Annotated in this window: 52 protein-coding genes (1 of these 52 running past the window's edge); 30 read left to right on the forward strand and 22 right to left on the reverse strand. The window is 47.5% G+C overall.

The window, feature by feature from the left end; all coding sequences use genetic code 11:
- Window positions 1-153: 153 nt before the first annotated feature.
- Both IEW88_RS00005 and ylqF read right to left on the reverse strand, forming a co-directional pair.
- The gene (locus IEW88_RS00005) at window positions 154-1,818 is read right to left on the reverse strand and encodes an amidohydrolase (protein WP_147905399.1); all 1,665 of its coding nucleotides are present in this window, start codon (window positions 1,816-1,818) and stop codon (window positions 154-156) included.
- 40 nt (window positions 1,819-1,858) lie between these two features.
- Entirely contained in the window at window positions 1,859-2,794 is a 936-nt protein-coding gene (gene ylqF, locus IEW88_RS00010) for a ribosome biogenesis GTPase YlqF (RefSeq protein WP_053422678.1), read from the reverse strand.
- Between the two features lie 161 nt (window positions 2,795-2,955).
- Between ylqF and IEW88_RS00015 the strand changes: the two genes are divergently transcribed.
- Window positions 2,956-4,407, forward strand: coding sequence for an FG-GAP repeat domain-containing protein (locus IEW88_RS00015; RefSeq protein WP_147905400.1), 1,452 nt, complete (start codon window positions 2,956-2,958; stop codon window positions 4,405-4,407).
- Between the two features lie 58 nt (window positions 4,408-4,465).
- On the opposite strand, the gene IEW88_RS00020 is transcribed toward IEW88_RS00015, so the two are convergent.
- The gene (locus tag IEW88_RS00020) at window positions 4,466-4,942 is read right to left on the reverse strand and encodes a hypothetical protein (RefSeq protein ID WP_147905401.1); all 477 of its coding nucleotides are present in this window, start codon (window positions 4,940-4,942) and stop codon (window positions 4,466-4,468) included.
- A gap of 126 nt (window positions 4,943-5,068) precedes the next feature.
- On the opposite strand from IEW88_RS00020, the gene IEW88_RS00025 reads away from it, so the two are divergent.
- Genes IEW88_RS00025 through IEW88_RS00035 form a run of 3 tightly spaced genes read left to right on the forward strand, consistent with a single transcriptional unit; the run spans window position 5,069 to window position 8,722 of the window.
- On the forward strand, window positions 5,069-5,653 hold the full coding sequence (locus IEW88_RS00025; RefSeq protein ID WP_147905402.1) for an aspartyl/asparaginyl beta-hydroxylase domain-containing protein: 585 nt from the start codon (window positions 5,069-5,071) through the stop codon (window positions 5,651-5,653).
- A complete protein-coding gene (locus tag IEW88_RS00030) occupies window positions 5,634-7,607 on the forward strand; it encodes a phytanoyl-CoA dioxygenase family protein (protein ID WP_147905403.1) in 1,974 nt (657 codons plus the stop codon). Before IEW88_RS00025 ends, IEW88_RS00030 begins: the two co-directional genes overlap by 20 nt.
- On the forward strand, window positions 7,607-8,722 hold the full coding sequence (locus IEW88_RS00035; RefSeq protein WP_147905404.1) for a hypothetical protein: 1,116 nt from the start codon (window positions 7,607-7,609) through the stop codon (window positions 8,720-8,722). The genes IEW88_RS00030 and IEW88_RS00035 overlap by 1 nt, the downstream gene beginning before the upstream one ends.
- On the opposite strand, the gene IEW88_RS00040 is transcribed toward IEW88_RS00035, so the two are convergent.
- A complete protein-coding gene (locus tag IEW88_RS00040) occupies window positions 8,689-9,456 on the reverse strand; it encodes a hypothetical protein (protein WP_147905405.1) in 768 nt (255 codons plus the stop codon). The genes IEW88_RS00035 and IEW88_RS00040 overlap by 34 nt on opposite strands.
- Window positions 9,457-9,557: 101 nt before the next feature.
- On the opposite strand from IEW88_RS00040, the gene IEW88_RS00045 reads away from it, so the two are divergent.
- The 8 genes from IEW88_RS00045 to IEW88_RS00080 all read left to right on the forward strand — a co-directional run bounded on the left by IEW88_RS00045 (window position 9,558) and on the right by IEW88_RS00080 (window position 22,168).
- The gene (locus IEW88_RS00045; protein ID WP_147905406.1) at window positions 9,558-10,067 is read left to right on the forward strand and encodes a GNAT family N-acetyltransferase; all 510 of its coding nucleotides are present in this window, start codon (window positions 9,558-9,560) and stop codon (window positions 10,065-10,067) included.
- Between the two features lie 133 nt (window positions 10,068-10,200).
- Window positions 10,201-10,488, forward strand: coding sequence for a DUF6916 family protein (locus IEW88_RS00050; protein ID WP_147905407.1), 288 nt, complete (start codon window positions 10,201-10,203; stop codon window positions 10,486-10,488).
- Between the two features lie 71 nt (window positions 10,489-10,559).
- The gene (locus IEW88_RS00055; protein WP_147905408.1) at window positions 10,560-11,096 is read left to right on the forward strand and encodes a phage tail protein; all 537 of its coding nucleotides are present in this window, start codon (window positions 10,560-10,562) and stop codon (window positions 11,094-11,096) included.
- A gap of 13 nt (window positions 11,097-11,109) precedes the next feature.
- A complete protein-coding gene (locus IEW88_RS00060; protein WP_147905409.1) occupies window positions 11,110-11,631 on the forward strand; it encodes a phage tail protein in 522 nt (173 codons plus the stop codon).
- Window positions 11,632-11,642: 11 nt separating this feature from the next.
- Window positions 11,643-12,188, forward strand: a complete 546-nt coding sequence (locus tag IEW88_RS00065; protein WP_147905410.1) for a phage tail protein — start codon at window positions 11,643-11,645, stop codon at window positions 12,186-12,188.
- Window positions 12,189-12,357: 169 nt separating this feature from the next.
- Window positions 12,358-13,224 (forward strand): sulfotransferase family protein, encoded by an 867-nt coding sequence (locus IEW88_RS00070; protein ID WP_221411462.1) that lies wholly within the window; start codon window positions 12,358-12,360, stop codon window positions 13,222-13,224.
- Between the two features lie 26 nt (window positions 13,225-13,250).
- Entirely contained in the window at window positions 13,251-21,782 is an 8,532-nt protein-coding gene (locus IEW88_RS00075) for an Ig-like domain-containing protein (protein ID WP_147905411.1), read from the forward strand.
- Window positions 21,783-21,943: 161 nt separating this feature from the next.
- Window positions 21,944-22,168 carry a hypothetical protein gene (locus tag IEW88_RS00080; RefSeq protein WP_053422668.1) on the forward strand — a complete coding sequence of 75 codons (225 nt, stop codon included), beginning with the start codon at window positions 21,944-21,946 and terminating at the stop codon, window positions 22,166-22,168.
- A gap of 63 nt (window positions 22,169-22,231) precedes the next feature.
- Here IEW88_RS00080 and IEW88_RS00085 read toward each other — a convergent pair whose 3' ends face one another.
- Window positions 22,232-23,152, reverse strand: coding sequence for a DUF6492 family protein (locus IEW88_RS00085; RefSeq protein ID WP_147905412.1), 921 nt, complete (start codon window positions 23,150-23,152; stop codon window positions 22,232-22,234).
- A gap of 369 nt (window positions 23,153-23,521) precedes the next feature.
- On the opposite strand from IEW88_RS00085, the gene IEW88_RS00090 reads away from it, so the two are divergent.
- Window positions 23,522-24,946 (forward strand): mannose-1-phosphate guanylyltransferase/mannose-6-phosphate isomerase, encoded by a 1,425-nt coding sequence (locus tag IEW88_RS00090; protein WP_147905413.1) that lies wholly within the window; start codon window positions 23,522-23,524, stop codon window positions 24,944-24,946.
- A 62-nt stretch (window positions 24,947-25,008) separates the two neighbouring features.
- Here the strand turns inward: IEW88_RS00090 and gorA are convergent, their stop codons facing one another.
- On the reverse strand, window positions 25,009-26,358 hold the full coding sequence (gene gorA / locus IEW88_RS00095) for a glutathione-disulfide reductase (RefSeq protein WP_147905414.1): 1,350 nt from the start codon (window positions 26,356-26,358) through the stop codon (window positions 25,009-25,011).
- 161 nt (window positions 26,359-26,519) lie between these two features.
- Between gorA and prlC the strand changes: the two genes are divergently transcribed.
- From prlC to IEW88_RS00120, 5 genes are all read left to right on the forward strand, one after another.
- On the forward strand, window positions 26,520-28,541 hold the full coding sequence (gene prlC, locus IEW88_RS00100) for an oligopeptidase A (protein WP_147905415.1): 2,022 nt from the start codon (window positions 26,520-26,522) through the stop codon (window positions 28,539-28,541).
- 80 nt (window positions 28,542-28,621) lie between these two features.
- Window positions 28,622-28,843, forward strand: a complete 222-nt coding sequence (locus IEW88_RS00105) for a hypothetical protein (protein ID WP_053422663.1) — start codon at window positions 28,622-28,624, stop codon at window positions 28,841-28,843.
- A 53-nt stretch (window positions 28,844-28,896) separates the two neighbouring features.
- The gene (locus IEW88_RS00110; protein ID WP_147905416.1) at window positions 28,897-29,598 is read left to right on the forward strand and encodes a DNA-3-methyladenine glycosylase I; all 702 of its coding nucleotides are present in this window, start codon (window positions 28,897-28,899) and stop codon (window positions 29,596-29,598) included.
- A gap of 115 nt (window positions 29,599-29,713) precedes the next feature.
- Window positions 29,714-30,469: a class I SAM-dependent methyltransferase gene (locus tag IEW88_RS00115; protein WP_147905417.1), complete on the forward strand. Its 756-nt coding sequence runs from the start codon at window positions 29,714-29,716 to the stop codon at window positions 30,467-30,469.
- 34 nt (window positions 30,470-30,503) lie between these two features.
- Window positions 30,504-30,977, forward strand: coding sequence for a peroxiredoxin (locus IEW88_RS00120; protein WP_147905418.1), 474 nt, complete (start codon window positions 30,504-30,506; stop codon window positions 30,975-30,977).
- Window positions 30,978-31,018: 41 nt separating this feature from the next.
- Here IEW88_RS00120 and acuI read toward each other — a convergent pair whose 3' ends face one another.
- From acuI to IEW88_RS00140, 4 genes are all read right to left on the reverse strand, one after another.
- Entirely contained in the window at window positions 31,019-31,996 is a 978-nt protein-coding gene (gene acuI, locus IEW88_RS00125; protein ID WP_147905419.1) for an acrylyl-CoA reductase (NADPH), read from the reverse strand.
- A gap of 36 nt (window positions 31,997-32,032) precedes the next feature.
- Window positions 32,033-33,052 (reverse strand): NADP-dependent oxidoreductase, encoded by a 1,020-nt coding sequence (locus tag IEW88_RS00130; protein ID WP_221411463.1) that lies wholly within the window; start codon window positions 33,050-33,052, stop codon window positions 32,033-32,035.
- A gap of 65 nt (window positions 33,053-33,117) precedes the next feature.
- Window positions 33,118-33,489 carry a hypothetical protein gene (locus IEW88_RS00135; RefSeq protein WP_147905420.1) on the reverse strand — a complete coding sequence of 124 codons (372 nt, stop codon included), beginning with the start codon at window positions 33,487-33,489 and terminating at the stop codon, window positions 33,118-33,120.
- The gene (locus IEW88_RS00140) at window positions 33,486-34,313 is read right to left on the reverse strand and encodes an oxidoreductase (protein WP_147905421.1); all 828 of its coding nucleotides are present in this window, start codon (window positions 34,311-34,313) and stop codon (window positions 33,486-33,488) included. The genes IEW88_RS00135 and IEW88_RS00140 overlap by 4 nt, the downstream gene beginning before the upstream one ends.
- Before the next feature lie 200 nt (window positions 34,314-34,513).
- Between IEW88_RS00140 and IEW88_RS00145 the strand changes: the two genes are divergently transcribed.
- Window positions 34,514-35,083, forward strand: a complete 570-nt coding sequence (locus IEW88_RS00145; protein ID WP_147905422.1) for a TetR/AcrR family transcriptional regulator — start codon at window positions 34,514-34,516, stop codon at window positions 35,081-35,083.
- A gap of 43 nt (window positions 35,084-35,126) precedes the next feature.
- On the opposite strand, the gene IEW88_RS00150 is transcribed toward IEW88_RS00145, so the two are convergent.
- From IEW88_RS00150 to IEW88_RS00170, 5 genes are read right to left on the reverse strand one after another with little or no spacing between them, the layout of a single operon-like run.
- Complete coding sequence (locus IEW88_RS00150) at window positions 35,127-36,062, reverse strand: hypothetical protein (RefSeq protein WP_147905423.1); 936 nt, start codon at window positions 36,060-36,062, stop codon at window positions 35,127-35,129.
- 31 nt (window positions 36,063-36,093) lie between these two features.
- A complete protein-coding gene (gmhB, locus tag IEW88_RS00155; protein WP_147905424.1) occupies window positions 36,094-36,663 on the reverse strand; it encodes a D-glycero-beta-D-manno-heptose 1,7-bisphosphate 7-phosphatase in 570 nt (189 codons plus the stop codon).
- A complete protein-coding gene (locus tag IEW88_RS00160; RefSeq protein ID WP_229670203.1) occupies window positions 36,660-37,721 on the reverse strand; it encodes a glycosyltransferase family 9 protein in 1,062 nt (353 codons plus the stop codon). The genes gmhB and IEW88_RS00160 overlap by 4 nt, the downstream gene beginning before the upstream one ends.
- A 1-nt stretch (window position 37,722) precedes the next feature.
- Window positions 37,723-39,183 carry a bifunctional D-glycero-beta-D-manno-heptose-7-phosphate kinase/D-glycero-beta-D-manno-heptose 1-phosphate adenylyltransferase HldE gene (gene hldE, locus IEW88_RS00165; protein ID WP_221411464.1) on the reverse strand — a complete coding sequence of 487 codons (1,461 nt, stop codon included), beginning with the start codon at window positions 39,181-39,183 and terminating at the stop codon, window positions 37,723-37,725.
- Entirely contained in the window at window positions 39,183-39,776 is a 594-nt protein-coding gene (locus tag IEW88_RS00170) for a D-sedoheptulose-7-phosphate isomerase (RefSeq protein ID WP_147905426.1), read from the reverse strand. The genes hldE and IEW88_RS00170 overlap by 1 nt, the downstream gene beginning before the upstream one ends.
- Before the next feature lie 175 nt (window positions 39,777-39,951).
- On the opposite strand from IEW88_RS00170, the gene IEW88_RS00175 reads away from it, so the two are divergent.
- From IEW88_RS00175 to IEW88_RS00205, 7 genes are all read left to right on the forward strand, one after another.
- A complete protein-coding gene (locus IEW88_RS00175; RefSeq protein WP_147905427.1) occupies window positions 39,952-40,731 on the forward strand; it encodes a glycosyltransferase family 25 protein in 780 nt (259 codons plus the stop codon).
- Window positions 40,732-40,733: 2 nt separating this feature from the next.
- Window positions 40,734-41,513, forward strand: a complete 780-nt coding sequence (locus IEW88_RS00180; RefSeq protein WP_147905428.1) for a glycosyltransferase family 2 protein — start codon at window positions 40,734-40,736, stop codon at window positions 41,511-41,513.
- Window positions 41,514-43,565, forward strand: coding sequence for a lipid IV(A) 3-deoxy-D-manno-octulosonic acid transferase (gene waaA / locus IEW88_RS00185; protein WP_147905429.1), 2,052 nt, complete (start codon window positions 41,514-41,516; stop codon window positions 43,563-43,565).
- A gap of 20 nt (window positions 43,566-43,585) precedes the next feature.
- The gene (locus IEW88_RS00190; protein ID WP_147905430.1) at window positions 43,586-44,767 is read left to right on the forward strand and encodes a BaiN/RdsA family NAD(P)/FAD-dependent oxidoreductase; all 1,182 of its coding nucleotides are present in this window, start codon (window positions 43,586-43,588) and stop codon (window positions 44,765-44,767) included.
- 46 nt (window positions 44,768-44,813) lie between these two features.
- Complete coding sequence (locus IEW88_RS00195; protein WP_147905431.1) at window positions 44,814-45,236, forward strand: nucleotidyltransferase substrate binding protein; 423 nt, start codon at window positions 44,814-44,816, stop codon at window positions 45,234-45,236.
- Window positions 45,229-45,552, forward strand: coding sequence for a nucleotidyltransferase domain-containing protein (locus IEW88_RS00200; protein WP_147905432.1), 324 nt, complete (start codon window positions 45,229-45,231; stop codon window positions 45,550-45,552). The genes IEW88_RS00195 and IEW88_RS00200 overlap by 8 nt, the downstream gene beginning before the upstream one ends.
- A gap of 169 nt (window positions 45,553-45,721) precedes the next feature.
- Window positions 45,722-46,174, forward strand: coding sequence for a cupin domain-containing protein (locus IEW88_RS00205; protein ID WP_147905433.1), 453 nt, complete (start codon window positions 45,722-45,724; stop codon window positions 46,172-46,174).
- 49 nt (window positions 46,175-46,223) lie between these two features.
- Here IEW88_RS00205 and IEW88_RS00210 read toward each other — a convergent pair whose 3' ends face one another.
- On the reverse strand, window positions 46,224-46,772 hold the full coding sequence (locus tag IEW88_RS00210; protein ID WP_147905434.1) for a BON domain-containing protein: 549 nt from the start codon (window positions 46,770-46,772) through the stop codon (window positions 46,224-46,226).
- A 156-nt stretch (window positions 46,773-46,928) separates the two neighbouring features.
- The gene (locus tag IEW88_RS00215) at window positions 46,929-47,363 is read right to left on the reverse strand and encodes a hypothetical protein (protein WP_147905435.1); all 435 of its coding nucleotides are present in this window, start codon (window positions 47,361-47,363) and stop codon (window positions 46,929-46,931) included.
- A 187-nt stretch (window positions 47,364-47,550) separates the two neighbouring features.
- Here IEW88_RS00215 and IEW88_RS00220 point away from each other — a divergent pair, with 187 nt between their 5' ends.
- Entirely contained in the window at window positions 47,551-48,885 is a 1,335-nt protein-coding gene (locus IEW88_RS00220) for a sigma-54 interaction domain-containing protein (RefSeq protein WP_147905436.1), read from the forward strand.
- A gap of 54 nt (window positions 48,886-48,939) precedes the next feature.
- Here IEW88_RS00220 and IEW88_RS00225 read toward each other — a convergent pair whose 3' ends face one another.
- Complete coding sequence (locus IEW88_RS00225; protein ID WP_147905437.1) at window positions 48,940-49,221, reverse strand: hypothetical protein; 282 nt, start codon at window positions 49,219-49,221, stop codon at window positions 48,940-48,942.
- A gap of 29 nt (window positions 49,222-49,250) precedes the next feature.
- Complete coding sequence (locus tag IEW88_RS00230; RefSeq protein ID WP_082335604.1) at window positions 49,251-49,427, reverse strand: DUF1328 family protein; 177 nt, start codon at window positions 49,425-49,427, stop codon at window positions 49,251-49,253.
- A gap of 292 nt (window positions 49,428-49,719) precedes the next feature.
- Between IEW88_RS00230 and IEW88_RS00235 the strand changes: the two genes are divergently transcribed.
- On the forward strand, window positions 49,720-50,037 hold the full coding sequence (locus IEW88_RS00235) for a hypothetical protein (protein ID WP_147905438.1): 318 nt from the start codon (window positions 49,720-49,722) through the stop codon (window positions 50,035-50,037).
- A gap of 29 nt (window positions 50,038-50,066) precedes the next feature.
- Here the strand turns inward: IEW88_RS00235 and IEW88_RS00240 are convergent, their stop codons facing one another.
- From IEW88_RS00240 to IEW88_RS00250, 3 genes are read right to left on the reverse strand one after another with little or no spacing between them, the layout of a single operon-like run.
- Window positions 50,067-50,897: a hypothetical protein gene (locus IEW88_RS00240; protein ID WP_147905439.1), complete on the reverse strand. Its 831-nt coding sequence runs from the start codon at window positions 50,895-50,897 to the stop codon at window positions 50,067-50,069.
- Window positions 50,894-52,504: a hypothetical protein gene (locus IEW88_RS00245; RefSeq protein WP_147905440.1), complete on the reverse strand. Its 1,611-nt coding sequence runs from the start codon at window positions 52,502-52,504 to the stop codon at window positions 50,894-50,896. The genes IEW88_RS00240 and IEW88_RS00245 overlap by 4 nt, the downstream gene beginning before the upstream one ends.
- A 15-nt stretch (window positions 52,505-52,519) precedes the next feature.
- The gene (locus tag IEW88_RS00250) at window positions 52,520-54,046 is read right to left on the reverse strand and encodes an OmpA family protein (RefSeq protein WP_147905441.1); all 1,527 of its coding nucleotides are present in this window, start codon (window positions 54,044-54,046) and stop codon (window positions 52,520-52,522) included.
- Window positions 54,047-54,266: 220 nt separating this feature from the next.
- On the opposite strand from IEW88_RS00250, the gene IEW88_RS00255 reads away from it, so the two are divergent.
- Window positions 54,267-57,470, forward strand: coding sequence for a DEAD/DEAH box helicase (locus IEW88_RS00255; protein WP_147905442.1), 3,204 nt, complete (start codon window positions 54,267-54,269; stop codon window positions 57,468-57,470).
- Window positions 57,471-57,494: 24 nt separating this feature from the next.
- On the forward strand, window positions 57,495-57,671 hold the 5' end (the start) of the coding sequence (locus IEW88_RS00260; RefSeq protein ID WP_147905443.1) for a serine hydrolase domain-containing protein. It continues 990 nt past the right edge of the window; only the first 177 of its 1,167 coding nucleotides appear in the window; its start codon is at window positions 57,495-57,497; its stop codon lies off the right edge, out of view.

Genomic DNA, 57,671 nt, shown 5'->3' on the forward strand with positions numbered 1-57,671 from the left:
TAACTTGGGTTACACCTTCTTACTTGAAGCCGCAGCCGCGTTGACTGCGCGCTCTCACCCCGGTCACATAGTGGCCTATGCTCCCGGGGACTCGTTTACTTGTCGCCTTGCTGCAACTCCAATTAATTTGGGTTACACCTTCTTACCTGAAGCCTACATTGAGGCCTGATATTTTTGTTGTCCTGCTACCCAGGTTTGTTGCACTTTGGTTTGCCATAATGTTTCCGGGGCTACTTTGAAAATATCGCGGTCAATCAAAATAAAATCAGCCCACATGCCAGGGGTTAACGAGCCCATGCTTTGATCCTGAAATGCGCCATAAGCCGCATCCACTGTAAAGGCTTTTAACGCCTGAGTTAAGGTCAGACGCTGCTCTGGCAACCAGCCACCTACAGGTTGATTTTGCTGATCCTGCCGTGTCACAGCGGCATGAATACCGTAAAAAGGGTTCGCCAGTTCCACCGGATAATCTGAGCCTGCAACTATGCGACTGCCCTGATCAACAAAAGTCTTCCAGGCGTAAGCGCCACGTAAACGGGCTATACCTAAGCGATCGGCAGCCATATTTTTATCTGAAGTGGCGTGGGTTGGCTGCATCGCGGGCAGAATATGCAGCTCTGCAAAACGTGGAATATCTTTAGGTGAAACAATCTGTGCATGCTCGATTCGGTGACGGCCTTGCTGCAGCTGTTCTTTGCTTGCCAGTTGTTCGAATCTGTCCAGCACCAGTCGGTTGGTTAAATCACCTATCGCATGCACGTTGGTCTGAAAACCTGCGTCCAGTGTCAGCTTCATCACTGCTGTTAACTTATCTGGTTGGGTGACAAATAAACCTTTTTGGCCAGGCTGGTCAGAATAAGGTTCTATTAAAGCTGCACCCCGGCTGCCCAGAGCGCCGTCGCTATAAATTTTCACTGAACGGGCAACAAAAATGTCGTCTTTATCCAGCATAGGACCAGCTTTTAACCAGTCGGCTAAATTCGGATCCGTAGCCGATAACATGGCATAAATACGCAGCGGCAGTTTGTTGTCTTTACGCAGTTGCTGATAACTTTGCAGGTTCGCCTGATCCACACCTGCATCGTGAGTCGAGGTTATACCTAAAGCCAATAAGTGCTCAAAAGCGGCATCTAATGCAGCTAAACGTTCGGCTTCAGATTGCTGTGGAATTTGCTTTTCCAGCAATAACATAGCGTTATCTATTAGAACACCTGTTGGATTACCTTCAGCGTCCCGGATAATTTCACCACCAGGCGGGTCTATAGTTTCTTTGGTGATGCCTGCTAATTGCAAGGCTTTGCTGTTGGCCCAACCTGCATGACTATCAACGCGCGTCAACCAAACGGGTTTATCTTTAATACTTTCATCGAGCAGGGTTTTGCCCGGAAACTGCTGGGTGGGCCAGAGCACCTGATTCCAGCCTCCGCCTAAAATCCATTGCGATTGTGGGTGAGCTTTGGCAAAAGCAGCCACTTGCGCCACAGCCTGAGCTTCACTGCTGCTGGCGCGTAAATCGACTCTATTCAAATTTTGGCCTAAACCCAGCACATGACCATGGCCGTCGATCAGACCCGGTAATAAAGTCTGACCTTTACCATCTATTTGTTCCGCCTTGCTATAGGCCGCGACTGCGCTTTTATCGCCACGAGCCAGCACTTTGCCTGACTGGTTATCAAATGCAAAATGGCTGAATTGGGCAATATTGCCTTTGTCATCAAAGCCGTAGCCCTGAATATTGTGTAGCACTACGGGGGCGGCTGATAAAGAGCCGCTGGCGATAAATAACAGACTAAAGAGTGAAGGAGTAAAAAAACGCATAACAGAATTTCCTGGTTGGTCCGTCGCCGGACCTGCCGGGCTAACGGTATTTTTTCTTAGCTTTTTGCTGACGGACTTTTTCCCGTTCGGCTTTTTCAGCAGCTCTGACGGCTTCCTCTAACTTAGCATTGTGCAATTCCTCTGTCACCATGTCTGGCGTTTCCAGACTGACAGGGCCAAACAGACCAGCACGAAGTTCAGTAATTAAAATCGAGCCTGCTTTTTGTAAGTCAACCACACCACCTTTACGCATACAGCCACGGCGTTCACCTAAGGCATCCAGCAAGGCCACATCATTTTCTGGCTGTTCTTTTAACTGATAACGCGCCATGACTTGTTGCGGATAAGCTTTAAGCAAATAATCTGCAGCAAAAATTGCGATATCGGCATAGTCAAAAGCCGTGTCTTTGATAGCTCCTGTCACTGCCAGACGATAACCACAGCTGGCTGGACTTAACTTGGGCCATAAAAAACCTGGGGTGTCAGTCAGGATCACATTGTTGTCCAGCTTGATGCGTTGCTGCACTTTGGTCACACCCGCTTCATTACCGGTTTTGGCAATAGTACGACCAGCTAATGTATTGATGATGGTCGATTTTCCAACGTTAGGAATACCCATAATCATGGCGCGGGCGCCGCGTATATCTAAATTCCGATCGGGTAACATCTGGTTGCAAAGCTGCAACAAAGCCTTGATTTGTTCAGGGTTTTGCTGACTAATAGGAATGGCTTTAATGCCTTTTTCTTGTTCAAAGCGTTCAACCCACAACGCAGTCACTGCAGGGTCTGCTAAGTCCGCTTTGTTCAGCACTTTAATGACTGGTGTGTCACCGCGCAGTTCTGGCACCAAAGGATTTTCACTGGAAAAAGGAATGCGGGCGTCCAGCATTTCGATAATGATATCGACCTGCGGCATAACCTCGGCAATTTCTTTACGGGCCTTGTGCATATGGCCTGGGAACCAGTTGATTGACATACAAACTCTCTTGGGTTAGCCGCTTTGCGGTTGGAACAGGAAATAATTCAATATTTTACGCTGTTATCAGGCCGGGCAGGAACTTTTTTAAGCCTTAAACCTCCGATTAGCAGCTTTTTGCGTAGAAGTATCCTGAATAGTATAAATCGGAGTCACAGGGAATGATGAAGTTGAAGTATCTTGCTGCGTTGGTTGCCGTTGTCGCTATCAGTATAAAACCATTAATGGCGTCAGAATTTAAGCAAGTCCGGGTACAACTGGAACATCCGGCTAATGGTGATAGCTTATTTATTCCGGGCGCTAAAGCGCTAGTGCAATCAGGTCATTCTTCCGATAGCCGCTGGCTTAGTTGGATTGACTTAACGACCAACAGCGCCAGACAGGTACCTCTGCCAACACAAGCCCAGTTTTTTCATAAAGCCCAGCTCAAAGGTCAACTAAATGAGCAACTCGTGGTGTTGGGGACTGAGGGTATCAGCGGATTTAACTCACAAGACAACAGTTGGCGACGTTTATTGAATACCGAATCCTTGTATCGCACTGTAGATAGCAAAAGATTGCTGAAACTGGACTTTGTTTACGACTTTAACAACGACACTTTATCCGATTTTATAGTGCCTGACTTTAATGCTCATCATGTCTACATGCAGCAACAGGACGGTAGTTTTACTAAGTTTTCTCTGGCAGTGGATGCGAAGTCGCGTTTATTTGATGAAAACCCGGATTACAGTATCCGTAAAGCGCGCTTTCTGGATTGGAATGCAGATGGACTTACTGATATTGCCTTTGCAATAGATGATAGCCTGCTGCTGTATCTGCAAACGGAGACGGGTTTTGCTACCGAGGTTCAGACTATCCAGCTTGGATTGGGTTTAACTCCAGATGCGCTAGCTGAGGTTCGAGGTGGAGATGGCCGCAGTTTTAAAGGCTTATCCATCAACAGATTGTATGATGTAAAAGATTTAAATAACGACAGTGTCGCTGACATCATAGTGCGTCAGGAGCAGTTTGCCGACGCAGTGGAGCAAAGTTACAGCTACCGTATTCATTACGGCAGTATTGATCAGGGCCAGTTGCAGTTTAAGGCCGAGCCAGATGCGCGGATCAATACCAAAGGCATTCAGTCTGAACCTGAATTTACTGATTTAAATAATGACAAGAAACTGGATTTTTCCACCCCTGCTGCTGAATTTGGTATTGGTACTTTGGTGCGGGCTTTACTGGCTGGCACTGCCACTATGGAACTACAATTTTTCCCTCAGCTACAAAGCGGCAAATTCCCTGATAAACCAGTGTACCGGCAAGATGCTACAGCTCAGGTCAGTATTGGCAATGCACAGGTCAATTTACCTGTACTGAAAGTATTAGTGTCAGAGCAGACTCCCGCTTTACTGCTGATTGGGGATGAGGATCATCTGAAGTTGTATCAAAGCGCCAAAGAAAAACTATTCAGCAGCAAAAGTATCAGATTAAAACAGGCGATACCGCTGAACGGTATGCTGGCATCTACAGCAGATTTAGACCAAAACGGCAAAATGGATTTAATTTTGCCTTTTACCCATTTAGATCAGGAAGCCGTGAGAAACCAGCTGCATTTTATCCTACAACAATAATTGAAAACGGGGTCAGAACACATTAGTTACGCATAACCAATGTGTTCTGACCCTATTTTTATGGCCTGAGCCAGAGGTTCATTTGAGGATAACCTGCCTCGGTGCCGGCAGGTTTACACATACCATACCAGCTCAACATGGGGTGGCCAAAACCGCTGTTTGCCGTAAAGGCTTCGATATACGAATCCGAACCGCCTTTATAGCCAGCCGGATGAAACAAAAACTGCGGTGGTAAATTTAGATGCACTAAAGCTGCCCAGGACCAGGCAATGGCCGCCATTTCTTCGGCTGGTCCCTGATTGGCAGATTCATTGACATTGTCATTTAACAGATGCCGGCTTGCTTCCGGCATCACTGCTATATGCCCGGCTTCATGCAATAAATCCCCCGGATAACTCAGTTGCTCAGGGTCAATCAGCAAGGTACCGTTTTTGATCAGAACACCGGGTAAAAAGCCGGAAGCAGGCAAAGGTTGCAGTTGATAGCTAATACCAATGCCATTGAAAAAATCCAGCACCTGTTCTAACTCATTCATGTTATCCATACCTTTGCTGCAAATTAAGGGATGCCTTTTTGGCGAAAGGAATTTTCCGGCCAGAGCTTTCTTTGTTCCTTTTTTCTGTTAGTCTGAATTTTATAGAGGAAAACCAGTGATTTAGCTATGAGTATTTGTCATTTTTCTTTGCTTGGATACGCGGGGAATTACCAGCAAATCCAACAGGAACTGCCGCAGCTGCAAGCGCAGCCATGGACAGAGCACGTCAACAGGCGGGATTATCAGGGCGAATGGGACGTGCTGCCACTGCGTTGTGCTGCTGAGCATCAAGATGCCCATAGTATTTTGCAAAGTTTTACCCACACTGACGCTGAGCATTGGGTGGATTTACCGGTGCTTGAACTGGCTCCAGCCTTGAAACACTTTCTTGCCTCCTGGCCTTGCCCGGTCAAAGCAGCCCGTTTAATGCGGCTACAGCCACAGGCTGTGATCAAACCTCACCGCGATCACGGGCTGTGCCTGGAGCAGGGCGAAGCCCGTTTGCATTTGTGTCTGCAGTCCAATCCGCTGCTGCATTTTTATGTCGCAGGGCAAAGAGTGCCTATGCAGGAAGGGCAAATCTGGTACATCAATGCGGATCAAACGCATAGTGTCGAAAACCTGGGGGCCAACAGCAGAATTAATCTGGTGCTGGATTGTGTCGTGACCCCTTGGCTGAAGGAGCAGGTTTATGCAAGTGCAACACATTAAACAACGTTTTAACTGCGCCGATCTGGAACGTTTTGGCCGGGCTTTGTTGGATTGCCCGTCCTCAGGTTTATCCAAACAGCTGGTGGACCCGGTATTGCATCAGTTATGTGAGCTGATCGACCTTGAATTACATCCGGAATTTTTTACTGATCCAGACGCAACAGCAACAGCTTATGGCAAGGCGGTTTCGCCTACTACTGCCGCTCAATGTGCGGAAGATGCTGAGCGTGGCAGGGTTTTCACTCAGGGACTGTATCAGGCTATTTGTGATCAGCTCCAGTTGACGCCCACTCAGCCTGTGCGTTTATTGTATGCAGGCACAGGGCCTTTAGGCTGGTTGTTATTACCTTTGCTACCTCTGTTTACTGCACAGCAGTTGCAGGTCACAGCTTTGGACATCCATCAGTGGTCATTACAAAGTCTGAAACGTCTGACTGGCCATTTTGGTGTATCGGATCGGATCTGCGACTGGGTTTGTGCCGATGCCACTGCATGGCAACCTAAGGTGGAACAATACTTTGATTTGATCCTGTCAGAGACGATGAAACATCTGCTGCAACAAGAGCCTCAGGTGCAGGTGTTTCGGCACTTGCAGCAATTTTTAGCACTACAAGGCCAGCTGATCCCACAACAAATTAAACTGGATGCGTATCTGGAGTGGACTGAACAACAGCAGAAAAAACAGCAGTGGCTTGGGCCCTTATTTACGCTGGATTTAGCCTTATGCCACACTTTAGCTTCTGGCGATGAGTCGGCTTTTTATGGCGAGCTGTTATTGCCTGAGTTTGAAGCCGGGCCTGTGGATCTGAAGTTAACCACAGAAGTGCAGGTGTACCGGCAGCATTGGCTTAAAGAGCAACAGTCGCAACTCACTTTACCCCGTTATAAACAGCGGCTGATGCTGCAGCCCGCTTCCGTTGTGCGCTTTGAGTATCAGCAGTTAGGCGAACCGGATTTTGATTTTCAGTACACCGAGTTATGGCCAGATTTATGCGACAGTGAGGATACCAGTTGTGCTGGTTTATTCCATGCCAAAAGGTTGTGGCAAAAAACTGTACTTAAACGCTATAAAAAGCTGCAGGCCGATGTGACGGATGAGTGGGTACTGGATAAAGCTCTGCTGGATTTATCCGGTATTGGCCTGGAACCGGGTATTCAGGCCTTGCATCGCAGTAACAGATTAAGTGACTTTATTGCCTTTTTAACGCCTTATCTGCAGCAACTGGATATCCATGCACTGAATCAGCAATTAAGGGACTTAAAACAACAGTCCAACGGACCTGTGCCACAGGTGCTGAATGCTGAACAGCTGGAATTCTGGCAACGGGAAGGTTATCTGGTGGTCCCCGCTGTATTAAGCGCTGAGCAATGCCGGCAAAGCCGTGAGGTGATTTGGCAGTATTTACAGGCCGATCCAAATCAGCCAGACAGCTGGTATCAGAAAACCGACAAAATGCAGAAAATTATGTTGCAACTGTTTCACCATCCTGTGCTGGATGCCAATCGCGAGGTGCCGCTGATCCGGCAGATATTCCAGCAGCTTTGGCAGCGCACTGACCTGGTAATGACCACAGACAGAGTCAGTTTTAACCCGCCGGAAACAGCGTTTTGGTCTTTCCCCGGCCCTGATATGCATTGGGATGTCGAACTGATAACGCCTATCCCTTATGCCACCCAAGGGCTGATTTATTTAACAGACACTGAAGCGCAACAAGGAGCTTTTAGTTGTGTGCCAGGTTTTCATCTGAAGATTGATGACTGGATCAAAGACTCAGGCAAATCTGCCATGGAGTTGCAACAGCAAAACTGGGCCGACTGGCCGGTCAAAGCCATAGCAGCCAAAGCGGGCGATTTAATTATCTGGCATCAGGCTTTGCCTCATGGCGCCAGTCGTAACCTGCATCATTTGCCGCGTATGGTGCATTACATCAATATGTACCCGGCAAAAGTCTGATGGAAAAAGCACAGCTGTATCATCAGTTATTGCACCATGAAGAGCAGTTGCGCTCTTTGTGGGGTTGTGAAGGACTGGAGCAATTTGTCAGCCTGATGGCGGAGTTTTTACACTGGCCTGAGCTGGATTTTCAGCAATTGCTGGTGTTTTTACGCGAGCAGAACCAGCAGCCGCTGCAGCCGGATCTGGAGTTATTCAGCCGGTGCTGGTTTCCTTATGCCTACAAAAGGGCAGGGCAACAGCTGTTATGGATCCCAGCCTTTCAAAAACCTGAACAGCCATTTTTAGAAGATGATCTGGTGATCTGGCGGCAAAGTTTATTAGCACAATTGATCCGGCCTGTGACCTCACTGCAGCCATTATTGTCGCAATTGCAGAGCCTGCCCGTGGTGCAGCCAGAATTGCTGATTTTCCATTGGTCCAGGTGTGGTTCCACTTTGGTGTCGGGCTGCTTGATGCTGGAACCGGAGCTGAAAGTGTTGTCAGAATCTATGTTGATCAGCGATGTGCTGCAGGACCCTGAACTGAGTGCTTATCAGGCGCTGTGTTTGGATTTGCTGGTGCGGTTGCAGGGCAGGTTCAGGCATCAGGAGCAACAGCTGGTGATCAAATGCAATGCCTGGGATTTGCAGCACTGGCGGTTATGGATTGCGGTGTTTCCACAGAGCAAATTACTGGGTTTGGTTCGCCAACCTGAAGCTATTCTGGCTTCCCATCAGCGTGTATCGGGCCGACATATGGTGCGGCAACAACCAGAGCTTTGGTCCGGCATACAACAAGGGCTGAGCTTGTTGGAATACAGAGTTGAAGTGGTCCGGCGGATGGCGGATTTTATGCTGCAATTACAACAGGAAAAGCCAGTGCTGGTGCTGGATTATCGGCAACTGGTACAAACCACTGCGGCTGAGCTTGCAACACTGCTGGGCATTTCACTGGATCAACAGCAGGCTCAGCACTGGCAAAAACGCCGGACTATGGATGCCAAGGCAAGGCAGACTGTCTTTGTTGCCACCACACAAAACCCGGCAACGCAGTTCACATCAGAACAACAACAGCTTATCCGCCTGCGACTGGAGAACAGCTATGAGCTTTTATCAGGCCAGGGGCTGGCATAACCCAGATGCTTTGCCAACTGAGCGATCTCGTCAAACTGACAGAGCCGCGGAAATTCTAATGGCTGTGATTGCATAGCTAAACCAAATTGATCCACCTTCTGTTGTGCAGGCCAGTAGTTGGCGGTGGGTGTATCTAAAAAAGTGGCCAGTTGCTGCTGGCTTTTGGCTGAAAACAACTCACTAAAACTCAGACTCAGCCAGTCGGCTTCAGGCCAGTGTTGTTGATAACGCAAAGCCTGATGCTGAACTTCAGCCCAGTACCATAAGTTTTTTTCCGCCGGGTTTAATTCAGACCAAAGCGCTTTATGTTGCAGCAGTAAATCCTGCTCATCTGAGGGCAGATACAAATTTTTGATTGGCAAATGGGGCAAAAAAGGCGGAACAAAGGCATTGAGCTTTAATAAAGAATGCACAGCCTGCAGCGGGTCACGATGAATATGTACCACTTTTATCTGTTTCAAATGTTGTCTAAACCAATCCAAATGTCGCCAGCACGGAAAACCTGTTTCAATGTAGGTGTAACCCTGAGCTATTTGTTGCTGGATAAAGTCCAAATGTGCATTCAGCAGTTCGGCATTATGCGCCAACGGTGCTGACGGGCTGTTCAGATCCGGCCTGTACTGAAAATGCAGAGGCTCATGCCGCACGACAAAAGTGTCAGACCACAGCTGCAAAGTTTCAGCCAGCCATTGGGTGCCACAACGTCCGGTGGACAGAACAAAATATGCAGTCATTAGGTGTCCCTTGCATGGTTTTGCCTGGTCAGTACAGGCTGGTAATTTGAAATACGCTTGGTTATGCTGAGCCAAAATATAATATAAAACAAGGATATGCTATGCAAAAGCTGCAATTACCCGATGGCTTATCAGTGCGTCCAGCCAATGGCAAAGACAAGGTGTTTCTCGAAGCCTTGTACCAATCCACCCGGGACGATTTGGGGCTGATGGATGTATCCGCAGAGCAAAAAGCTGAGCTGATGGAAATGCAATTCAGAGCTCAGACACAAGGCTACGGTGAGGCGTACCCGAATGCGATGTATTTTATTATCGAAAAACATCTCGAAGCCATAGGCAAAGCCACGCTGGACTTTGGTCCAAACGAAGTGCGGCTGATTGATTTAGCTTTAATACCGCAGGCCAGAGGCAAAGGTTTAGGGGCTGCAGTAGTACAGGCCTTTCAGCAGGCTGCAGCTGCAGTGGCTGTGCCTATGACCTTAACTGTGTTACAGGAAAATACCCTAGCCAAAGTTTTGTATCAGCGGCTTGGCTTTGTCACAACAGCGGTGCAACAGCCTTACGAGCTGATGATCTGGTATCCGCCTGCCTTACAAAAAATCATTATTTGAGTGTTAACTCTAAGATGTAGTGTGAGATTTTTAAATTAACTTATTAAAATCTATAGTTTTTAGTGGCTTTTATTTGCTTACTTTTCTAAGCTGATTTGGCGCTACTAAAGGGTCATAGTATTTAGGAACTAGAATGCATCAATTTAACTTCGATACATTAACTGCCTTACTGAACCAGCAAATCCAGTTAAAGGATGGTAGTAACAATGTGGTTCAGCTCAATGTAGACAAGGTTTCGTTACCCCGCTTTGCAACCGAAGACTATGAAGCTTTTTCGGTTGACCTGAGCAGTGCAGCAGAAGTGCATTGTCCCAGTGGTAATTATCTGTTTAGCCACCCGTCTTTTGGCGAAGTGCAGCTGTTTATGTCGCCTTATGCAGCAGATAAGTATCAAATTGTGGTATCGCGCAAAAAGAACTGACACGCACAAGGTGAGCCGCGTTTTGCACCTGATTTTGCCGTGTTTCCTCTAACCTTAGGAGAACAATAATTATGTCCATGCCTTATATAGGTGAAGTCAGAATGTTCGCCATCCCCTTTGCCCCACGGCATTGGACTGACTGCTCAGGTCAGCAGGTGGCGATTAATCAAAATCAGGCCCTCTTTGCATTATTAGGTACTGTGTTTGGTGGCAACGGCACTACAACCTTCGGATTGCCGGATTATCGCGGTAGAACGCCTTTAGGTATAGGCACAGACCCTGGTTCAGGTCTTACCTACAACTCAGGTCAAACTGGTGGCCTGGAGAATGTGACGCTAATCACTTCCCAGTTGCCGCAGCATAACCATCTTTTTTTTGCACAGAATGACACTGGTACTTTAGCCAACCCAAATCCGCCAGCCGGCTCTAATATCTGTGCCAAACCTGATTCTGGTTTTTATTATGTGGCCCCGGACAGTAATCTGACGACTTTGGCTGCTGATGTTTTGTCTGAAACGGGTGGTAGTCAACCACACAGTAATTTGCAACCCAGTTTAGTGTTGCGTTTTTCCATTGCCCTGCAGGGCGTATTCCCATCCCGTAATTAAGGAGAGCCAAATTATGTCAGCACCTTTTATGGGTGAAGTTCGTGTCTTCGCAGGCACCTTTGCACCAAGAGACTGGGCCTTTTGCAATGGTCAAAGTCTGGCCATTTCCCAGTACGACGCACTCTATGCACTGTTAGGCACAACCTATGGTGGCGATGGCGTGAATACCTTTAATGCACCAGATGCCAGAGGTCGTATCCCTGTAGGTCAGGGTACTGGTCCGGGTTTAACCGCCAGAGTGCAGGGCCAAATGTATGGCACTGAAACTGTGACTTTGTTGGGCACGCAAATTCCTGCCCATACCCACACAGTAGCTGTATCTAATACCGAAGCTAATCTGAATACCCCTTCAGGCCAGCTGATTGGTCAGGGCTATCATTATTTTGCTCCGGCAACACCAGTACAGCGAACTGGGCAGCTGTTACCTAACGCAATAGGGAATACTGGCGGCAGTCAGCCGCATGAAAATATGATGCCTTTTTTAGCCATGAGTTTTATTTTATGTTTACAGGGTATTTTCCCTTCACGTAACTAAGGAGATGCGTTATGTCAGAACCATTTGTGGGGGAAATCCGGCAGTTTCCTTATAGTTTTGCACCACACAACTTTGCTTACTGTGCTGGTCAGTTAATGCCTATTCAACAAAATACCGCATTGTTTTCGTTATTAGGTGTGAATTATGGCGGCAATGGCACCAGTAATTTTGGTTTACCCAATTTGCAAGGCCGCGCCATGATGCATCAGGGCAATGGGCCAGGTTTAACCCCCCGTGCTATAGGGGAGTCCGATGGGGCCGCCACTGTCAGCTTAATTCAGGCCGAGATCCCTGCTCATAACCATCTGATGACAGTAAAAATTGGCGCTCCAGTTAATATTGCAGTAACTGGCACTGGTGGATACCTGACTGTGTCAGAGCAATCTGATGGTACAACCAGGCAAAATGCCTACAGCAACCTGACTAATCAGTTAGTGCCTTTAGCGCCGACTATGCTTAGTCTTTCAGGCAGCAGTGCGGCGCATGAAAACCGCCAGCCTTTTTTGGTGATCCCATTTTGTATTGCATTATTTGGTATGTTCCCGTCCCGTAACTAGAGCACATACTGAGCTCTTCAGCTGCAGTAAGCTGATATTTTTATCAACTTACTGCAGCTTTTTAATTGTGTCAGTATGTTTTTTAAGCATTTTTCCATTATTTTCATTTAGGACTGGCGCCTAGTACCTGTTGTGATTACAATTTAGGCAAAATGAATTGGGGCTGAACTTGCTTTGGCTCACAGAAGTACAACAGGGATTTGCAGTGGCGCGTTTTCATTTTATTTCCGGTTTGCCGCGTTCAGGCTCTACTTTATTAGCTGGTATACTCCGGCAGAATCCTGCTTTTTGGGCCGCTATGTCCAGCCCAGTCGCTGGGCTGGTCAATGGTGCCTTAGAGCAAATGGGTGCCAATACCGAGTCACACAGCTTTTTTGATGAAGCAAAAAAGAAGCGCATTTGTCGCGCTATATTCGACGCTTACTACGCCGATTTACCCCAGCCGATTATTTTTGATACCAACAGACACTGGACAGCCCGGCTGCACCAGATGGTCGAGTTATTTGATGACTTTAAAGTGATTTGCTGCGTGCGTAACCCAGCCTGGATTATGGATAGCTTTGAAGTCATTTACCGCAAAAACCCTTTTGACTACAGCCGGATGTTTAACCCTGCGTCCCGCCAGACGGTGTACAGCCGTTGTGATGCTTTAGCTCAGGTGGGTGGCTCTATGGGTTCAGCCTGGACCGCATTAAAAGAAGCCTATTATGGCGAGTTTTCTGACCGGTTGTTGCTGGTGGATTACGATATTTTAACCCGCCACCCGGAGCGTACTCTGGAGCTGATTTATCAGTTTATTGGTGAGCCCACCTTTGTGCATAACTTCAGCCAGGTGGACTACGAAGAGAATGAGTTTGATCAAAAACTTGGGGTAAAAGGCCTGCATGCAGTGAAAAAGCAGGTGGAGTTTAAAAGTCGGCGCAGCATTTTGCCGCCGGATTTATTTGTAAAGTACCAGGAGATGGATTTTTGGCAGGACGCTACGGGAACTGCTGCAGCCATCATCGCTAATAAAAAGTCGTCAGCTGCGCTTTAAGGTGCTCAGCTACAAGGATTGGACTTATGGATACCAAAGTATTACGCCATTTATCTGTGGCTTTGTTGCCTTTTGGCTCTTATGCCATGCCGGCTACCAGTTACAGCACCAGCCACCGCAGTTATCTGGCTGCGACCGAACAGCGGCCTTATGCCAATTATTTAACTGGGTCATTGCAACATCAACCACGAACGCCAGTGTTGACTGCGGCTTTAGCCACACAGGTTGATGCAGGGCCTGAATTAATAAAAGCCCAGCCTGTGCGTGAGCTGATGATTATTGATGCGGCAGTGCCGGATAAACAGGTGTTTTACCGTGCCGTTAAACCCGGTGTCGATATTGTTGAAATAGATTCTGCCCAGCCTGGATTGGCGCAGCTCAACGCAATATTAAAAAATTACCAAGGCTTAAAAAGCCTGCATATTGTGTCGCATGCGGAAGAGGGCGTACTGCTCTTGGGTAACAGCCGTGTAGATTCTGCGGTGCTCACCAGCGAAAAAGACACCTTTGCTTCATTAAATGCCGCCTTAATTCATGGCGCCGATTTGATTCTCTATGGTTGTGATGTGGCAAGTGGCGATAATGGTGGAGATCTGCTGGATATTATCCGCAGTAACACTCATGTTGATGTAGCTGCATCAGATAATAAAACGGGCAATGCCGAGCAGGGCGGCGATTGGGATTTGGAAATTCAGCGTGGCAATATCGAGACTGAATTAGCCTTCTCTGAAAAAGCACTGAAAGATTTTTCCGCAACATTAGCCCCGGTAGTTTTTGAGTATTCGACCTGGACCGTGACAACGGCAGGAACTAATAATGGACGGTTTACACCCTATGGATCCAACAATGCTGCAGCTGCAAACATTGATGCGCAGGTTAGTTTCGGAGGTAAAACTCTGACGATTAATGGGGAATATAACAGTACTGAGGCGAAAACTAACGCGGATGCTATTGTTGTTGGGTTTTCGGAAAAATCTATCACACTGAGCTTTACCGATGGCAGCGAATTTAAGCCAGCCTCAATAGAGATTTACGCTTATGTGGGCGATCCGGCAACCATTACTACAAATGCTGGTGGTAGTGTGAATTTCAATATTCAGGATGGTTCTGCCGTTGGCTATACTACACAAATAATTGATTTAAGTTCATTGCCCGCTGGCGCCACATCCATGACAATTACTAACAATTCATGGGCGCCCTTTGTTGTGAACGGCCAAAATGGTTTTATTGGAAGCATCAGGAAGATCACCTTCGATAGCGTTGGTGCTACTAACGCCGCCCCTGTTGCTACAACATCAGGTGGAACCACGGCTTTTACCGAAGGCACTGCTGTGGCTATTGATAGTGGTTTGACTGTCACAGATACTGATCTCACTGATATGGCGTCAGCCACTGTATCTATTACCGGAGGTTTTCAATCCGGCCAGGATGTGCTGAGTTTTACCAATCAAAATGGTATTTCCGGAACTTATACTGCAGGAACTGGGGTATTAGCTCTGACTGGCTCAGCCACGCTTGCTCAGTATCAAACAGCGCTGCGTTCTGTAACTTATAACAATACGTCGGACGACCCAAATACGACAAACCGTACCATCAGTTTTGTCGTCAATGATGGCACAGACAACAGCACCGCTGCTACCAAGACCGTCAGCGTAACGGCGGTCAACGATGCGCCGACCCTGACAGCTACAGGCAGCACTCCCACCTATACAGAAAATGGTTCGGCTGTGGATTTATTCAGTGCTGTATCTGTCAGCACAATAGAGAGCGGTCAGAATATCAACCAGTTAGTTTTGACTGTGACTAACCTGGCTGATGGAGCCAGTGAGTTACTAAGAGTAGATGGCACTGACGTCGCACTGACCAATGGCACTTCAGGTACTAGTTCGGGTGGTAATTTAGTCGGCTATAGTGTCGCTGTGACGGGCTCAACTGCTACTGTGACTTTAACAGGGAGCTGGACTACTGCTGTGGCACAAACTCTGGTAGATAACCTGAGTTACCGTAATTCGAGTGAAACCCCAACTGCAGCAGCTAACAGGGTTGTAACTTTAACCAGCATCAAAGACAACGGTGGAATAGCTAACACCGGGGTTGACACCACGGCTTTATCTGTTGCCGCTACTGTGACTGTAACGGCAGTGAATGATGCCCCCAGCACTCCTGTGGATGCTAATGGCGCTAGTGATACTGTGGTAGAAAATGCAACGAATGGCACCACTGTGGGTATTACTGCCTCGTCCACTGATCCGGATGGTTCGGTCAGCTACAGCTTGACGGACAATGCCGGTGGTCGTTTTGCTGTTGATAGCAGTACTGGTGTGGTGACTGTGCTGGATGGCAGCTTACTGGATTATGAAACAGCAACCAGCCATAACATTACAGTGCGGGCAACAGATGGCTCTTTATTCGCCGACCAGACTTTTAGTATTGCAGTCACAGATGTAGATGATACCGGTCCTGTTGTTACTAATGTCAGCTCCACGAAAGGCAATGGCAGCTACAAAGCGGGCGAAGTGATCAGTATTCAGGTGACTTTTGATGAAGCCGTGACCGTCAGTGGCGGCACTCCTGGCTTAGTGCTTGAAACCGGTAGCACAGATCAAACCGCCAGCTATAGCTCAGGTTCGCCTGGCACTACACTCAACTTTAGCTACACAGTACAGGCAGGGGACAGCAGCGCGGATCTGGATTATTTCAGTACAGCAGCTCTTGTGGCCAATGGCGCAACACTGCGTGATGCACTAAATAATGATGCCACTCTGACCTTGCCAACACCTGGTGCTGCCGGTTCATTAGGGGCAAATAAAGCGCTGGTGATTGACACTGAGGCTCCCAATGCTCCGTCAACCCCGGATTTAGCGGCAGGCTCTGATACTGGCGCTAACTCCACCGACAATATCACCAATGACACTACACCTACGCTGACTGGTACAGCAGAAGCGGGTAGCACTGTAACTTTATATGCTACGGACGGAATAACGTCTTTAGGCTCAGCCACGGCTACAGGGGGGAACTGGAGCATTACAGTAAGTCCAGCGCTGAGTGAAGGTAGCCATACCTTGACGGCTAAAGCGGCGGATGCAGCAGGCAATCAGTCTGTAGCTTCTTCAGGTTTATCTGTAACTATTGATATAACAGCCCCAGCTAAACCTGCGACTCCCGATTTAGCAGATGCCTCGGACTCGGGTGACAGCAATTCAGATAATCTGACTAAACTGCAGAATATCACCTTGCAAGGTGCCAGTAATGCTGTCGAGGCAAATGCCAGTGTAAGAGCACGTTCCAGCCTTGATGGCGGTTTAACTAATGTAGACGCGGATAGCAACGGAACTTATAGTTTGAACCTGACTAGTTTATCTGCGGGTAATCACGATCTTGTGGTGATGGCTACAGATATTGCAGGTAACCAAAGTGTGGATTCAGACCCTCTGGCGATAGTGATTGATACAACAGCGCCAGCTATTAGTAGTGTCTCTTTTGATCAGGATCCTATTACTGACGCAAACCAAGCTGCCGTGAGCTTTACTCTCTCTGGTGCAGAAACTGGAGCAACGGCAGAGTACAGCATTAACAGTAATAGCGGTGGTGTAGCTGTAACCGACAGTTTTGTTGTTGCCTCTGCCGGACAACAAATTATAGCTGTTGATGTTAGTGGATTAAATGACGGTACCTTAACTCTGAGCCTGACTTTAACTGACGCAGCTGGTAACGTCAGTACTCCAGCTGTGACAGATACTGTGACTAAAGATGCCAATGTGCCAGCTATTACCACAGTGACTATTGCGGATGGCAACTACAAAGCCGGAGAGACCATAGATTTCACTGTGACATTCGATGATACTGTAACGGTCACAGGCACTGATGCTACGTTGGGTATCGAGATTGGAGGTTCCAATTTAGTCGCAGGTTATTTCAGTGGTACTGGCTCCTCAAGCCTGACTTATCGCTACACAGTGTTAGCGGGCCAGAACACGGACAGCTCAGGGATTGCGGTTTTGGCGAACAGTTTAATCCTCAATACCACGACCATTCGTGATTCAGGTAATAATGACGCTGTCCTGACTTTTGCGGGAACTAATAATGATAATGCTCAGGTCGACACCACTGACCCTGTTGCGACTGTAGTCACAGCTCCTGCTACTGCTGTCTTTGTAAATGCTGCCAGCTATGAAATTAAAGGTACGCATAGCGAAATAGGCGTGACTGTTAACTTATATGTCGATGACAATAATGATGGTGCAGCCGATGACCCAGTTAATGATATTGGGCATGCAATAGTTGACGCTGATGGTAACTGGAGTATACCAAACGTAGCTTTAACCGCAGATACAGCACATAACTATGTGGTAGTCGCTGAAGATGCCGCTGGCAATGAGTCAGCTGCTGTGGATGTGCCCACTATTACTGAGGATTCTATTGCTCCGGTTACAGTTGCGATTACAACTCCGGCGACAGTTGTTTCTGTGAGTACTTCGACCCAACTGATCGAAGGTACTCATAGTGAAGATGGCGTAACTGTGGAGTTGTTTGCTGACTCTGATAATGACGGAATTGCAGATAACAGTACTGTGCTGGCCAGTGCGGAAGTGGGTGCTGTTACCACTGGTATCTGGTCATTCGCTGCGCCTCTGACAACAAATACAGAGAACAACTTTGTTGTGATCGCAAAAGACAAAGCAGGCAATGTCTCCTCTGCTGTGGATGTAGCCACTATTACTCAGGATTCTTTAGCTCCTGTGGTCACAGTGACAGCGTTAACCACTGCGGATACAACTCCTGCTTTAGCTGGTACTGTGGATGATGCCAGCGCTACTTTAAGTCTAACGGTGGCAGGACAAACTCTGACGCCAACCAACAATGGCAATGGCAGCTGGACTCTGGCTGATAATCAGCTGACCGCCTTGGCCAATGGTGTGTACGATGTAGTTGTTACTGCTACAGATGCTCAGGAAAACATTGGTACTGACGCTTCCAGCAATGAACTGACCATAGACTTGTTAGCGCCAGCCGGATATAGCGCCTCTATAGTTCAGGAACGTATTAACGCGACCAATCAGGCTGCGATGAGTTTTGTCTTTGCCGGAGCTGAAGTGGGCTCAAGCTATAACTACAGCGTGTCCGACGGCACCAATTCGGTGACAGGTTCAGGTACTGTAAGCAGCGCCACTCAGCAAGTGACAGGCATTAATGTCACGGCATTGGCCGAAGGCACGCTGCAACTCAGTGTCAGCTTAACCGACACTTTAGGTAATGTGGGGACAGCAGCTACTGATACAGTGCTGAAACGTTATAATTCTGAGCCAGTTAATCCGAGTAATTCAACGGCTTCTGTTGAAGAGGACGCTACCTTACGCATTACGCTTGCGGTGCAGGATCCGGAAAATGATACATTAACTTACGAGTTGGTGAATCAGCCTGCTCATGGTACTGCTGTGGTGCAAGGCTCGCAGTTAATTTATACACCAGAGCTAAACTATAACGGTACTGACAGTATTAGTTATATTGCCAGTGATTCAGAGTTCAGTACTCAGACCGCTACTATCGCTATCACAGTAACTGCGGTGAATGACAATCCGCTGGCTGAAGATGACAGTTATAGTCTGCAACGGGTTGAGAGCAACCAGTATCAATTGGCGGTTTTGGCCAATGACAGCGACGTAGACGGTGACACTCTGACTATAGATGGTGCTTCGACCTCCGTAGGTACTGTCGTCTTTAATGCTCAGGGCTTAACTCTGACCACACCAGATCTGTATGTTGGCCCTGTCAGTCTGCGTTACACCCTGACTGATGGTAACGGCGGACGTGATACTGCTGATGTGAACCTGATTATTGAAGGGGGGGCAGCGTCAAACCTGCCGGTGATTACCGTACCTGCAGACATCGAAGTGAATGCAACTGCGCTGTTTACCCGTGTACCGCTTGGCACTGCAACAGCGGTCGACCGTAATGGTCGTCGTCTGAGGGTATCGCTGATCAATGGTAGTCTGTTCTTCGCCCCTGGCGAGCATATCGTCTACTGGCAAGCCACAGATGCGGATGGCAATACTGCCACGAAAGCGCAGCGGGTTCGGGTCAATCCATTGGTGTCCCTGAGCAAAGATCAACTGGTGACCGAAGGCAGTGAAGTTGAAGTTCAGGTGATACTAAACGGTCCGGCTCCTGTTTATCCGGTGTCAGTCCCTTACACTGTCAGCGGCAGTGCAGGTGCTAATGATCATACGCTGGTATCTGGTGTTGCAGAAATTAGTTCAGGCTTGAGCACAACTATCCGCTTTAACGTGTTGGAAGATGCGTTGGCAGATTCACCTGAAGACATAGTGATTACGCTCGATAGCAGCGTCAATCGTGGCAGCAAACGCACTAGTCGTATTGTGGTCAGTGAAGCGAATGTCGCCCCTGTGGTGTCTTTACAGGTGCAGCAGAATGGTGAAAACCGTCTGACTGTCAGTGAAAGTGATGGTGTGGTGACTGTCACAGCTACAGTGACTGATGCCAATCCTCAGGATCAAATGACTGGAGTCTGGGACTTTGGCCGTCTGACGAATGTAACCTCAGATCAAAGCCAATTAAGTTTCGATCCGACAGAACAAGGTCCTGGTTTATATCTGGTCAGTTACACAGCGACAGATAATGGTACGCCAAATTTATCAGCAACATCCCGAGTCTTTATTGTGCTTCGGCCAAACTTACCGACATTGGGCTCTGCTGATACGGACGGAGACTTAGTGCCAGATGACCAGGAAGGTTTTGCCGATTCAGATGGTGATGGTATTCCTGATTATCAGGATGCAATTAACGAATGTAACGTGATGCCGACAGAGCTGCTTGGACAAACTCAGTTTGTGGCTGAAGGTGATCCTGGAGTCTGTTTACGTTTGGGTACTGTAGCTGCACAAACCGATGCTGGTGGTTTGCAGATCGCCAAAGATGCCGTTGTTACAGATAATGTAGCGGTGAATATTGGCGGTATCTTTGACTTTATCGCCTACGGTTTACCTGAACAAGGTAAGAGCTACAGCCTGGTGATCCCACAACGTTTACCAGTACCTGCAAATGCGGTGTATCGTAAATTCAGCGATGTAACAGGTTGGGTTGATTTTGTCAGCAATGAGCGTAACTCCGTCTCCAGTACGGCGGGTGAACGTGGTTTCTGTCCTCCTCCTGGTGATGCGGTCTGGACTGAAGGTTTAACCGAAGGTCACTGGTGTGTGCAGGTCACAGTCGAAGATGGTGGCCCGAACGATGCTGATGGAATTGCCAACAGCGCTATTGTCGACCCAGGTGGTGTAGCTGTTGTGCTCAATGGTAATAACCTGCCGGTCGCTGCAGCGGATGAAGCTTCGGTGTTGGTGGACACCAGTATAGATGTGAATGTGCTGGCAAATGATACTGACGTTGATGGTGATACGTTAACCGTCAATCAGGCTATCAGTAGCTTCGGTACTGTGACCATTCTGGCCGACCAACAGTTAAGCTACACACCAAACCCAGACTTTGTCGGAACTGATACCGTGATTTATAGCATCACCGACGGTAAAGGTGGTACAGCAAGCAGTGAACTGGTAGTGAACGTGTTTAGCAATACTGCACCTGTTGCCGTGAATGACAGTGCATCTACGGATGACAGAACAGCGATACTGATAGCGGTTCTGACCAATGATACAGATGCAGAGGGTGATGTACTGACTGTGACCGCAGCCAGTGCAGAGGAAGGAACGGTCAGTATTGAGGCCGACCAACGCCTGCGTTACACACCCAAAGCTGGTTTTAATGGGGTGGATACCATCAGCTACACAGTGACAGACAGCTCTGGCGATTCAGCCACAGGTTCGGTCAGTGTGACAGTGCGTGCTTATCAGGACGTGGTCGTGAATAACAAATCAAGTGGGGGCAGTATGACCTGGTGGATGGGAATGGTGTTAGCGGGAGCTGTGATGTTGCGTCGCCGTTCAGTTATGGGTGTGGCTGCTGTTGCACTGCTTGCGTTCAGCCCCTGGAGTCAGGGGCAAGACTGGTACCTGCAAGGTTCAGTTGGGCATAGCACAGCCGATCAGAAACAAAACCGCCTGGTAGAAGAACTACCAAGCGGCACTATCACAGCCTTTGATGACAGCGATAGCTTGTATGGCATCACCCTGGGTTATCAGTTGCATCCTTATTTTGCTGTGGAAATGGGTTACCAGGATTTAGGTGCAGCCAGCGCTCAACTCAGTGGTGATAGTCTGACCCCGGAGCAATACCACGAACTGGTTAAGGCGGTCAGTCCGGTCCTGGTGGATGGCTGGACTGCAGCTGCGCGCTTTGCGCTGTGGCAAAACGATGTGTGGAATGTGGAAGTGCCGGTTGGGCTGTTCAGATGGGACAGCGAAATTGAAAGTAGCAGGGGCAATAGTACCTTGTATTCGAAGACGAATGGCACGGACTGGTTTTTAGGGGTGCAATTGAACTATAGCCTGTCGGATAATTTGAAATTTGGTCTGGGGTATCAGCAACTGGAGCTTGAGGCGAATGATGTCAGCAGTTGGTTGCTGAGCGTGCGCTACGAGTTTTAACCTCGTGCTGTGGTAAAGTCAAAAGGGCGGTTTTTCCGCCCTTTTTGTTTTTCTACAAGCGGGCGGACCTGCCGTTATGTTTTGTGACAAATAAAGTCTGCTGCTTTGTTGAGTCTTTTGTTATGTTAAGCTGGATTGAAAGGTGAGTTGGAGTAAAAGATATGTCAGGACAAGGATCGGGCGGCAATGTATTAGCCGCATTATGTAGCTTGTTTGTTCCGGGTTTAGGCCAGTTGCTACAGGGGCGTTTGATTGCAGCTATACTGTTTTTCGCTATTACGGTGGTAGGTTATGCGCTCTGGTGGTTAATTATTCCGGCTATTATTGGAGCTATCGCTCATTTGTTTGCGATATTAGATGCGGCACGTTTCAAATCCTATAACTGATCAAGGCAACGCCATGCTGCTCTTTTGCTGCAGCATGGCGATTAGAACAGATATGCATTGAGCTCAGAGCGGAGGCTGTACAACAGAGCCCTGAATAAAAGGAGCTACTTTCTGCCAGACTTCTTTAGGTGGTAAACGGGTTTTACTGCCCACCACACAAAACAATCCAGGATTAGCCAAATCAAAGCTGCCCGCTATATTCCAGGATTCATAAGGGTGTGAATCATGGATCAGCAGCAGAGCTGGAGTCTGCGCTGTACCTGCAATGACGTGGTAGTGCTCCAGTAGCCCGAGTTTCATAGCACAGAGGTAATACAGCGAATATTCAGTCCACTTCAGTTTTAAGAAACGACCTATCCACCAGTTTCTCGGATCCGCCGGGTCATGCAATGAGCACAAGGCATCGACCCAGTTTTCACCTGCTTTGTTGGGTGATAACTCCTGCATCAACTTTTGGCTTAAGGTTCTGGACATCAGAGCTGGTGTGACCGTCATTCCCAGATCTTTTGGTCCCACGTCAGGGCTCATATTCAGAATACGGGCAGAGGATTTCCACCATTTAGGGTGCTGTGCTCGTTGTTCGTATTGTAATAAAGCTTTGCCATCAATAATAAGCTTGCTTTCATCCAAAGGTTTCAGGCAAATCACGTCAGCGTCGAGCGTCAGATAAAACTCATTTTCGACTAAATTAGCTATAGCTATTTTCAGCAGTTGCTGTTTACGCCAGCCACGCATTTTTGGATACTTTTTGAATTCCGGCAGTAAATCATCTTCCGCCATCACTTTGATGTTCAGCGATTGCCAGCAGGCATATTCCTGTTTTACCAACTCTACTTCTGCGGCCGGAACCAGTACGAAAATCTCAGAGATAGTTCCAGCAGCGACAAAAGTCTGCAAGGAAGTAAATAAGATATGAGCGCGTTTTAAGTCGTTGACGTCGTAACTACCACTTGCTTTTAATGGCAAAACTGCACTAATCGCCATATTAAACTCCTGTTATATAATCAGGTTTTTAACTAAACCCTTTGGAAAAATGCTGATCTCAGTATGGCAATTTGCAGAACGCAAATAGTCGGAGCTCGTCTAACTGTCGTTATTACGTTTTACATGGGGTGTGATAAAAGCCACTGAACAATACATTAAGCTTGCGTGATATACAAAACCCGATTTTATACGCAACCCAGAATGGCTATCAAACAAAAATGTTGCGCAATTGTAATTCTTTGCCATATTAAGCCCGCTTTGGAGAGGTAAAATGCGAAAAAGTTTCTGTATGTTGTTAGTGTATCTGCAAATAGATTGTATTTTTCAACAGATAAAACAACAGCTCATCTGATTAGACAAGGATTAAGAATGATTTTACCTGTGATTATGGCGGGCGGTTCTGGTAGCAGATTATGGCCTTTGTCTCGTGATTTAATGCCAAAACAGTTCTTAACGCTGGACGGTGACCTCACCATGTTACAAGCCACTGTGATGCGTTTACAGGGCCTGAATGCCGATGCTGCACTGGTGATCTGTAACGAAGACCACCGCTTTGTCGCAGCCGAACAGCTAAGGCAAATAAAGCAGTTAAATAACAATATCATTTTAGAGCCAGCAGGTCGTAATACAGCACCTGCTATAGCGCTTGCCGCTTTTACCGCGATAAAAAAAGGTCAGGATCCATTGTTGCTGGTGCTGGCTGCGGATCATGTGATTGCTGATGTTGATGTCTTTCAACAGGCTGTTGTTGCGGCAGCTGAATTTGCTAATGCCGATCAATTAGTCACTTTTGGTATTGTGCCTACAGCGGCAGAAACCGGCTATGGCTATATCAAAAGAGGGAAGCGCAAAGAGCTGAGCTCTGGTGCAGCTTACCAGGTGGCACAGTTTGTCGAAAAGCCTAAGCTGGAAACTGCTTTAGGCTATTTAAGCAGTGGTGATTATTACTGGAATAGTGGCATGTTTTTATTTAAAGCCAGTCGCTACCTGGCAGAGCTGAAACAACACAGGCCCGATATTTATGCCGCTTGTGAGCAAGCTATGCTGGAGGTCGACCCGGATTTAGATTTTATCCGGGTCAATCAACAGGCCTTTTTAGCTTGTCCCTCTGAATCTATTGACTATGCCGTGATGGAAAAAACTGCAGCAGCGGTAGTTGTGCCTTTGGATGCCCGCTGGAGCGACGTTGGAAGTTGGTCTTCCTTGTGGGATATTTCCGCGAAAAACACCGACGGCAATGTGCATAAAGGCGACGTACTGAGCTGTGACAGCAGTGATAACTATGTGTTTGCTGAAACTGGTTTAGTGGCTACTGTCGGATTGCAGAATATGGTCGTAGTACAAACCAAAGATGTAGTGCTGGTAGCGGCCAAAGACAGAGTGCAGGATGTGAAAGCTATTGTGCAGCAACTAAAAGATCTGGGCCGCAGCGAGCATAAAATTCATCGCGAAGTCTACAGACCCTGGGGTAAATATGATTCGATTGATCAGGGACAGCGCTATCAGGTCAAACGCATTACGGTCAATCCAGGTCAGAAACTGTCAGTGCAAATGCATCACCACAGAGCTGAGCACTGGATAGTAGTGGCCGGTACGGCCCTGGTTAGCATAGATGGTGTCGATACCATGCTGTCTGAAAATCAGTCTGTGTATATTCCGCTTGGAGCTGTGCATGCTTTAGAAAATCCGGGGAAAATCCCGCTAGAATTAATTGAAGTGCAATCCGGTACTTACTTAGGGGAAGACGACATAGTCCGTTTTTCAGATCGATATGGCCGGGTAGAAGCTAAATAATTCTGGATTTGGGATCAGGCGTTAGGCCTGATCCCTTTCACTACTTTGTTTTGATTGGTGAATTATCTGAGCGTGACGAATTCCTCAGCTGAGGTTGGATGTATAGCCACACAGTTATCAAAGTCGGCTTTGGTGGCGCCCATTTTTATCGCCACACCAAAACCCTGTAGCATTTCATCAGCGCCAAAACCTATCACATGCAAACCCACTACTTTTTCAGTTGGACCAGCACAGACCAATTTCATACGTGTTAACTGACGGTGCTGGGTTAAAGCCGTGTACATAGCAGCAAATTCGCTGCGATAAACTTTAATCTGGTCATCACCAAACTGTTGACGGGCTTCATCTTCGGTTAAACCTATAGTGCCAATAGGAGGGTGCGAAAACACTACAGTCGGCACTGTGCTGTAATCCAGTTTGCTGTCTGGTTTATTATTAAATAACCGCTCGGACAAACGTCGTCCTGCCGCGACTGCGACCGGAGTTAAGGCCAGACGGCCTGTATTATCACCTACTGCATAAATGCCAGGCACATTGGTATTCTGATACTCGTCCGTCGGGATAAAGCCTTCGGCATCCAGTTTTACACCAGCTTTTTCCAGCTGTAGCTGGTCATTGGCAGGCTCGCGACCTATAGCCCAAATCAGACAGTCGACAGCTAAACGACTGCCGGTAGATAACTCTACAGTTAAAGAGCCGTCGGCATTTTTACTGACAGAACTCACTTCGGTATGAGAGTGTAGCTGAGGACCATCTTTGGCCATCAGTTCTACTAAAGTGTCGGATAACATCGCATCGAAGCTGCGCAGTGGTTTGTCTTTACGTACCAATAAGTGCGTTTCGCTGCCAAGAGCCTGCATTACGCCAGCAATTTCTACTGCGATATAACCTGCACCTACAACCGCAACCCTTTTCGGTTGGCTTTGTAAGGCGAAAAAGCCATCACTGTCGATGCCAAGTTCTGCGCCTGGTATAGCAGGGCGTACAGGACGACCGCCTGTGGCTATGGTGATATGGTTGGCGCTATAGAGCTTGCCGTCCACTTCCACTGTGTTTTTATCCACAAAACGGGCAAACCCCCGAATCACAGTGACTCCATTTTTGGCCAGCACTCTGTCGTAAGAAGCATGAATTCGGGAGATGTAAGCCTCGCGGCTTTCGACTAATTTGCCCCAATTTAACGCAGGCATGTGGACATCTAAACCATAATCCGGCGCGTATTTAAAAGCGTCAGCAATTTGACCGGCAAACCACATGGCTTTTTTGGGCACACAACCGACATTAACGCAGGTGCCACCTAAAAATTTAGCTTCGATAATGGCGCATTTCTGGCCGTGGCTGGCCGCTCTGTTAGCGCTGGCGATACCACCGCTGCCACCACCTATGGCGATATAGTCAAAATGTTCAGTCATGCTTGGGTTTCCCACTGAAAGAAGAATTCAGAGGTTATATGGGGTCTGATGGACGAACTCAAGTGAATTTGCGATAAAGTCAGGTTTGATGCACACAAAATGCTTGAGAACATTTAAAAAGCCCCAATACTGCTGTTATAACAGCTGAAACGAGATGAATCATGACCCAAGCCTTACCTGTATTTAGTCAAATCGATCCTTCACAAATTAAAGCTCGTGTTGAACAGTTGATCGCTGCCTGTACCGCAGATATTGAAGCTGTAGTGCAACAGCCGAATCCAAGTTGGCAGTCACTGATTGTAGCGCTGGAAGAAAACAGCGATAAATTAGCCAAGTTCTGGTCGCCTGTGTCGCATTTAAATTCTGTGAAAAATAGTCCTGAATTACGTGAAGCTTATGAAAGCTGTCTGCCGCTGTTGTCTGACTTCAGCACTTATGTTGGTCAGCATGAAGGTTTATATCAGGCCTATTTAAAGCTATCGCAAAGTGCTGAATACGGCACATTAAGCGTAGCGCAGCAAAAAGTGATTCAAAACGCTTTGCGCGATTTTAAGCTATCCGGTATTGGTTTATCTGATGAGAAAAAACAGCGCTACGGCGAAATTCAGAGTCGTTCGTCCGACTTAGCTTCCAGTTTTTCTAACAATACACTAGATGCCACTCAAGCCTGGTTTAAGCATATTGAAGATGAACGTTTGTTAGCAGGTTTGCCTGAAGATGCCAAATTGGCTGCGGCCGAAGCGGCGGCGCAAAAAGAGCTCTCCGGTTGGGTCTTTACCCTGGAATTCCCAAGCTACATCGCCATTATGACCTATGCCGACAATCGCGATTTACGCGCCGAGTTATATCAGGCTTACTGCACTCGCGCATCGGATCAAGGCCCAACGGCAGGTCAGTTTGATAACAGTGCCATTATTGAAGAAACCCTGGCTTTGCGGCATGAACTGGCGCAGTTGTTGGATTTTGATAATGCGGCAGAAGAATCACTGGCGACCAAAATGGCTGAAAGCCCGGCGCAAGTTCTGGAGTTTTTAGCAGACTTAGCTCGTCGTGCTAAGCCGCAGGCTTTGCAGGATCTCTCTGAACTCAAAGCTTTTGTTAAAGCACAATTTGGCGTCGATGAGTTAAGTTCATGGGATGCGACTTATTACTCAGAGAAGTTAAAACAGGCGAAATACTCCATTTCTGACGAAGCTTTGCGGCCTTATTTTCCGGAAACCAAAGTAGTGCCAGGGTTATTCAGCGTCTTGAATAAACTATTTGGTATCAGCGTGCAAAAACGTGAGGGTGTTGATGTCTGGCATCCGGATGTCAGTTTCTACGATATTTTTGATACTAAAGGCGAGCTGCGTGGCAGTTTTTATCTGGATTTATATGCTCGCGCGAAAAAACGCGGTGGCGCCTGGATGGACGATTGCCAGGGCCGACGCTGGAAAGCTGATGGTAGCCTGCAACATCCGGTGGCCTATTTAACCTGTAATTTTAATAAACCTGTGGGCGGTAAACCTGCGTTATTTACCCATGACGAAGTCGTGACTTTGTTCCATGAGTTTGGTCACGGTTTACACCATATGCTGACCCAAGTAGATGCATCTGCAGTGGCTGGTATCAGCGGTGTGGCATGGGATGCGGTTGAACTACCGAGTCAGTTTTTAGAGAACTGGTGCTGGCAGCCAGAAGCTTTGGCATTAATTTCGGGCCATTATCAGACGGGTGAAGCTTTACCACAGGATATGCTGGATAAAATGCTGGCGGCGAAAAACTTCCAGTCAGCGTTATTTTTGGTCCGTCAGTTGGAATTTGCGCTGTTCGATTTCCGTCTACACGCCGAATACAACCCGGCTTTGGGTGGGCGAGTGCAGCAAATTCTGGATGAGGTGCGTCAGCAGGTGTCTGTGATCATCCCGCCACGTTTTAACCGCTTCCAGCATGGTTTTAGCCATATTTTTGCCGGTGGTTATGCTGCTGGGTATTACAGCTACTTATGGGCGGAAGTTCTGTCTGCCGATGCCTTTGGCCGCTTTGAAGAAGAAGGTATTTTTAATGCCGCTGTGGGGCAGGACTTCCTGCACTGCATTTTAGAAAAAGGCGGCAGTGCCGAACCTATGGAACTGTTTAAAGCCTTCCGTGGCCGTGAGCCGTCGAATGCGGCTTTATTACGTCATATGGGGATAGCGGCCTAATTGTTTTATCTGCTTTAGCTTTTGTTGCTGATTTAGGAAGCTAATCTATAGTTAGCCTAAGGACAACAGAGGCTAAGGCTATGAAGATTAAACAATTTATCGAAACTATTACTCAAAATCCCTGGCTCAATATGCTGATTTTTGTCGCTATGCTGATCTCAGCTGGTCATGAAGTCTGGCAAAGTATCCATCAATTTGAATTGGGTGCTCATCACGGTGTGTTTTTATATGCACTGTTGCAGTGCCTGAAAACTTTACCAGATTTGTTTGAGCCTTTAGAGTCACTCAAAGGCACGGAATAAGCAGTGTTGTGTGCTCAGCAGCGTAGTATTAAGTAAAAAAGGTGATAACACGAATGGCATATCCAGAGAATTTTTCCATTATTTATCAACGAGCTGCTGAGCGTAAAGGCGGCAAAGCAGCCTTACAATCTTTGTTAACTAAACCTCGCACTGCGGCGCAATTGCAGCAACTGACCGATGCTGAATGTTTAAGTGAGTTCAGTAAAAAAATCTTTCAGTCTGGTTTTGTCTGGTCTGTGGTGGAGAAAAAATGGCCAGGTTTTGAAGAGGTTTTTTTTGGTTTTGAACCGGAAAAAATGCTGCTGATGAGTGATGAAATGCTGGCAGCCAAAGCGACAGATCCTCGTATTATTCGCAACGCAACTAAAGTCTTTTCTATACGTGACAACGCATTAATGATCCAGCAAGTAGCTGATAAATATGGTAGTTTTGGAGCCTTTTTAGCGCAGTGGCCCGGTGAGGATATTATTGGCTTGTGGGGTTATCTGAAGAAACATGGTTCTCGCCTTGGAGGCAATACAGGAGCTTATGCTCTGCGTATGCTGGGTAAAGATACCTTTATTATCAGTCAGGATGTGGAAGCTTACCTGCGTAGTTTTGGTGTAGTCGAGGGTGGCTTAAGCAGCCAAAGAAATCAGAAAGCCATTCAGCAACAGTTTAATCAGTGGCAACAGGAATCGGGTTTAAGTCTGCAGGAAATCAGTAAAGTAGTCGCCTTCAGCTGCGGTGATAATTATGTGGGTATGAAAACCTGAAAGGATCAGATCGCATTGAAGTAGTTAACAATGTGATCTGACCCCTTTTTTAAACTGAGCAAGGGCGGTTACACTAGCCCGAGTTTTCCCTGATGTGAAAAGTTAAAGTGACACTATGTCCAGCACTTGTTATTTGACCCAGCCTGATTTCCCCCCTGAACTGGCAGAACGCCTGCAACAACAATATGGTCTGCACGCTACAGAATCGCCCCAAGGCTGGTATTTATGCTGGACAGGTGAAGCCTTAGTATTGCGTAACACAGAGTTAAATAAACAAGGCGATATACTGGTCGACTTCGCCAGTGGTGCTGCTACGCACAGACGTAAATATGGTGGTGGCAAAAGCGAAGCCATAGCTAAAGCTGTGGGCTTAACCAAAAAACCGGGTTTAACTGTGGTAGATGCAACTGCCGGTTTAGGCCGTGATGCTTTAGTGCTGGCAAGCCTTGGAGCTAAAGTGACTTTAGTTGAACGTCAGCCAGCAGTTGCGGCGTTACTTGCTGATGGTTTACGCCGCGCAGCTCTTGACCCAGAATTAGCACATTGGCTGCCTGAACGTATGCAACTGGTATTTGCTCCGTCGCAACAGGCGTTAACTCAATTGCCAAGTCCGGATGTGGTGTATTTAGACCCAATGTTTCCGGCTCGCGAGAAGTCGGCTTTGGTGAAAAAAGAGATGCAGGCTTTTCATCAGGTAGTAGGTACTGATGACGATGCCGATGCGTTATTTCCGCTGGCCTGGCAACTGGCCAGCAAAAGAGTGGTAGTAAAGCGACCTGGTTATGCAGAGTTTTTAGCAGGGCAAAAGCCCAGTATGCAAATTGAAGGGAAAAACAACAGATTTGATGTCTATGTCAAAGCAGCTCTCTAATAACTGAATTAGCTGGATTAAAAGGGATAAATTTATGATCAAAATTGGCGATACCTTACCCGAAGTCACCTTTGCACGTTTAACCGACAATGGTCCTGTCAACCTGACCACAGCCGAAGTTTTTAAAGGCGAAAAAGTGGTGTTATTTGCGGTGCCAGGCGCTTTTACGCCAACCTGTAGTGCAGCTCATTTACCTGGTTTTATTGAACATGCGCAGCAGTTTTTTGATAAAGGCGTGGATCGTATTATCTGCACTTCAGTCAATGACGCTTATGTGATGGACGCCTGGGGCAAAGCTCATAACGCCACTGACATCGTGTTTTTAGCAGACGGTGCTGGCAAGTTCGCCAAAGCTATAGGGTTAGATATCGACTCAGGTGATTTTGGTGGGGTACGTTCTAAGCGCTACGCTATGGTGGTTGATGACTGCGTGGTGACAGCGCTGAATGTCGATGAACCTAAACAGTTCGAAGTCAGTAAAGCTGAAGTGATTTTAGAGCTGGTGTAAACCAGCTCTGTGCTGCGACACGGGTTAGTGTTGTGAGTCACTTAGATTTTCACAATAACTCTGCCCCTGACAGTGCCTTGTAACAACTGGGCTGCAGTAGTAATCACCTGATCCAGGCTAATCACTTGTGCAATCTGGTTTATATTATCAGGCAGCAGCAACTCGCTCAGGCGTTGCCAGGCTTCCATCCGATCAGCCAATGGACGCATCACACTATCAATACCGTACAAGGTGACTCCGCGTAAAATAAAAGGCGCTACCGAGACCGGAAAATCCATGCCCTGCGCTAAACCACAAGCTGTGACCGCGCCACCATAGCGGGTGCTGGCGCAGGCATTGGCCAGAGTATGGCTGCCAACACAATCCACCACACCGGCCCAGCGTTCTTTTTGCAACGGTTTCCCTGCAACACTTAACTGCTCGCGAGGGAGTATTTCTGCAGCGCCGAGCTGGGTCAGGTAATGACTTTCATCAGGTCTGCCTGTGCTTGCCACCACTTTATAGCCGAGTTTGTTAAGTAAAAGCACGGCATAACTGCCCACGCCACCATTGGCGCCAGTGACTAAAATCTCGCCATGTGCTGTAGTGATACCGTGTTTTTGTAATGCCAGAATACAAAGCATCGCCGTATAACCAGCAGTACCTATTGCCATGGCCTGTTCAGCTGTAAAAGCTTCAGGTAGCGGCAGTAGCCAGTCACTGTTGAGGCGGGCTTTTTCAGCCAGGCCACCCCAATGGCTTTCACCTACACCAAAACCATTCAGCAGTACTTTGTCGCCGCTTTGAAAGCGGGCTGAATCGGAATGCAGCACTTCAGCCACCAGATCTATACCTGGCACCATAGGAAAGCTGCGTACCACGGGCGATTGGCCGGTAATAGCCAACGCATCTTTGTAGTTCAGTGTGCTCGCCAGCACTTTGACCGTCACATCACCGGCCGGTAATTGTTGTTCGTCCAGTGCGGTCAACTCAGCGCGATAGCCCTGTTCATCTTTGCGGATCAAAATGCCATTAAACATGCTGCCTCCAATTCAGTAATACGGATTATTTCAAACTTATACTATTTTAATCACCACTTTGCCTTTGGCGCGGCCTTGCGCCAGATAGTTCAACGCATCTTTTGCTTGCTCAAACGGAAAGACTTTGTCGATCACAGGTTTAATCTTTTCCGCTTCTAGCAGTGTGCTGATATCGCTGAGCTGATTGCCATCAGGGCGGACAAACAAAAATGAATAGCTGACCTGACGTTTTTTCGCTTGAGCTATGATTTTACGGCTCATCAAACCAAAAACAAATTTCAGCACAAAGTTCAGCTTGCGGGCATGTGCAAAGGCCTTATCCATCGGGCCGACTAAGGAAACAATTTTGCTGCCGGGCTTAAGAATGCCGATTGATTTCTCAATCGCATCGCCTTTGATAGTACCAAGGGCTATATCGTAACCCAGTAGCACTTTGTCGAATTCTTGTTTGGTGTAGTCAATCACCTGGTCGGCGCCGAGGCTTTTGACTAATGCCAGGTTTTTGCTGCTGGTGGTAGTGGCTACTTTCGCGCCAAAGTACTTGGCCAGTTGGATTGCAAAAGTGCCGATACCACCAGAACCTGCAGGAATAAATACTTTTTGCCCCGGCTGAATTCTGGCCCGCTCTTTTAAAGCTTGCCATGAAGTAAGCCCTACCATAGGAATAGATGCGGCTTGCACAAAATCCAGATTGGCAGGTTTTAGCGCTGCCGTACTTTCAGCGACCACAGCATATTCGGCCACAGCACCAGTGCCAGTATCAAAAATGCTGGCGAAAACGGCATCACCTACTTTGAAACGGCTGACCTGACTGCCTACTGCTGTCACCACACCAGCCAGATCGCTACCGATAGTGGCGGGCAACTGAAAATGCAATACAGGCTTAAACATGCCGGTCAGGATCATGTTATCAATAGGGTTCAGGGCTGCAGCATGCACCTGTACCAGAATTTCGTTGGCTTTTAATGCAGCAGGGCGGGCCGTCGTGGCCAGTCCGACATCGGGTGACTTGCCATAACGCTTAAAGGTAAAAGCTTGCATGCTTTGATTCGTCATTTATTTATACTCCACAGCTATAGATTAAGCGGGTATGGGTTGAGCTGGTCATTTATGGTTTCGCCCTATGATTTAGCTTTGTTACTTAGTAAAAACGCGACAGCTAAAACAGCTTCAAGTACTACAGCGACCAGAATGTGAGCTGTGGCTGAGCCAGACTGCCATTCTAAAATTCCGAGTGTCGCCAATATTAAACAGGTCAGACTCACCCCTTTAGCCAAAGCAACGCGCGCTTTTGATGCTTCGGCATTTCTGGCTAACAGCAGCATCAGAGCTATGCCGGCGTACAAGGCAGCAGCACGGCGACTGACTAAACCAGCGCCATCTGAATACTGCACTCCCCATTGCGTTAACATTAGCTCAGGAGCGAACATCCATACCGCACTTAAGCCAAATAACAGCACTGAGCTTAGTAGTGCTAAGTACCGGAATGTCATACGTCGTCTTCGCCTGTATCCAACTGCAGATTTTTACGCAGGCCTTTATCCAATACTGAGGTTGGTGCAAACCGGCGCATAAACCTGAGCTGACCTGCGGCTTTGCCTGCGGTATAGCGCCTTTTTGGAGTCGCTGCCTGAGCTGCTGTCACCACCACCTCTGCCACTACATCCGGGCTATCACCGCCTTCCATCGCTTGAGCCACCACTTTAGCCAGCTTAACGCGGATCTGGTCATACTCTGGCAGCTTGGCATCAGGCTCGACGTTATTGGCGTCAAACTGAGTTTTGGTGAAGGCGGGTTCAATCACTGAAACCCGAATGCCGCGAGTGCGTAATTCATGATCCAGAGCTTCTGAATAGCCTTCAACCGCGTGCTTGCTGGCTGCGTAAAGTGCCACGTAAGGCATTGGTACCAGACCAATGATCGAACCTATGTTAATAATACGGCCGCTGCCCTGGCGACGCATATGAGGCACCACGGCGCGGGTCATGCGGACTATGCCGAAAAAATTGGTATCAAAAATACTTTGGGCTTGTTGCAGCGAGCTTTCTTCTGCTCCTGCCGGTGCCACGCCAAAACCTGCGTTATTCACCAGCAGATCGATGCGACCTTCCCGTTGTATCAATTCAGCAACAGCTGCTTCAACAGAAGCATCATCTGTGACATCAAGCGCCAGCATAGGGAAAAGCCCTTCGCCAGCCTTGCCACCCCGTCGGCTGGTGCCATACACAGTGTAGCCTGCTGCCAGCAATTTTTTGGCTGAGGCTTCGCCTATCCCTGAGGATGCGCCAGTGACCAGCGCTACAGCTTTAGTTTTCATAAGGTACATTCCTTCAATAAGTGATTTATGGCCCGGGGTTATGGGGCTGCAATAAAGTCGTGTCTGCCCGCCTTAAGTTTTCAGGCTGAGAGATACGAATGCTTTTAATGATGATGACCATAATCTAAAATGTCAAACACTTTGATTATGATCGTAATCAAAGTATACTGAGGTCATTCTTTTTAAGAGGTGTAACAGCGATGAAGGTAACAAAGGCGCAAGTACGGGAAAACCGTGAGCGTATTGTGGAGACGGCCTCGATGTTGTTTCGCGAACGCGGTTATGACGGTATCGGAGTAGCGGAGTTAATGGCTGCGGCTGGTTTTACCCACGGTGGCTTTTACAAGCACTTTGGCTCTAAGGCTGACTTGATGGCAGAAGCGGCAGCCTGCAGTTTTGCCAAGTCGGCCGAACAAAGCGCTGAAGTTGATATTGCCGATTTTATACAGCAATACTTGTCCCGTGAGCATAGAGACGCGCCAGCTCAGGGCTGCACTATGGCTGCATTATGCGCAGATGCAGGACGTCAGTCAGAATTGATCAAACAGACATTTGCAGTTGGAATCGAAAATCAGCTGGCGACTTTGGCAGATAAAGATACTGACTTGAGCGAAACTGAACAGCGCGAGAGTCGGGCGAAAAGAATTGCTGCTTTTGCACAGGTTGTCGGTGCATTGGTATTGTCACGGGCCTGCCCGGATGACTCAGCTTTAGCGGATGAAATTCTGGAAGTTTGCCGGGCTAAAATGCTTGGGGAGCGGGACAGCTAAAGTAACTTTCTGGCCCATAAATCAGGCTGATTGCAACAATAGTTCACGGCAAATAGAGACTGCCATTGGCTTTGATCATCGCCAGCCACTGCTCTGACAAAACCTGAGCTTGCTCAATCTGCTCCGGGCTAAGTTCTGACTGACGACGCTGAACAAAGCCTGAGTATCTGCTTTGTAATTCATTGTCGTCCGTCAATTCCAGGATCAGCAGGTTGAAGGCGTAAGATTTAGCCCGGCCATGCTCACCATAGTTTTGTGAGTGGTGCATATTCGACAGTGTGATCAGGGCTTTGATGCTACCGTGCTGCAATGCGGACTCTAATAATGAAAGCTGTAGCTGAATAAATTCATCCCGTTTTTGGATATAGGCTTGGCGTGCAAGCTCCGTTGCATCAGTCAATTTCAGATACTGTTCAGGCGTGATTGTGGCCATCTCCTCCTGAGCAGGCACGTAGCCTGCTTTGGCGGCAGTTTCTAAATAAGCGTAAAACTCAGCGCGCTGCTGCTGGTCTATTCCGGCACAAAACTGATAGCGTTCTTTGATATTCGCTATAGCAACGCCATCGTCTTTATACTGATAGGCTTGTTGCAGCCGAGCCTCCAAATCGGTTTCATCCAGTGGCACCATATTACAAAACCTCAGATTCATCGCCAGACTATAAGCGGCTTGCAGATCGCCCTGGTCTGCCAGGTTTTTCAGTCTTGTCAGCTGAGTTCGTAAAGGCTGATCCAGTTTCCAGTCTGTTTGTTCAATAACGACCAGCTGTTCAGCTGGCTCCGGTGTTGCCGGACTGGAATTAGGCTTTGTGACTAGTTCCGACTCTGTCGCTAACGGAGTTGGGTTGGGTTCCTGAATAGCAGAAATTTGCGGAGTTTGAGGCTGAGTGTCGCTGTTATTGCTGGCTATAAAAAACAGGCCGCCGCTTATCAGCAGCGATAACAGCAAAGCCACTAAGGATGTAGCTAAAAGTTTTTTCATTACATTCCTTGTAACAGTTCAGGCCAGAGAGTTAGTTGGTTACCAATTCCTGGGCAGCTTTAATCGAAGGCCAGACTTCATCAGCGCTGGCTTTGTCTTCAGTTGTTAATGTCTGGCCTGATAACACCAGTACTTTACGGCCCACACCAGCAGCTTTGGCTGCCTGCATATCGGCTTTTTTATCGCCCAGCATCAGGCTTTGGTTTGGATCAATCTGATACTTTTCAATAGCCTGCAATAACATGCCCGGCGCTGGCTTACGGCAATCGCAGTCGATTTGATAAGGTGGGATGGCATTGACCGGATGATGAGGGCAAAAGAATACATCGGTCAGAGTCACACCATGAGCTTCAAACTGGGCTTTCATCCAGTCAGTTAATACATGAAACTGCTGCTCACTATAATAACCGCGGCCTATACCGGATTGGTTAGTTACTACGATCAACAGGTAACCCTGTTGTTGTAAATGGCGGCACGCATCAAACACACCGTCGATAAACTCGAACTGTGAAGGCTGACTGACATAACCGTGATCGATATTAATCACACCATCACGGTCTAAAAAGGCGGCTTTGCGTTTTTGATCAAGTGGCTGGCTCATAACTGCTGCTCTGCCACCATTTTATCAAACATAGCGGTCACGGCCTCTACCGCTATTTTCTGCATAATATCGCTGCCTTTGACGCGGGTGCCCCATTTTAATTCAGCTGCCGTTTTGCCCTGCTGCTCCAGTAAAGATTGGTGATAGACCTCCACCACATACTGACGGAACAAATAAGGCCCTGTGCGATCCGGATTACTGTGGCCATACAAACCAATGACCGGAGTGCCTACAGCCACCGCCATATGCGCAGGGCCAGTGTCGGGCGCTAAGACTAAACTGGCGTGTTTTAACAACGCCAGCAGCTGTTTTAAATTGGTTTTACCGGTGAGATCAGTAATAGGCTGCTGAGCCGAGGCCAGAATAGCCTGAGTTAAATTGCGTTCCAGCTCTGTTGGACCACCACATAACACCACTGCAAAGCCTTTGGTATGCGCATAATCGGCCAGCGCTGCATAACGTTCTGGTAGCCAGTTCCGTTCGGCTTTAGAGGCGGCAGGGCTGATAATTAACACCCGAGAGTTGCCAGTGGCGGCTAACTGCTGTTTAGCCCATAACTCGTCGGCTGCAGGAATCGGCAGTTGCCATGTTGGAGTCGCGCCCAGCTGTTGTTCTGTTACCCCAATAGCTTTGGCAAACTGGCGAAAACCGTCCAGCACATGGCTGCGTGGTGCAGGTTCTATGCGGTGACGCATAAAAAGCGCATGCAGTTCTTTGGCGGTATGCCAGTCGAAACCAATCTTTTGGCGCGCCTTGATACACAAAGAGGCGACATTTGCGCGAAAGGCCACCTGCATATGCAGCAGCACGTCAAAATAGTCGTGTTTTAAATCCTGCTTTAGCTGGCTATAAGCCGCTTTGCCCAGCTTTTTATCAAACACGACAAAACGTACACCGGGCAAACCTTCCAGCAAACGCGCTTCGATTTTGCCGATAATCCATGTGATCTGCGCTTGTGGATGCTGGCGCTGAATAGATTGCACTACAGAGACTGCATTGCAGACATCGCCAATAGCAGATAAACGCAGAATACAAATAGATGTGATGGGCTGCGACAACTCAGTTATTTCCCTGCAAGTCCTGGATTTTCCGGATCACTTTGCTGGTGGAGCGGCCATCGACAAAAGTCAGCACCTGCACTTCGCCACCATGAGCTATCACCACATCAGCCCCTACTATGGTGTCAATGCTGTAGTCGCCACCTTTGACTAAGACGTCAGGCAATATGGTGCTGATTAATTTGAGCGGCGTATCGTTTTCGGCAAGGTCATCACCAAAAGGCACCACCCAGTCGACACTGGCGAGGCTTGCCAGTACTGTGGCGCGGTCTTCCAACGTATTGATAGGGCGCTGTTCGCCTTTTAAGCGGCGCACTGAAGCATCTGAATTCAGGCCCACCACTAAACGGTCACCCAACGCCTTAGCCTGAGCCAAATAACGCACATGACCGGCGTGTAAAATATCAAAGCAGCCATTGGTGAAGACAATACGTTCGCCGTTTTGACGGGCAAACTGAATATGCTGCAGTACTTTGTCAAAAGGTGTCTGGTAAAAGTCGCCCTGACGGAATAAATCTTTATTTAGTTTAGCGGCCAACTCTTCAGGAGAAACTGTCGCTGCTCCTACTTTACCAACCACTATGCCAGCCGCTAAGTTAGCCAGCTGAGTGGCATCATGTAAGGACATGCCTGCGCTTAACATCACAGCTAAAGTGGCTATTACGGTATCACCAGCACCTGTCACATCACTGACTTCCAACACTTGGGCCGGGAAGTGATGGTGTTCAGTGGCGGTAATCAGGCTCATGCCTTGTTCGCTGCGTGTTAACAAGATTGAAGCTAAACCTGCTTTTTGCATCAGCTCACGGGCTGAGCTGAGCATTTCATCCACAGAGCCAGCTTTGCCGCCTGCAGTTTTAAATTCACCTAAATTTGGCGTAATCACATCAGCACCGGCGTACACCGACAAATCTGCTTGTTTTGGGTCGACCAATACAGTTTTGCCAGCCGCTTTGGCCAGTTTGATCATTTTAGAAATCTGCTGCAACGAGCCTTTGTTGTAATCACTGAACAGGATCACATCGTAGTTCTGGTACACAGCGGCAAAACGCTCTGCCAGCAGTTCTGCATCATCCAGGCTGAACATTTCTTCCTGATCCAGCCGCACTATTTGCTGTTGGCGCGACACCACCCGCATTTTGGCGATGGTAGGTTTATGCTGCTGGCTAAACAGCTCGGAGTGAATTTGTTCACCTGCCAGCAGTTGTTGTAAAGACTCGCCCGCGCTGTCGTTACCAATAATACCTAATAAGCCTACTTTACCGTCCAGATGGGCGATATTACGTGCCACGTTGGCAGCGCCACCGGCTTTGTCTTCTATTTTACTGATTTTCACCACAGGCACAGGGGCTTCAGGCGATATACGCTGCGAGTCGCCATTAAAATAGCGGTCCAGCATCACATCACCTACTACCAGCACAGAAGCAGAAGACAAATTTTGCAGCAGGCTCAGGTTAATCATTAGTTGTTTCCTACGATGGCCAGATCAAGGGCTTCACAGAGCCAGTGGCCAATAAACATATGCACTTCCTGAATACGGGCGGTTTCGTCGTTTTTCACGATAATAGCCAGCTTGGCGATGTCTTTGACTAACCCACCATCACGGCCAGTCAGGGCTACAGTAAAAGCTCCTAAGTCATTGGCGGCTTTTAAAGCTAAATTGATATTTGGGCTTTTGCCCGACGTTGTCAGGCCAATTACCACGTCTTGTGGCCGGACTAAACCTAATACCTGACGCTCAAACACGCTGTCAAAATGGTAGTCGTTGGCGTGGGCTGTCAGAATAGACGTATCTGTGGTTAAAGCGATAGAAGCCAGTGGGCCACGTTCTGCTTTGTAACGCACCATAAACTCAGCGGCTAAATGCTGGCTGTCGGCCGCGCTGCCGCCATTCCCCATCCATACTACTTTGCCGCCTTGTTTTAAGCAGTTCTGTACTGCTTCTAACAGTTGCATGGCTTGCTCATGATAGGCTTCCACTGTGGCAAAGGCGTCACGGTGACGTTGTAAACTATCTAAAAAGCTGCTTTTTAAACTGGATTTTACATCTGACATAGGAGGCTCGGTTTAGCTCAATGAATAAGGCATTTTAACGGATCTTAGTTATTGCAAAAGAACTTTTTATCCATGCGCTCTGTCTTCATGGCTACTGCGGGGAAAAAAAGCTCTGTCTTTAGAAGGCGTTCAGGTAAAATCGTTGCATAGAAGCAGAATAAAGTGGAAGAAAAACATGGGACAGTTTGCAGGATACCCAATCTGGTTAATTAATCTGGACTCCAACCCTGAGCGTTATGAGTCAGCCAAAAAGCAACTGCAGAAGCTGGGTTTGGATGCTGAACGCTTCAGCGCTATTTATGGCAAAAACCTGAGCCAGGCTGAAGTGGCCGCTTGTTATGATCCTGCACTTAATCAGAAAAAATTCCGCCGTCCTTTGTCGCCTGGTGAAATTGGCTGTTATTTAAGTCACCGCACTTTGTGGCAGCGTATGGTCGATGAAAATATCGCCATGGCCTTTATTCTGGAAGACGATATTGATTTAGAGCCTGAATTTCTGACCGTGCTGGAAAAAATCACTCAGTTAAAACACTGGGATATGATTAAGTTGGCCGATGACAGAGCAGGCACTGGCGAGCAGAAAAAAGAGCTGGGAGATGGTTATAGCCTGGTGAATTTTGCCAAAGTGCCGAACTGCACCACAGGTTATGCGTTAACGCTGCAAGGTGCCAAAAAGCTATTGAGCCGGCCGAAGTTTTTCCGCCCTGTGGATGTAGATCTGCAGTTTTACCCTGAGTTGAACCTGACGGTTTATTCGATGTTGCCTTACCGTTTATGGTCGGCCAGCCGCTTTGAAAGCGAAATCGATAAAATGAGTGGCGGTACCCGCAAAGGCGGTACTTCGTTTTGGCGTAACCTGAAATACCGTTTCCAGCTGAAATCTATCCGCAGCAATCATCTGTCGGGTGATCTGGAACAGGTGCAATTTACTCCAACTAAGCAGGACGAGGTTTAAGCATGCGCAGCCGTAAAATTTCCTGTTTTGTGATTTCCTGCAATGAAGAAGACCGCATTGAGGCTTGTTTACAGTCACTTGCTGGCTGGGTTGATCAACTGATAGTGGTCGATTCTGGCAGTAAAGACAGAACAGTAGAAATAGCCGAAAAGTACGCCGACAAAGTCTATCAAACCGATTGGCCTGGTTTTGGCCCACAGCGTAACCGCGCTTTAGCATGGTGTGAACACGACTGGGTATTGAGCATAGACGCCGACGAAGTGTTAACGCCTGAACTGAAAGTGGAAATTGATCAGGTATTGGCTGAACCTGATTTAGACGCCAACTTTATCAAAATGCCGTGGCACACCTACTTTTTTGGCAAGTTGCTGAAACATGGTCGTTACTCCACACCGCAAGGTAAATTGTTTTCAAAAACCGGCGCCAGTTTTAAAGACCGTCAGGTGCATGAAACCCTGTTATTACCTTATGAAAAAGTGCGGGTACTGAAATCAGCCATTATTCACCACAGCTGGCGCAGTTATCAGCATTGCCAGGAAAAACATATCAAATACGCCTGTTTAGGCGCTGAAGATAAATTTGCACGTGGTAAAAAAGCCAGTTTGGGTTTTGCCATTTTGCGTTTTTTCACCGACTTTATTCAGCAGTATGTGCTGCGTTTGGGGTTCCTCGACGGTTGGCGTGGTTTGCTGATGGCGATAGTGCTGGGCCAGTATGCTTTTCATAAATATGCCGCTTTAGCCACTATGGTGGCTGATGCAAAAGCCAAAGCAAAAAGCTAAATGCAAGCCAGCTTTTTCCTGTTAAGACTGTTATACAGCGCCTTGATTCTGGCGCTGACGCCGCTGCTCCTGCTGTATTTGCTGCTGCGCTCACGCAAAGACCCGGCTTATCGCCAGCGTTTTGCTGAACGTTTTGCTTTAAAGCTGCCAGTAGCGTCAGCCAAAGACGGCGTAGTGCTGCATACAGTCTCAGTAGGGGAATTTAATGCAGCTAAACCTTTGATTAAACAGCTTTTACTGCAATACCCTAATCTGCCTTTTACTATTACCTGCACCACACCTACAGCTTCTGCCGCTATTCAAAAATTACAGGCTGAACAGCAACAGCTGGGCAGAAAGATTGAACATTGTTACCTGCCTTTTGATTACCCAATGCTGATGCGGCGTTGGCTGAAGTGGATGCAGCCGCAGTTGTTGCTGATTTTAGAAACTGAGCTCTGGCCTAATCTGCTGGCGAATTGCAAAGCACTCTCTATTCCAACTTTGGTGGTGAATGCGCGTTTATCGGCGCGTTCAGCCAAAGGCTACCGGCGTTTTAGCGCTTTAACTCAGCCTATGCTGCAGAACATCAGCCAAATCCTGACTCAGGATAAAGCCAGTGCCCGCCGCTTTTTGGCTCTGGGCGCCAAAGATGTGCAAGTGGCGGGTAATTTAAAGTTTGAACTGGATGTGCCAAAAAGCAGCACTCAACTGGCACAGAGCTTAAAACCTTTGCTGCAGGGCCGTATCGTTTGGGTGGCTGGCAGTACGCATGTCGGTGAAGATGAGCTACTGCTCCAGGCTTATCAGCAGTTAAAGGTGCAGTTCCCACAATTGTTGCTGGTGCTGGTGCCACGGCATCCTGAGCGTTTTGATCTGGTTGCCCAGTTGCTACAACAGCAGCAATTGAAATTTGTCCGCCGCAGTGTCAATGGTTTACCAGATACCAGTACAGAAGTCTGGCTTGGCGATTCAATGGGCGAGTTATTAAGCTGGTACCAACTGGCCGACTTTGTTTTTATTGGCGGCAGCCTGATTGAGCGGGGTGGCCATAATCCGCTGGAAGCTATGGCCTTTAGTAAGGCTGTGTTATCCGGCCCACACGTGTTTAATTTTCAGCTGGTGTTTCAGTTATTGCAGCAACAGCAGGCTTATTTTCCGGTCGCTACAGTCTCTGATTTGGTCAGCACTGTCACCCAACTTATCCAGCAACCAGAACTGGCGATTCAGACTGGTGAAAAGGGTTTAAAACTCTATCTACAGCAACAAGGTGCAGTGGCTCGAATGATGGAGCAGGTGAATCATTTATTGCCTATGGCTGAAATTAAAAAATTAAGCACAGACAATGCTTTAGCCTGGTTTGCCCCGCACTTTTATCCGAACTTTGAGGTGGCGTATTTCCACAGCGAATTCTGGCAGCAGCAGGGCTTAGTCTCAGGTCAGTCGAAAGGCCGTAATACAGTCTGGTTTATCCGCCAGCAAAACGGTAAAGAGGCTGTACTGCGGCATTATTACCGTGGTGGTTTAGTCGGCAAACTGAATAAAGATAAGTTCTGGCCAGAGCCAGCAGCTCAAAGCCGGGCTATGGCGGAATTTAGTTTGCTGTGGCAAATGCGCTTATGGACTTTGCCTGTGCCACGGCCATGCGCTGCTTTGTATCAAAAGCATGCCTTTGGCTACAGCGCTGATATTCTGATTGAACGTATCCCTGACACCACAGACTTGGCTCATCTGCTGCAACAACGGCCTTTAACTGATACCGAATGGCGGCAACTGGGGGCTGTGATAGCCAGCTTTCACCAGCATCAGGTGTATCACTCCGATTTAAACTGCCACAATATTTTGCTGGATAAGCAGGGCCAGTTTTGGCTGATCGACTTTGATAAATGCGCTATTCGTCTAGCAGCCGACTATCCTGATCAAAGCTGGAAAGCACAGAATCTACAGCGTTTATTACGCTCGTTAAACAAAGAACAACAACAGCTGCCAGTCTTCCATTGGCAAAATGACCAATTCGCCGCGCTGCTGCTGGGTTATCAGCAAGCGGGCAGCCAGTCACAACAGATAAGCTAAAACAGACAGAGTACAAACTAATGCAGCAGTGGGACGTAATAGTAATAGGCGCAGGCGCCGCAGGTTTATTTAGCGCTATTGAGGCGGCTAAAAGAGGCCGTAAAACCCTGGTGCTGGATAACGGTAAACGTATAGGCCGCAAAATTCTGATGTCTGGTGGCGGCCGCTGTAACTTCACTAACATCTATGCCAGCCCGGCCAATTATTTATCGCAAAACCCGCATTTTTGTAAATCGGCGTTAAGCCGTTATACCCAATGGGATTTTATTGCTTTGGTGCAGCAATACGGTATTGCCTATCACGAAAAAACTTTAGGCCAACTGTTTTGTGACGACAGCGCCAAAGACATCGTCGATATGCTGCAGCAAGAATGTGACAAAGCTGGTGTATCCATCGCACTGCAACAGGATATTCAAAACGTTAGTTTTGCTGATGGCCTTTATACAGTGACTACGCCACAACTTAACCGCAGCTGTCAGAGTTTAGTGGTGGCTTGTGGCGGTTTAAGCCTGCCAAATTTAGGCGCTACAGCTTATGGTTTTCAACTGGCTGAACAGTTTGGCTTAAATGTATTACCAGTGCGCGCGGCTTTAGTGCCACTCACCTGGCAACCCGCCGATAAAGCGGTCTTTGAAGAAATCAGCGGTGTGTCTTTGCCTGTGACGGCGCAAGCGAATGACGTGGTGTTTCCGGAAGATATGCTGTTTACCCACAGAGGCTTAAGTGGCCCTGCTATTTTACAAATCTCCAGCTTCTGGCAACCGGGCGACGAGCTGATTATTAACTTGTCACCGCAGCAGGATTTAAACCAATTCCTGCTGGAGCAACAGCAAAAACACCCGGATCAGGAGCTCAAAACTATCTTGTCGCGTTTGCTGCCAAAACGTTTAGTCGAAAAATTGCTGGAGCTGAATGTATTTCAGAATCAGGCGATTAAAGCGCTACATGGCAAGGCCATCCAGCGTTTAGCCGACAGCCTGACCCATTATGTATTTAAACCCAACGGCACCGAAGGCTACCGCACCGCCGAAGTGACTTTAGGTGGAGTTGACACCAACGAACTATCCTCCAAAACCATGGAAGCTAAAAAGCAACCAGGCCTGTATTTTGTCGGCGAAGTGGTCGACGTCACAGGTTGGCTCGGAGGCTATAACTTCCAGTGGGCTTGGGCCTCTGGCTGGGTGGCAGGGCAGTATTGTTAGTTGTTTTGCTATAGTAGACAGAGAGTATGAATAGACAGGAAATATAATGGCTGAGGATATTCGCTGGCTACAAAGATTGGACAACTTCAAACGTTCCATGTTGCAACTGGAGCAGGCTGTCACTTTGTCCAAACAACGCGCTTTATCAGATTTAGAGCAGCAAGGGCTGATCCAGGCTTTTGAATACAACTATGAATTAGCCTGGAATGTGATTAAGGACTTTTATAGCTATCAGGGTGACACTGAAGATATTCAGGGTAGCAGAGATGCGTTTCGCACTGCTTTTAATCGTGGTTTAGTCACGGAAGGGCAGCTTTGGATGGATATGATTAAAAGCCGCCAGCATACAGTGCATTCTTATAATAAGAATACCGCCGATGAAATTGCACTTGAGGTGATCCAGCGTTATTACCCGGCACTGATGGCTTTAAAGCAGCAATTGGAAGACAAAGCGGCCGCTTATGAATAAGGTTCTAAGCTACGGTTTACCCGAACAGGTCGTTCAGGCTATTCAACTGGTGCTGTCGCAGTATCCACAAGTGCGATCTGCTGTTTTATATGGCTCTCGCGCTAAAGGGAATTTCAGAGAAGGTTCGGATATTGATCTGACCTTAAAAACAGACCCTTCTGCTGATACTGCCCTGTTACTGCAAATTGAAAACCAACTGGATGAACTCAATACCCCTTATCAGTTTGATCTATCGCTGTTTCATCATATAACTAACCCAGGTTTGATTGAGCATATCAGTAGGGTTGGTGTAAATTTTTATCCCGTTGCCAATTAAACTTTTTCGTCTGATCACCCTCACCTGAACCTTATAGCTTCAATTTCGCTTTCATCAAGCCAGTCTAATTCTATAAATCTAGCTCCACAGATCAGACCAATAGCTGTTTGACGTGCTCTTCGTTTCAGGGCAGTGTAAGGGCAAAACAATTCAGCTGGAGGAAGTAAGGATGTTCAAATTAACGTTGGGATTAGTGGCCGGATTGGCTTTGACTAGCCTGAGTACTGTTGCTGCAGAGCCGGATCAGCCATCGCAAATTATGCAGCAATCGGAAGCAAAGGCCGAGAAGGGTGATGGTTATGTGTTTTATAGCTACTTTACCAAACCTACTTTTGGTACCCAGGATGCACTGACCGGTGTGGCAGTGATTGAGCCAGGTAAAGAAATTCATCCACCTCATATTCATGCCGAAGAAGAGTATCTGATGGTGGTGGAAGGCGAAGGCGTCTGGTCGCTGAAGGACAAAGATATTCCTGCTAAGGCTGGCGATATTTTATATGCAGCGCCCTGGGATTCGCACGGTATCCGCAATACAGGCAAAGTACCGCTGAAGTTTGTCGTGATGAAATGGCATAGCAAAGGTGTGCCAGTGCCTGCACAGCCTGCCGCTGTAAAGCCATAAACAGCAGAGAAAAAGCCGGTCTTAATTGACCGGCTTTGACTTTACTCGCTTAACCTTTTGATACAGTGAGCTTATCTACTACATCCACTACATCTTTGGCGTTTTTAGCTTTGGCAATCGCCAGGTCTTTTTCCGCGTCGGAATCCACCACACCGCTGAGCGTCACGACACTGTTCGCGACATCGACATCAATGCTGGTGCCACTGGTTTCTGGTTCAAACAGCAAACTGGTTTTTACCACAGTCGCTATTTTGGCGTCTTTTAAGGCACTGACAGCTTTTGGATTTGCAGTTGTTTGGTTGCCTTCTTTCACCATCAACTTGTTTTCTACTGAGCTGACGCCTTCCAGGCCTTCCACCAGCTCTGCAGCTAAGGCTTTATCCACATCGCTTTCTACTTCACCAGTTAAGGTGACCACACCGTTTTTCACATGGGTGTCTATCGCAAAAGAATTCAGGTTGCCGTTGAGCAACAAGGTGGTTTCTGCCTTGCCATCTATCCAGGCGTCTTTTGTTGCATCTTTCCAGTCATTGGCCGCCATCGCGGATACCGAAGCCAGAGTTAAAGTCATCATCACTGCTAATGTTGTGCGTTTCATTATGTCGCTCCTTTTGTTAGTGAGACAATGAGTTATTGCCAGTTTGATGCCAGAATTTAAGTTATTGATTTTTAACATATATATTTTAGGGTTCATTTAGTGTTAATTTTTTGTTTGTAAATTTGTCTGGTTGATCGGTAAAAGTTTCACACCCGATCAGCGGGTCTGAACATTGGCCAGCTGATCTGCTGCTATTTGCAGACTAGCGGTAAAATGCAGCAAACTGTTCTGATACGGGCCCAAATCAAAGTTTCTGATCGCAGTTTTTTGCAATTGCAGTTGTTGAACGAGTTGGTGCTGTAAAGTGGATAGTGATATATGGCTGCGTTTGTTGGCATACCAGGCACTAAGTTCATACAAGGCTGTCATACCCTCTGAAACGGCACAGTCTGAGTTTGGCGCAGGCAATAAATATAAAATTTGCTGGTGTAACTCTGCCAGCGTCGCAAAGTGTCGGCGTAAATTACCTGAGCTTGCTGTTTCTGCCTTGTATTGATAAAAGCGTCTGGCTTTGCTGAATAACAGGCCAAAAGCTGCTAACAGCTCTGTATGCTTGCCCCTTGAGGTTTCATTCAGGAAGCTTTGTGTCATAGGAATGGTACTCCATAGCAAATAAAACTATGCAGATTCATTATCAATTCATGTACCAGAATGTAAGTTTATGATGTATCTATATTTTTGAATTTAATGTCCAGGCAGCTGAGCGCCGATCGGTAAGTTTTACTCAGGATCCCTGTTAAATTTACAGCCAGCAACTCTTAAACTATGGAAAGTATTTATGACCCAGCCTGTATTGTTCCTGCACCTGCAGGACCCAGAATTAACCAGTTTGCTCTTGCAGTCGGATATTGTCCGGCGTTTTGTTATTTGTAAAAGCCAGCCGGATGAATGTTGGGTAGAACAACTGCTCAGACAAACTTGTGATTTGGCTTTTATTGAAATTGACAGCACAGAACCAGCTCAGTACGAACTATTACAGCAGAGCAACAGACTGGCTGAAATTGACTTTATTCTGGTGAGCAAAGGCATACCTGATTTGGCTCTGGATCAATTGATGCGCTCCGGTGCCGGTTATCATTTCCGTCAGCCACTGGATATGGCATCTGTACTGGATGCCGTGCAGGACTTTTATCAGCAGTTATCTTCAGTGGCGGTAAAACGTAAAGTACAAAGTAGTGATTTAGACCAGTTTGGCTTATTGGTGGGTTCCTCTGCCGCTATGCTCAGACTGTATAAAACAGTGCGTAAAGTGGCGGTGACCGAAGCCAATGTGCTTATTGTTGGTGAAAGTGGTGCAGGCAAAGAGCTGGTCGCCAATACGCTACATTTAGCCAGTCACAGGGCAGATCAGCCTTTTGTTGCCATCAATTGTGGTGCTTTAAGTTCAGAGCTTATCGACAGCGAACTTTTTGGTCATATGAAGGGCTCTTTTACTGGTGCCCTTAGGGATCATCAGGGCGTATTTGCTCAGGCGGAACATGGTACTTTATTTTTGGATGAAGTGACTGAAATGCCGCTGGAGCAGCAGGTGAAATTGCTGCGGGTGCTGGAGAGCGGTGAATACAGACCGGTGGGCAGTAACAAAGTATGTAAGGCGAATGTCCGGGTGATAGCGGCAACAAACCGCGATCCGCTGCAGGCTGTGGCTGACGGTATTTTTCGGGAAGATTTGTATTTCAGGCTATCGCAGTTTCCGGTCAAAGTTCCGGCTTTACGCGAGCGGGAAGGGGATATCACAGGTTTAGCCTATCATTTTCTTGCCTATTGCAACGCTCGTGAACAGCAGCAAAAACAGTTGTCTGATGCGGCTTTGGCAGTGATTAAACAGCATTGCTGGCCTGGCAATGTGCGTGAACTGAAACATGCGGTGGAACGGGCTTTTATTCTGGCAGACAAACTGATAGAACCCGAACATCTGCTGCTGGACCTGGCAACTCCAACTGCTGCGGTAGCTGACATTCCGCTTGATATGCCATTAGATGAACTGGAAAAAACCGCTATTTTTGCAGCTTTAGAGCGAAACGGTGGTAATAAAACCGATACTGCACAGCAGTTAGGCATCAGTGTAAAAACGCTGTACAACAAGCTGGATAAATATCAGCAGGAAAGTTGAAAACTGCTGTAGTCCCTCGTAAAGGAAAAGGGGCGGTTAAACCGCCCCTTCTGATCAACACTCTTTATCTTCAGCGTCAGTCTTTTCTTTGGCAGCTTCACACAACTCTTTGGCTTTCTCTGCAGTTTTATCTGCAGCGTCTTCCATCGCATCAGCAGTTTTGTCGGCTGCCTCTTCCAGCTTCTCGCCAGCTTGTTCAGCTTTTTCTTCAACCTGAACTTTCAGCGCTTCCATTTTGTCTTCTGCTTTTTCAGTATCGCTTTCGCTACAAGCTGCAATAGAGCTTGCTAACATCACAGCCAAGGCTACTTTAAACAATGAGTTTTGAGTTTTCATTCCATGCTCCTTTAGCCCTTTGGGGCTGATTACAATTTAGGGGTTTTGCCACGCAATGCATTCGCGACTAGTGAAATAACCAGCAAGACCACAAAAATCATAAAAATAATTTTTGCTATTCCTGCTGCAGCGCCTGCAATGCCACCAAAACCCAATATACCGGCCACTATGGCCACAATAAAAAAGGTTAAAGCCCAGCCTAACATAGTTACTCCCCGGTGCGTCAGCACCCAGTTAAAAGTGCTTTTGCACTAGTTGAAGGTACTTTGTACGTTAAGCCAGCATCATGCCAATATCAGGTTTTACACTTTAAGTTACTGTTATCGCTTATTTTATACAAGATTTATGAACGCAAGCTGTCTTAGCTCAGTGTTTAGCTGATGGTAAAATTTACAGGCCTGGCAGTAACAGTTGCAGGGTAGCGTTGAAGCCTGAAGCTACTGCAACTCAATTCGTGGCATAATCCCCACTGTATAAAAGCATGATGATGAGTAAGCAATGGCAAAAAAACTAAGTGTGGTGCAACTAAAACAACAAGCCAATGTGCTGAAATCACTGGAAGTTGTGGAACAGGCTGCTGCACCGCTTTATCCGGATTTTGTCGGCTGTTGGTTCAGTATGGAGTTTGAAAACTTTCCTGCGTCCTTGCTGGTGCGTTGTCAGTTCAACTCCGAAGCTGCTCTGGCCGCAGCACAGCAGCAAAAGTTGGATCTGTATTTTCAGAAACAGATCCATAAACAATTGTTTAAATGTGGCATTTTAATCAAAGACATCAAAAAGCATGTGGTGTTAACCACTTTGTCTGCGGAGGATTAACAGCACTGAACGCAGTGCTGTTGTCTAAGCTAACGTAAATCCGTAGTTAATGAGGGGCTACCAAAACCTTCTAAGCTGGCTCCGGATTTTTCAAAATAAGCCTGCCAGAAATTTTGCAGGCTTTGCATCGTCTTCCCTGATCTGTAACCATGTTTGACGTCATTCGGCACTAAACCTGCTGCATGCACATAAACCCGTACGCCAGTAAATTCAGCTTGCAGCTGGTTTTTCTCTACTTTAGCCAGTTCTTGTTCCGGGTTAATGGTTTTGATCTGGTTGTTCTGGTAAAAGCTACTGAAATCTGAGTTTTCCAGCATATCTGAGACTAAAAACAACACTTTGTCCTGAGCTTGTGAGTTTTTCCAATCCTGACCTATTTGCTTGAGACTGAAGAATATCTCGCTTTTAGCAATTTTTTTATCTTCACTGCCAAAGCTGTTGGCCAGACCTTTGGCTATCACTGTCTGAAAGTACTTCTGTTGCGCAGTGATGCATTTATCCAGTTGACGTAGGCTATTTTGCCCCGTGCTGTCACGTTGCTCCTGAGATAACTGGGATTCGAGCTTACCTGCAAAAACCAGTGCCATATGGCTGTCCGGTAAATAGGCAGAAAAGCGATAGAGCTTCACCGCATCTCCCGGCTTTACAAAGCGGATCAGATGGCTCAATGCTTCTTTTTTTAAGCTGACCGGCAACTGGGTCGTTTCGTCGATCACCATAACCAGTTCACGACCTGAGGATTCTGGTTTTTCAGAAATCCCTAGTTTGTCGTAACAGCTTTTGATGTCGTTACGTTCTGCTGCCCATAATGGCTGAGAGCATAAAGCTCCCAGCAACAGGACTAATCCTGTTTTGGTCATACTGATGTCCTTGATTTACTTTTGATGATTGCCAGGCGTTGTTGTTTTTTCAGCCAGGCTAAATCCAGTTCAAAGTCTTCTGCCAGGACGGTCAAATCTTCTTCACTCAGTTTGGTCAAGTCGACATCGGCCAGTTCAGCTGGCAGACTTTGCTCTGCCGTCTGAGCTGCCACCTGAACTGGTGCTGCGGCTGGTGTTGCCACTTCAACAGGAGTAGGTTCTGTCTGAACAGAGGCTACTACAGGAGTTGCAGCTACGACCTGCGAGACGACTACACTGGACTGAGTCACAATAGGTGTGGTGGCCTGTACTTGTTTTTTCACGGCCTGATTGGCCAGATAGTGATGGAAAGTACGTTGAGTACTGCCGACCTGAAGCGCTTCCTGTTCGTCAGATGAAATAACAGCACGACGGCTCATTTTTTCACGCAGCCGCTGCAGATAAGCTTCTGCCTGAGAAGCAATCAGATCTTTTTTCAGTTCCAGCCAATCATTTAATTCTTCTGCGCTGTTAAAGTTCTTGGTGTAGTTGCGTGCTTTGACAGACTCTTTACCGGCGTAGCTAAACGCAAAACCAAAGTAGATACCCACCACCTGAATCATCACAAAGATGACGGACAGAATGACAAAGGTCACACGACTAGCACTTGAACGTGCTGAGGTGGCTTCATCTTCCGCTTTTTTAGTGGCTGTTTCATTCACCTGAGCTAATTCGGCTGGTAAGGCGATGTCGTCTTCACTTTCTGCACTTTGCTCCAGCAGAGCCATTGGGTCGTCTGCTGCGGTTTGTTCAAACATGACGGCCTGATTGACCATCTCAGTGTTGTCTGCATCCAGGGTATAACTTCGCACCAGATAGGCACCCACGGCGAGGAAACAAATGTAAACCAAAGTAATAACAGTGGCGGTGTAGGTCGGAGTCACAGAGGCATTAGCCGGAACCCGGTTTAACACTTGTTGAAATTTCAGGCTGTTGTTGTCGTTGTAGGTTTTATCTATGCTGATGTCTTTTTCCGGCATCAGATTTAGTTTTTTCTGTTTCCCTTCAATTTCCCACCAACCACGGATTTTCTTTAGCAGGCTGTTTTTATGCCACTCTTTACCTGTCAATTCGGTCAGGAATACTGCGGCAATGGACAGTAAAAAGGCAACAAACCAGGCCAGCATAGTTTGTTCATTGCTGGACGCGTTTTTCGCCATAAATGGCGCCAAGACGTAAGCAAAACCTACGGCCTCCAACAAAATTAAGCCGATGATCAAAGCCCACAAAAACGGGCCTTTTTCTGAACGGCCACTCTCTTCCACTTTATTCAGATAGTCATCGCACTTCTCATAATAATCAGGGCTTTGGCTGAAGTCTTTGTAGTGCTCGTAAAAGTCAGAACAGACTCGTTTTTCAATCGGATACCAGCCGTCACCACCTAATTTGTGATCAGAACGGCCAGCTCTGGCTAAACGACCAATCAATGGAAATGACCAGCCGGTGCGCATCACGAAAAATTTTACTTCTGACCACCAGACTTTCAGGGCCAACACAAACAACATAAAAGACACAAAGACTGTGATCAACTGCCAATAAGCAGCCAGAAATAACTTCAACTCATCCATTTTAATGTTCCCGGTTTAAATATCTGTATTACGTGGTCTGTAGTCGGCGACGTAGGTTTGCTGTTGTTTCGGATAATACAAAGTGCCATCCACAGCCTTGCTACCGCCATAAGGTAGCAGCACATCCAGGCACTGGATTGGAGCTTTGCTGTCAGCGATAAAAATACGCATCAACATATTCTTCTGGCCCGGGTATACGGTGGCATGTCCCTGATACTGCCCCGTGATTTCGGAATTCTTTTTACTGTAGTTTTGGGTGAAGGCAACCATAGGTTGTGCAGCCACTTCGTTACTTTCGGCCAGTACGGCGACGGGGTTGATATACACCACATGGCCATTGACTTTGGCAGCCCATACTTTGCCATTCATGCCGGGCATAAACTCTGTCGTTTTGTATTGCGCCAAGGCTTTACCAGCTAAGTTTTTCACTTCGCCAATCACCGGCTTGCTATCGTTAGAGCAAGAGCGAATGGGGGCATCATTGGCGACAGCTGAGCTGAATAAACCTGTGCCACCCTGATAATTTGGAGTAAATCTGGACGCCAGTTCCCAGTTATCTTTAGCTGCGGGCTTGCCACCAAAATCTATACCTTTGTTTGCGGATGCGCGCTCGCCAGATTTTCTGGTTTTGCTCTGCGTTTTGGTACTGTTGGTAGATGCGCTTTGTTGACTTTGCGAGCTGTACGGTACCTGATTCAGGTGAGCCTTCGATTGCTGAATATAACGCGGGTTATGTTGTTCAGATGCGATACGCTTTTGCAGCATTTCTTCATCTTTTAATTCGACCAGCTCCACACGACGATTCATGTCGCGGCCTGCCTGAGTGCTATTGTCGGCCACCGGGCGACCTTCACCAGCACCCTGGAAATAAAGTTGTTCGGCGTTAAAGCCTTGTTTAGCCAACAGGCTAACCACAGCCTTAGCTCTTTGTTCTGATAAGGTTTGGTTGTATTCGGCGCTGCCGGTATCGTCGGTATGACCAATCACCAGAATAGGCGCTTTTTCTGTGCCTTCGCCTTTACGGGCATTGGCAACTAATGCGGCTAGTTTCTCTAACTGGCGAACACCAGATTCGGTCAGAGTGGCACTGTTGACGCCAAACATAGAGCTGTCTTCAATTTGTGCTACTAAACCTACAGTGTCATTTTGCGGAGCTTGTTGATTGTCTTTTTGGGCTGATTTTTTTGCCTGAACCGGATCTTGAGAAGGTGCCTGATAGACTCGTTCCATCTGGATCTTCATATTTTCTTCAGCCGCAAGGCGCTGCAGGTCTTTTTCTCTTTTATCCCACATATGGCCGGCTATACAGCCAGCAACCAAACCGGCTGCTGCGCCTTTAAGCGCACCGTCACGACCGCCGAGTAAAGCACCCGCCAAGCCACCGATCAAAGTACCACCGACGCAACCAATTGCTGTCCGGCCATACTTCTCGCCTGCTTCATTGGCCGTTTTACCTGGGTTCGCGCAGCTACTTAAGGCTAAACAAACAGCAGAAACTAAAATAGAGGTTTTAAAACGCAAGGTGAGCGAGTGTGCATCCATTCTTAATTTTCCTTTTATTTTGTAAGAAAATCATACTCCACTGCTCAAATAGGTCAATAACTTTTCCATTTGAATCATAATGTTGATGATCCTCACAAATTCTGTTGCTGTCTTTTTTCCTGATGGATTGGTGTTTGACTCTGTAATTACAAATGCCTGCTTTGGCTGTTCCGCGATTTGAGGTAGCATAAACGCCATTTGGTTTTAAAAAATTTGGCGTATGACGGCTGATTTTGTTTTTCCTGTCTCAGCAGAGCAGTTACAACTCTGGTTTCACCCTGCCACCTTCCACAAGGCGCGGGCCTATTTTCTGGCTGGAAAAGTGGTGCAGCTGGATTATGAGCCTGATTTTTCGCAAATCCGCAGCCAGGTTTGGGGCGATGGTTTTAGTCCTTTTAAGCAACTGATTTCTATCTCTGAGCGGGACGGCCAGCTACAACTGACAGATTCCTGCACTTGTTCTGAGGGCAATAGATGCAAGCATGTGCTGGCTGCTTTATTAAAGCTGAAACATCAGTTGGATCAGTTGCAACAAAAAGCGGTGCAACAGCCGGTGCGGCAACTCAACCAATGGTTTAGTGAAGCCGAGCAGTACAATCCGCCTACAACTGCACAACCTACCGAAGAAACCGTCTTGTATGAACTGCGTCCGAGCAGTTTGGGTTTACAGTTGCTGCCCAAAAGGGTGAAACAAGCTAAGAATGGCAGTTACAGCAAAGGCAAAATTATTGCTCAAAGCGAGCTGGCCGGGCAGGTGAGGCCACTCTGGCTGGCCGAAGATGACTACAGATTATTACAGCAGTTTTTTGCTTTTGACTTACGCCGTCAGGCCTTACTGGAAGATCAGTGGGGGTATCAGCTGCTGCTTAAATTGCTCGATACTGGCCGTTGTGTGCTGGATGAAGAGCGCCGGGAGCTGCTCTGGAGCGAGACCTTGCCGCTACAGTTACGCTGGCTCAGAAGCAAAGCGGGCTGGCAGTTATTGCAGCTGATGCCTAAAGATCGTGAGCTGGAACTGGTGTACACAGACCCGCCTTGTTATCTGGATTTAGTCAATAATCAGCTGGGTTTGCTGCAAAGTGATATCACGGGTCGTGAGTTGAAACTGTTAATGCGGATGCCGCCAGTGCCTGCTGCCGTCTTGCAGGACAGCATGAAACGGTTGCAGCAGATTTTCCCCAATCTCAATTTACCTGTACCGGACGACAGTGCAGTGCAAAAAATTGAGAGTAAGCCAGTGCCTGTGTTGCAACTAAAGATGCTGACGCAAAAAAACAAAGTCAGCAAAGCTGTGGCCCTGCTCCAGATGGCCTATGGCCCGCATGTATTGCCACTGGATTTACAACAATCCCAAACTCAGTTGCAACTGGACAACCAGATTGTTTTTATCCGCCGCGACCGGGACAGTGAAATCAAAGCGCTGGAAACTGTATCGCAGTATGGCTTGCGTTCTATGCCTGTTGAACAATCCGCTCTTTCTGTGAGCGGGCCCTATTTTGACTGCGGTGAGGGGCCGGAAAACCCGCTGTTATGGCAACCTTTATTGCAGGCTATTCCTGAGCTCAAACAACAAGGTTGGCGCATAGAACAGGACAAAGCCTTTAATCAGGCGGTGATCCACGCCAAAGCCTATCTGGAGGTGACAGATAAACACACCGGAGGTTTTGGTTTAGCCATTCAGGTAGAAATTGATGGTCAGCAAATTCCGCTCCTGCCTTTAATCACCCAGTGGTTACGCAGTTATGGTTTGCCTGCGGCCGATGAAACCTTGTGGCTGAGTTTACCGCAAGGCAAATTGCCTTTGCCTGTCAGCCTGATACAGCCCTTGATCGACACCATAGTTGAACTTTTAAATCTGAAAAAAGCTCCCAGCGAAATAGAGCTGCCGGATTACAAGGCCGCCTTATTGCCAGGCCCTGGTGCTGAAGAAATTCGTTATCTCAATGCTGGACGTTTGCAGCAGTTGGTGACTCAACTGCAACATTTTGATGGCATTGAGGATGTCCCAGCGCCGCTCACTTTAAAAGCTCAACTGCGACCTTATCAGCAGCAGGGCTTAAGCTGGCTCTGTTTCCTGCGTCGTTTTGGTTTGGGTGGCATTTTAGCCGACGACATGGGGTTGGGAAAAACTGTACAGACATTGGCCTTTTTACTGCATCAGCAGGAGGCGGGGCTGCTTAAGCATCCGGCTTTAATTGTTTGCCCGACCAGTTTATTAGGCAACTGGGCACAAGAAGCTGCACGTTTTGCCCCTTCATTAAAAGTGCTGACTGTATACGGCCCTAAACGGCAGGCGCTGTTTGACCAGCTGGAAAAATACGACTTAATAGTCACCAGTTATCCGCTGCTGGTGCGGGATATAGCCTATTACCAGACTCATCACTTTAGCCTGATGGCGCTGGATGAAGCGCAGCATATTAAAAATGCCGGTTCGCAGTCGGCGCAAAGTGCTCGTTTAGTGAAAGCTGACTTCAAGCTGGCCTTAACAGGCACGCCACTGGAAAACCATTTGGGTGAACTCAAAGCCTTATTTGATTTTGTCTTGCCGGGTTTATTAGGCACTGAAGCCCGGTTCCAGCAGGTATTTCGCAAACCCATAGAAAAGTCAGCCGATGCTGAGCGTGCCCATGCATTGCGCCAGCGTATTGCGCCTTTTATGTTACGCCGCACGAAAAAGCAGGTGGCGACAGAATTACCGGATAAAACCGAAATTCTGCAACTGCTGGAGATGGAGTCGGATCAGCGTAACTTGTACGAAAGTATCCGTTTAATTATGGAAACCAAAGTACGGGAATTATTTTTGCGCAAAGGCGTAGCCGCCAGTCAGATGGAGTATCTGGATGCGCTGTTAAAGTTACGCCAGGCCTGTTGTGATGCACGGTTATTGCCCATAGAGCAGGCGCAGCTGGTGCAGAATAATGCTAAGTTGCAGTGGCTGCGCGATACTTTGCCTGAGATGATCGAAGAAGGTCGTAAAGTGCTGATTTTTAGCCAGTTCTCCAGCATGCTGAGCCTGATAGAACAGGAACTGCAGTATATGGATATCAGCTACAGTAAGCTGACAGGTCAGACTAAGAAGCGGCAGGAACAAATCGACGAATTCCAGCTCGGCGACAATTCGGTGTTTTTAATCAGCTTAAAAGCCGGTGGTACAGGCTTAAACCTGACAGCAGCTGATACTGTTATTCACTACGACCCCTGGTGGAATCCAGCGGCCGAAAATCAGGCGACAGACAGGGCTTATCGGATAGGTCAGGACAAACAGGTGTTTGTCTATAAACTGATTATCAGCAAAACTGTAGAAGAAAAAGTGCAGCAGTTACAGCAGTTTAAGCAAGGCTTAGCCGATCAGATTTTCAGTCTGGGTCAAAGCCATATCTGGCAGGGTGAGGCGCAAGACTTATTAGCATTATTTAGCGAATAGGTCACAGCAGGGAAGAAAAAATTTATGAAGATCAAAGGCGTATTATTTTCCCTGCTGTGTTGTTTCAGCACTGTAGTACTGGCGGCTGAACCTTATGATCGTATCGCGCCTTTGGTTGAAAAAGCGATATCCGACAAGCAGTTACCGGGCGCTGTGGTGCTGGTAGGGCGTGGTGAACAGATCCTGTATTACAAGGCTTTT

Source organism: Rheinheimera tangshanensis (assembly GCF_014645135.1).
Classification (GTDB): domain Bacteria; phylum Pseudomonadota; class Gammaproteobacteria; order Enterobacterales; family Alteromonadaceae; genus Pararheinheimera; species Pararheinheimera tangshanensis.

Excerpts from the sequence above, each read along its gene's own strand:
- IEW88_RS00025 (WP_147905402.1), top strand. The coding sequence starts at position 5,069 with ATGAGTATTTGTCATTTTTCTTTGCTTGGATACGCGGGGAATTACCAG.
- IEW88_RS00215 (WP_147905435.1), bottom strand. The coding sequence starts at position 47,363 with ATGACACAAAGCTTCCTGAATGAAACCTCAAGGGGCAAGCATACAGAG.
- hldE (WP_221411464.1), bottom strand. The coding sequence starts at position 39,183 with ATGATTAACCTGAGCCTGCTGCAAAATTTGTCTTCTGCTTCTGTGCTG.
- IEW88_RS00050 (WP_147905407.1), top strand. The coding sequence starts at position 10,201 with ATGCATCAATTTAACTTCGATACATTAACTGCCTTACTGAACCAGCAA.
- IEW88_RS00140 (WP_147905421.1), bottom strand. The coding sequence starts at position 34,313 with ATGAAAACTAAAGCTGTAGCGCTGGTCACTGGCGCATCCTCAGGGATA.
- IEW88_RS00190 (WP_147905430.1), top strand. The coding sequence starts at position 43,586 with ATGCAGCAGTGGGACGTAATAGTAATAGGCGCAGGCGCCGCAGGTTTA.
- IEW88_RS00065 (WP_147905410.1), top strand. The coding sequence starts at position 11,643 with ATGTCAGAACCATTTGTGGGGGAAATCCGGCAGTTTCCTTATAGTTTT.
- IEW88_RS00110 (WP_147905416.1), top strand. The coding sequence starts at position 28,897 with ATGGCATATCCAGAGAATTTTTCCATTATTTATCAACGAGCTGCTGAG.
- IEW88_RS00080 (WP_053422668.1), top strand. The coding sequence starts at position 21,944 with ATGTCAGGACAAGGATCGGGCGGCAATGTATTAGCCGCATTATGTAGC.
- IEW88_RS00195 (WP_147905431.1), top strand. The coding sequence starts at position 44,814 with ATGGCTGAGGATATTCGCTGGCTACAAAGATTGGACAACTTCAAACGT.
- gmhB (WP_147905424.1), bottom strand. The coding sequence starts at position 36,663 with ATGAGCCAGCCACTTGATCAAAAACGCAAAGCCGCCTTTTTAGACCGT.
- IEW88_RS00235 (WP_147905438.1), top strand. The coding sequence starts at position 49,720 with ATGGCAAAAAAACTAAGTGTGGTGCAACTAAAACAACAAGCCAATGTG.
- IEW88_RS00225 (WP_147905437.1), bottom strand. The coding sequence starts at position 49,221 with ATGAAAACTCAAAACTCATTGTTTAAAGTAGCCTTGGCTGTGATGTTA.
- IEW88_RS00045 (WP_147905406.1), top strand. The coding sequence starts at position 9,558 with ATGCAAAAGCTGCAATTACCCGATGGCTTATCAGTGCGTCCAGCCAAT.
- IEW88_RS00135 (WP_147905420.1), bottom strand. The coding sequence starts at position 33,489 with ATGACATTCCGGTACTTAGCACTACTAAGCTCAGTGCTGTTATTTGGC.
- IEW88_RS00240 (WP_147905439.1), bottom strand. The coding sequence starts at position 50,897 with ATGACCAAAACAGGATTAGTCCTGTTGCTGGGAGCTTTATGCTCTCAG.
- IEW88_RS00200 (WP_147905432.1), top strand. The coding sequence starts at position 45,229 with ATGAATAAGGTTCTAAGCTACGGTTTACCCGAACAGGTCGTTCAGGCT.
- IEW88_RS00090 (WP_147905413.1), top strand. The coding sequence starts at position 23,522 with ATGATTTTACCTGTGATTATGGCGGGCGGTTCTGGTAGCAGATTATGG.
- IEW88_RS00120 (WP_147905418.1), top strand. The coding sequence starts at position 30,504 with ATGATCAAAATTGGCGATACCTTACCCGAAGTCACCTTTGCACGTTTA.
- IEW88_RS00255 (WP_147905442.1), top strand. The coding sequence starts at position 54,267 with ATGACGGCTGATTTTGTTTTTCCTGTCTCAGCAGAGCAGTTACAACTC.
- IEW88_RS00015 (WP_147905400.1), top strand. The coding sequence starts at position 2,956 with ATGATGAAGTTGAAGTATCTTGCTGCGTTGGTTGCCGTTGTCGCTATC.
- ylqF (WP_053422678.1), bottom strand. The coding sequence starts at position 2,794 with ATGTCAATCAACTGGTTCCCAGGCCATATGCACAAGGCCCGTAAAGAA.
- IEW88_RS00170 (WP_147905426.1), bottom strand. The coding sequence starts at position 39,776 with ATGTCAGATGTAAAATCCAGTTTAAAAAGCAGCTTTTTAGATAGTTTA.
- IEW88_RS00055 (WP_147905408.1), top strand. The coding sequence starts at position 10,560 with ATGTCCATGCCTTATATAGGTGAAGTCAGAATGTTCGCCATCCCCTTT.
- waaA (WP_147905429.1), top strand. The coding sequence starts at position 41,514 with ATGCAAGCCAGCTTTTTCCTGTTAAGACTGTTATACAGCGCCTTGATT.
- IEW88_RS00250 (WP_147905441.1), bottom strand. The coding sequence starts at position 54,046 with ATGGATGCACACTCGCTCACCTTGCGTTTTAAAACCTCTATTTTAGTT.
- IEW88_RS00085 (WP_147905412.1), bottom strand. The coding sequence starts at position 23,152 with ATGGCGATTAGTGCAGTTTTGCCATTAAAAGCAAGTGGTAGTTACGAC.
- IEW88_RS00175 (WP_147905427.1), top strand. The coding sequence starts at position 39,952 with ATGGGACAGTTTGCAGGATACCCAATCTGGTTAATTAATCTGGACTCC.
- gorA (WP_147905414.1), bottom strand. The coding sequence starts at position 26,358 with ATGACTGAACATTTTGACTATATCGCCATAGGTGGTGGCAGCGGTGGT.
- IEW88_RS00020 (WP_147905401.1), bottom strand. The coding sequence starts at position 4,942 with ATGAATGAGTTAGAACAGGTGCTGGATTTTTTCAATGGCATTGGTATT.
- IEW88_RS00150 (WP_147905423.1), bottom strand. The coding sequence starts at position 36,062 with ATGAAAAAACTTTTAGCTACATCCTTAGTGGCTTTGCTGTTATCGCTG.
- IEW88_RS00035 (WP_147905404.1), top strand. The coding sequence starts at position 7,607 with ATGGAAAAAGCACAGCTGTATCATCAGTTATTGCACCATGAAGAGCAG.
- IEW88_RS00005 (WP_147905399.1), bottom strand. The coding sequence starts at position 1,818 with ATGCGTTTTTTTACTCCTTCACTCTTTAGTCTGTTATTTATCGCCAGC.
- IEW88_RS00030 (WP_147905403.1), top strand. The coding sequence starts at position 5,634 with ATGCAAGTGCAACACATTAAACAACGTTTTAACTGCGCCGATCTGGAA.
- IEW88_RS00245 (WP_147905440.1), bottom strand. The coding sequence starts at position 52,504 with ATGGATGAGTTGAAGTTATTTCTGGCTGCTTATTGGCAGTTGATCACA.
- IEW88_RS00145 (WP_147905422.1), top strand. The coding sequence starts at position 34,514 with ATGAAGGTAACAAAGGCGCAAGTACGGGAAAACCGTGAGCGTATTGTG.
- acuI (WP_147905419.1), bottom strand. The coding sequence starts at position 31,996 with ATGTTTAATGGCATTTTGATCCGCAAAGATGAACAGGGCTATCGCGCT.
- IEW88_RS00205 (WP_147905433.1), top strand. The coding sequence starts at position 45,722 with ATGTTCAAATTAACGTTGGGATTAGTGGCCGGATTGGCTTTGACTAGC.
- prlC (WP_147905415.1), top strand. The coding sequence starts at position 26,520 with ATGACCCAAGCCTTACCTGTATTTAGTCAAATCGATCCTTCACAAATT.
- IEW88_RS00230 (WP_082335604.1), bottom strand. The coding sequence starts at position 49,427 with ATGTTAGGCTGGGCTTTAACCTTTTTTATTGTGGCCATAGTGGCCGGT.
- IEW88_RS00040 (WP_147905405.1), bottom strand. The coding sequence starts at position 9,456 with ATGACTGCATATTTTGTTCTGTCCACCGGACGTTGTGGCACCCAATGG.
- IEW88_RS00210 (WP_147905434.1), bottom strand. The coding sequence starts at position 46,772 with ATGAAACGCACAACATTAGCAGTGATGATGACTTTAACTCTGGCTTCG.
- IEW88_RS00060 (WP_147905409.1), top strand. The coding sequence starts at position 11,110 with ATGTCAGCACCTTTTATGGGTGAAGTTCGTGTCTTCGCAGGCACCTTT.
- IEW88_RS00130 (WP_221411463.1), bottom strand. The coding sequence starts at position 33,052 with ATGACGAATCAAAGCATGCAAGCTTTTACCTTTAAGCGTTATGGCAAG.
- IEW88_RS00105 (WP_053422663.1), top strand. The coding sequence starts at position 28,622 with ATGAAGATTAAACAATTTATCGAAACTATTACTCAAAATCCCTGGCTC.
- IEW88_RS00220 (WP_147905436.1), top strand. The coding sequence starts at position 47,551 with ATGACCCAGCCTGTATTGTTCCTGCACCTGCAGGACCCAGAATTAACC.
- IEW88_RS00180 (WP_147905428.1), top strand. The coding sequence starts at position 40,734 with ATGCGCAGCCGTAAAATTTCCTGTTTTGTGATTTCCTGCAATGAAGAA.
- IEW88_RS00115 (WP_147905417.1), top strand. The coding sequence starts at position 29,714 with ATGTCCAGCACTTGTTATTTGACCCAGCCTGATTTCCCCCCTGAACTG.
- IEW88_RS00075 (WP_147905411.1), top strand. The coding sequence starts at position 13,251 with ATGGATACCAAAGTATTACGCCATTTATCTGTGGCTTTGTTGCCTTTT.